Source organism: Flagellimonas ochracea (assembly GCF_009903685.1).
Lineage (GTDB): Bacteria > Bacteroidota > Bacteroidia > Flavobacteriales > Flavobacteriaceae > Flagellimonas > Flagellimonas ochracea.
The window spans coordinates 172,489-230,159 of sequence record NZ_JAAABI010000001.1 but is presented as its reverse complement, the minus strand read 5'-3'; the positions used below and the strand labels follow the sequence as shown (position 1 = coordinate 230,159).

The 57,671-nt window shown below is 41.1% G+C and carries 59 protein-coding genes (2 of these 59 only partly in view); 44 read left to right on the top strand and 15 right to left on the bottom strand.

Annotated elements, in window-relative coordinates; genetic code table 11:
- Positions 1–520: the end of a PQQ-dependent sugar dehydrogenase gene (locus tag GTQ34_RS01160; protein ID WP_166521927.1), read on the top strand. 599 nt of this gene lie to the left of the window's left edge; the window shows 520 of its 1,119 coding nt (coding positions 600–1,119); its start codon lies beyond the left edge, outside the window; it ends in the stop codon at positions 518–520.
- Positions 521–532: 12 nt separating this feature from the next.
- On the opposite strand, the gene murQ is transcribed toward GTQ34_RS01160, so the two are convergent.
- Both murQ and GTQ34_RS01150 read right to left on the bottom strand, forming a co-directional pair.
- Positions 533–1,348, bottom strand: coding sequence for an N-acetylmuramic acid 6-phosphate etherase (gene murQ / locus GTQ34_RS01155; RefSeq protein ID WP_166521926.1), 816 nt, complete (start codon positions 1,346–1,348; stop codon positions 533–535).
- A gap of 2 nt (positions 1,349–1,350) precedes the next feature.
- A complete protein-coding gene (locus GTQ34_RS01150; protein ID WP_166521925.1) occupies positions 1,351–2,100 on the bottom strand; it encodes a DeoR/GlpR family DNA-binding transcription regulator in 750 nt (249 codons plus the stop codon).
- Positions 2,101–2,288: 188 nt separating this feature from the next.
- Here GTQ34_RS01150 and nagB point away from each other — a divergent pair, with 188 nt between their 5' ends.
- The 9 genes from nagB (at position 2,289) to GTQ34_RS01105 (ending at position 15,253) form a co-directional block, all read left to right on the top strand.
- Positions 2,289–4,205, top strand: coding sequence for a glucosamine-6-phosphate deaminase (nagB, locus tag GTQ34_RS01145; RefSeq protein ID WP_166521924.1), 1,917 nt, complete (start codon positions 2,289–2,291; stop codon positions 4,203–4,205).
- Positions 4,206–4,219: 14 nt separating this feature from the next.
- Entirely contained in the window at positions 4,220–7,225 is a 3,006-nt protein-coding gene (locus tag GTQ34_RS01140) for a SusC/RagA family TonB-linked outer membrane protein (RefSeq protein ID WP_166521923.1), read from the top strand.
- 16 nt (positions 7,226–7,241) lie between these two features.
- Positions 7,242–8,573, top strand: a complete 1,332-nt coding sequence (locus tag GTQ34_RS01135) for a RagB/SusD family nutrient uptake outer membrane protein (RefSeq protein WP_166521922.1) — start codon at positions 7,242–7,244, stop codon at positions 8,571–8,573.
- Between the two features lie 89 nt (positions 8,574–8,662).
- Positions 8,663–10,159, top strand: coding sequence for a glycoside hydrolase family 10-like protein (locus GTQ34_RS01130; protein WP_166521921.1), 1,497 nt, complete (start codon positions 8,663–8,665; stop codon positions 10,157–10,159).
- Between the two features lie 2 nt (positions 10,160–10,161).
- Entirely contained in the window at positions 10,162–10,644 is a 483-nt protein-coding gene (locus tag GTQ34_RS01125; RefSeq protein ID WP_166521920.1) for a GNAT family N-acetyltransferase, read from the top strand.
- Positions 10,644–11,918, top strand: a complete 1,275-nt coding sequence (locus GTQ34_RS01120) for an MFS transporter (protein WP_166521919.1) — start codon at positions 10,644–10,646, stop codon at positions 11,916–11,918. Before GTQ34_RS01125 ends, GTQ34_RS01120 begins: the two co-directional genes overlap by 1 nt.
- The gene (locus GTQ34_RS01115) at positions 11,911–13,515 is read left to right on the top strand and encodes a glycoside hydrolase family 3 protein (RefSeq protein WP_166521918.1); all 1,605 of its coding nucleotides are present in this window, start codon (positions 11,911–11,913) and stop codon (positions 13,513–13,515) included. The genes GTQ34_RS01120 and GTQ34_RS01115 overlap by 8 nt, the downstream gene beginning before the upstream one ends.
- Positions 13,512–14,174 (top strand): class I SAM-dependent methyltransferase, encoded by a 663-nt coding sequence (locus tag GTQ34_RS01110; RefSeq protein ID WP_166521917.1) that lies wholly within the window; start codon positions 13,512–13,514, stop codon positions 14,172–14,174. The genes GTQ34_RS01115 and GTQ34_RS01110 overlap by 4 nt, the downstream gene beginning before the upstream one ends.
- Positions 14,174–15,253, top strand: a complete 1,080-nt coding sequence (locus GTQ34_RS01105; RefSeq protein ID WP_166521916.1) for an anhydro-N-acetylmuramic acid kinase — start codon at positions 14,174–14,176, stop codon at positions 15,251–15,253. Before GTQ34_RS01110 ends, GTQ34_RS01105 begins: the two co-directional genes overlap by 1 nt.
- On the opposite strand, the gene GTQ34_RS01100 is transcribed toward GTQ34_RS01105, so the two are convergent.
- The gene (locus tag GTQ34_RS01100; protein WP_166521915.1) at positions 15,250–16,458 is read right to left on the bottom strand and encodes a multidrug effflux MFS transporter; all 1,209 of its coding nucleotides are present in this window, start codon (positions 16,456–16,458) and stop codon (positions 15,250–15,252) included. The genes GTQ34_RS01105 and GTQ34_RS01100 overlap by 4 nt on opposite strands.
- Positions 16,459–16,643: 185 nt before the next feature.
- Here GTQ34_RS01100 and GTQ34_RS01095 point away from each other — a divergent pair, with 185 nt between their 5' ends.
- Positions 16,644–17,705 (top strand): Gfo/Idh/MocA family protein, encoded by a 1,062-nt coding sequence (locus tag GTQ34_RS01095; protein WP_166521914.1) that lies wholly within the window; start codon positions 16,644–16,646, stop codon positions 17,703–17,705.
- Between the two features lie 34 nt (positions 17,706–17,739).
- On the opposite strand, the gene GTQ34_RS01090 is transcribed toward GTQ34_RS01095, so the two are convergent.
- From GTQ34_RS01090 to GTQ34_RS01080, 3 genes are read right to left on the bottom strand one after another with little or no spacing between them, the layout of a single operon-like run.
- A complete protein-coding gene (locus GTQ34_RS01090) occupies positions 17,740–19,281 on the bottom strand; it encodes an acyl-CoA carboxylase subunit beta (RefSeq protein WP_166521913.1) in 1,542 nt (513 codons plus the stop codon).
- Positions 19,282–19,286: 5 nt separating this feature from the next.
- On the bottom strand, positions 19,287–20,729 hold the full coding sequence (gene accC / locus GTQ34_RS01085) for an acetyl-CoA carboxylase biotin carboxylase subunit (RefSeq protein ID WP_166521912.1): 1,443 nt from the start codon (positions 20,727–20,729) through the stop codon (positions 19,287–19,289).
- 7 nt (positions 20,730–20,736) lie between these two features.
- Positions 20,737–21,222 carry an acyl-CoA carboxylase biotin carboxyl carrier protein subunit gene (locus GTQ34_RS01080; RefSeq protein ID WP_166521911.1) on the bottom strand — a complete coding sequence of 162 codons (486 nt, stop codon included), beginning with the start codon at positions 21,220–21,222 and terminating at the stop codon, positions 20,737–20,739.
- A 193-nt stretch (positions 21,223–21,415) separates the two neighbouring features.
- On the opposite strand from GTQ34_RS01080, the gene udk reads away from it, so the two are divergent.
- From udk to GTQ34_RS16775, 11 genes are all read left to right on the top strand, one after another.
- A complete protein-coding gene (udk, locus tag GTQ34_RS01075; RefSeq protein ID WP_166521910.1) occupies positions 21,416–22,036 on the top strand; it encodes a uridine kinase in 621 nt (206 codons plus the stop codon).
- Positions 22,027–22,359, top strand: a complete 333-nt coding sequence (locus tag GTQ34_RS01070) for an FtsB family cell division protein (protein ID WP_166521909.1) — start codon at positions 22,027–22,029, stop codon at positions 22,357–22,359. The genes udk and GTQ34_RS01070 overlap by 10 nt, the downstream gene beginning before the upstream one ends.
- The gene (locus tag GTQ34_RS01065) at positions 22,352–23,731 is read left to right on the top strand and encodes a methylmalonyl-CoA mutase subunit beta (protein WP_166521908.1); all 1,380 of its coding nucleotides are present in this window, start codon (positions 22,352–22,354) and stop codon (positions 23,729–23,731) included. Before GTQ34_RS01070 ends, GTQ34_RS01065 begins: the two co-directional genes overlap by 8 nt.
- Positions 23,724–25,796, top strand: coding sequence for a methylmalonyl-CoA mutase (scpA, locus tag GTQ34_RS01060; RefSeq protein WP_166521907.1), 2,073 nt, complete (start codon positions 23,724–23,726; stop codon positions 25,794–25,796). Before GTQ34_RS01065 ends, scpA begins: the two co-directional genes overlap by 8 nt.
- A 134-nt stretch (positions 25,797–25,930) precedes the next feature.
- Entirely contained in the window at positions 25,931–26,704 is a 774-nt protein-coding gene (locus GTQ34_RS01055; protein WP_166521906.1) for a ParA family protein, read from the top strand.
- A complete protein-coding gene (locus tag GTQ34_RS01050) occupies positions 26,705–27,613 on the top strand; it encodes a ParB/RepB/Spo0J family partition protein (protein WP_166521905.1) in 909 nt (302 codons plus the stop codon). It begins immediately after the preceding gene.
- A gap of 10 nt (positions 27,614–27,623) precedes the next feature.
- The gene (locus GTQ34_RS01045; protein WP_208103805.1) at positions 27,624–28,262 is read left to right on the top strand and encodes a DUF5683 domain-containing protein; all 639 of its coding nucleotides are present in this window, start codon (positions 27,624–27,626) and stop codon (positions 28,260–28,262) included.
- A gap of 3 nt (positions 28,263–28,265) precedes the next feature.
- Entirely contained in the window at positions 28,266–28,967 is a 702-nt protein-coding gene (gene dapB / locus GTQ34_RS01040; protein ID WP_166521903.1) for a 4-hydroxy-tetrahydrodipicolinate reductase, read from the top strand.
- Between the two features lie 47 nt (positions 28,968–29,014).
- Entirely contained in the window at positions 29,015–30,757 is a 1,743-nt protein-coding gene (lepB, locus tag GTQ34_RS01035) for a signal peptidase I (protein WP_166521902.1), read from the top strand.
- 17 nt (positions 30,758–30,774) lie between these two features.
- On the top strand, positions 30,775–31,407 hold the full coding sequence (locus GTQ34_RS01030) for a WbqC family protein (RefSeq protein ID WP_166521901.1): 633 nt from the start codon (positions 30,775–30,777) through the stop codon (positions 31,405–31,407).
- Positions 31,400–31,708 carry a DUF6122 family protein gene (locus GTQ34_RS16775; protein ID WP_235914939.1) on the top strand — a complete coding sequence of 103 codons (309 nt, stop codon included), beginning with the start codon at positions 31,400–31,402 and terminating at the stop codon, positions 31,706–31,708. Before GTQ34_RS01030 ends, GTQ34_RS16775 begins: the two co-directional genes overlap by 8 nt.
- Here GTQ34_RS16775 and GTQ34_RS01025 read toward each other — a convergent pair.
- The 7 genes from GTQ34_RS01025 to GTQ34_RS00995 all read right to left on the bottom strand — a co-directional run bounded on the left by GTQ34_RS01025 (position 31,700) and on the right by GTQ34_RS00995 (position 37,842).
- Positions 31,700–32,749, bottom strand: a complete 1,050-nt coding sequence (locus tag GTQ34_RS01025) for an endonuclease/exonuclease/phosphatase family protein (RefSeq protein WP_166521900.1) — start codon at positions 32,747–32,749, stop codon at positions 31,700–31,702. The two genes, GTQ34_RS16775 and GTQ34_RS01025, sit on opposite strands and share 9 nt — an antisense overlap.
- Before the next feature lie 3 nt (positions 32,750–32,752).
- Entirely contained in the window at positions 32,753–33,616 is an 864-nt protein-coding gene (locus GTQ34_RS01020) for a rhomboid family intramembrane serine protease (protein ID WP_166521899.1), read from the bottom strand.
- Between the two features lie 3 nt (positions 33,617–33,619).
- Entirely contained in the window at positions 33,620–34,354 is a 735-nt protein-coding gene (locus tag GTQ34_RS01015; RefSeq protein ID WP_166521898.1) for a rhomboid family intramembrane serine protease, read from the bottom strand.
- Entirely contained in the window at positions 34,355–36,211 is a 1,857-nt protein-coding gene (gene mutL, locus GTQ34_RS01010) for a DNA mismatch repair endonuclease MutL (protein ID WP_166521897.1), read from the bottom strand.
- Complete coding sequence (locus tag GTQ34_RS01005) at positions 36,211–36,495, bottom strand: riboflavin synthase subunit beta (protein ID WP_166521896.1); 285 nt, start codon at positions 36,493–36,495, stop codon at positions 36,211–36,213. The genes mutL and GTQ34_RS01005 overlap by 1 nt, the downstream gene beginning before the upstream one ends.
- A gap of 99 nt (positions 36,496–36,594) precedes the next feature.
- A complete protein-coding gene (gene ribH, locus GTQ34_RS01000; protein ID WP_166521895.1) occupies positions 36,595–37,077 on the bottom strand; it encodes a 6,7-dimethyl-8-ribityllumazine synthase in 483 nt (160 codons plus the stop codon).
- A gap of 3 nt (positions 37,078–37,080) precedes the next feature.
- Positions 37,081–37,842 (bottom strand): tetratricopeptide repeat protein, encoded by a 762-nt coding sequence (locus GTQ34_RS00995; RefSeq protein ID WP_166521894.1) that lies wholly within the window; start codon positions 37,840–37,842, stop codon positions 37,081–37,083.
- Between the two features lie 126 nt (positions 37,843–37,968).
- Between GTQ34_RS00995 and recF the strand changes: the two genes are divergently transcribed.
- From recF to GTQ34_RS00975, 4 genes are read left to right on the top strand one after another with little or no spacing between them, the layout of a single operon-like run.
- A complete protein-coding gene (recF, locus tag GTQ34_RS00990; RefSeq protein ID WP_166521893.1) occupies positions 37,969–39,048 on the top strand; it encodes a DNA replication/repair protein RecF in 1,080 nt (359 codons plus the stop codon).
- A gap of 1 nt (position 39,049) precedes the next feature.
- The gene (locus GTQ34_RS00985; protein ID WP_166521892.1) at positions 39,050–39,472 is read left to right on the top strand and encodes a lipocalin family protein; all 423 of its coding nucleotides are present in this window, start codon (positions 39,050–39,052) and stop codon (positions 39,470–39,472) included.
- Positions 39,472–39,768 (top strand): DciA family protein, encoded by a 297-nt coding sequence (locus GTQ34_RS00980; RefSeq protein WP_166521891.1) that lies wholly within the window; start codon positions 39,472–39,474, stop codon positions 39,766–39,768. The genes GTQ34_RS00985 and GTQ34_RS00980 overlap by 1 nt, the downstream gene beginning before the upstream one ends.
- 19 nt (positions 39,769–39,787) lie before the next feature.
- On the top strand, positions 39,788–40,312 hold the full coding sequence (locus GTQ34_RS00975; RefSeq protein WP_208103804.1) for a GNAT family N-acetyltransferase: 525 nt from the start codon (positions 39,788–39,790) through the stop codon (positions 40,310–40,312).
- 30 nt (positions 40,313–40,342) lie between these two features.
- On the opposite strand, the gene GTQ34_RS00970 is transcribed toward GTQ34_RS00975, so the two are convergent.
- On the bottom strand, positions 40,343–40,762 hold the full coding sequence (locus GTQ34_RS00970; protein WP_166521890.1) for a nucleoside-diphosphate kinase: 420 nt from the start codon (positions 40,760–40,762) through the stop codon (positions 40,343–40,345).
- Positions 40,763–40,911: 149 nt separating this feature from the next.
- On the opposite strand from GTQ34_RS00970, the gene GTQ34_RS00965 reads away from it, so the two are divergent.
- The 9 genes from GTQ34_RS00965 (at position 40,912) to GTQ34_RS00925 (ending at position 50,881) form a co-directional block, all read left to right on the top strand.
- Positions 40,912–41,928 carry a DHH family phosphoesterase gene (locus tag GTQ34_RS00965; RefSeq protein WP_166521889.1) on the top strand — a complete coding sequence of 339 codons (1,017 nt, stop codon included), beginning with the start codon at positions 40,912–40,914 and terminating at the stop codon, positions 41,926–41,928.
- On the top strand, positions 41,925–42,473 hold the full coding sequence (gldI, locus tag GTQ34_RS00960) for a gliding motility-associated peptidyl-prolyl isomerase GldI (protein ID WP_166521888.1): 549 nt from the start codon (positions 41,925–41,927) through the stop codon (positions 42,471–42,473). The genes GTQ34_RS00965 and gldI overlap by 4 nt, the downstream gene beginning before the upstream one ends.
- A 13-nt stretch (positions 42,474–42,486) precedes the next feature.
- Positions 42,487–43,593, top strand: a complete 1,107-nt coding sequence (locus tag GTQ34_RS00955; RefSeq protein ID WP_166521887.1) for a peptidylprolyl isomerase — start codon at positions 42,487–42,489, stop codon at positions 43,591–43,593.
- A gap of 57 nt (positions 43,594–43,650) precedes the next feature.
- The gene (locus GTQ34_RS00950; RefSeq protein WP_166521886.1) at positions 43,651–44,739 is read left to right on the top strand and encodes a DUF3810 domain-containing protein; all 1,089 of its coding nucleotides are present in this window, start codon (positions 43,651–43,653) and stop codon (positions 44,737–44,739) included.
- A 128-nt stretch (positions 44,740–44,867) separates the two neighbouring features.
- A complete protein-coding gene (locus tag GTQ34_RS00945) occupies positions 44,868–45,617 on the top strand; it encodes a TrmH family RNA methyltransferase (RefSeq protein WP_166522739.1) in 750 nt (249 codons plus the stop codon).
- 3 nt (positions 45,618–45,620) lie between these two features.
- The gene (locus tag GTQ34_RS00940) at positions 45,621–46,853 is read left to right on the top strand and encodes a M48 family metallopeptidase (RefSeq protein ID WP_166521885.1); all 1,233 of its coding nucleotides are present in this window, start codon (positions 45,621–45,623) and stop codon (positions 46,851–46,853) included.
- Between the two features lie 44 nt (positions 46,854–46,897).
- Positions 46,898–49,102 (top strand): RelA/SpoT family protein, encoded by a 2,205-nt coding sequence (locus GTQ34_RS00935; protein WP_166521884.1) that lies wholly within the window; start codon positions 46,898–46,900, stop codon positions 49,100–49,102.
- A gap of 42 nt (positions 49,103–49,144) precedes the next feature.
- Positions 49,145–49,600, top strand: a complete 456-nt coding sequence (locus tag GTQ34_RS00930) for a Fur family transcriptional regulator (RefSeq protein WP_166521883.1) — start codon at positions 49,145–49,147, stop codon at positions 49,598–49,600.
- A gap of 12 nt (positions 49,601–49,612) precedes the next feature.
- The gene (locus GTQ34_RS00925) at positions 49,613–50,881 is read left to right on the top strand and encodes an adenylosuccinate synthase (protein ID WP_166521882.1); all 1,269 of its coding nucleotides are present in this window, start codon (positions 49,613–49,615) and stop codon (positions 50,879–50,881) included.
- A gap of 9 nt (positions 50,882–50,890) precedes the next feature.
- Here GTQ34_RS00925 and GTQ34_RS00920 read toward each other — a convergent pair whose 3' ends face one another.
- Complete coding sequence (locus GTQ34_RS00920) at positions 50,891–51,739, bottom strand: tyrosine-type recombinase/integrase (RefSeq protein ID WP_166521881.1); 849 nt, start codon at positions 51,737–51,739, stop codon at positions 50,891–50,893.
- A gap of 128 nt (positions 51,740–51,867) precedes the next feature.
- On the opposite strand from GTQ34_RS00920, the gene GTQ34_RS00915 reads away from it, so the two are divergent.
- The 9 genes from GTQ34_RS00915 to GTQ34_RS00875 all read left to right on the top strand — a co-directional run.
- Entirely contained in the window at positions 51,868–52,341 is a 474-nt protein-coding gene (locus GTQ34_RS00915; protein WP_166521880.1) for a hypothetical protein, read from the top strand.
- Positions 52,342–52,507: 166 nt separating this feature from the next.
- A complete protein-coding gene (locus GTQ34_RS00910; protein WP_166521879.1) occupies positions 52,508–53,116 on the top strand; it encodes an isochorismatase family protein in 609 nt (202 codons plus the stop codon).
- A gap of 96 nt (positions 53,117–53,212) precedes the next feature.
- The gene (locus GTQ34_RS00905) at positions 53,213–53,491 is read left to right on the top strand and encodes a hypothetical protein (RefSeq protein ID WP_166521878.1); all 279 of its coding nucleotides are present in this window, start codon (positions 53,213–53,215) and stop codon (positions 53,489–53,491) included.
- 16 nt (positions 53,492–53,507) lie between these two features.
- Positions 53,508–53,888 carry a hypothetical protein gene (locus tag GTQ34_RS00900; protein WP_166521877.1) on the top strand — a complete coding sequence of 127 codons (381 nt, stop codon included), beginning with the start codon at positions 53,508–53,510 and terminating at the stop codon, positions 53,886–53,888.
- Between the two features lie 250 nt (positions 53,889–54,138).
- Positions 54,139–54,495 (top strand): hypothetical protein, encoded by a 357-nt coding sequence (locus tag GTQ34_RS00895; RefSeq protein ID WP_166521876.1) that lies wholly within the window; start codon positions 54,139–54,141, stop codon positions 54,493–54,495.
- A gap of 260 nt (positions 54,496–54,755) precedes the next feature.
- A complete protein-coding gene (locus GTQ34_RS00890) occupies positions 54,756–55,721 on the top strand; it encodes a tetratricopeptide repeat protein (protein ID WP_166521875.1) in 966 nt (321 codons plus the stop codon).
- A 244-nt stretch (positions 55,722–55,965) separates the two neighbouring features.
- Positions 55,966–56,304 (top strand): carboxypeptidase-like regulatory domain-containing protein, encoded by a 339-nt coding sequence (locus GTQ34_RS00885; RefSeq protein WP_166521874.1) that lies wholly within the window; start codon positions 55,966–55,968, stop codon positions 56,302–56,304.
- A gap of 192 nt (positions 56,305–56,496) precedes the next feature.
- Positions 56,497–56,895, top strand: coding sequence for a hypothetical protein (locus GTQ34_RS00880; RefSeq protein ID WP_166521873.1), 399 nt, complete (start codon positions 56,497–56,499; stop codon positions 56,893–56,895).
- Between the two features lie 443 nt (positions 56,896–57,338).
- Positions 57,339–57,671, top strand: partial view of a VOC family protein gene (locus GTQ34_RS00875; RefSeq protein WP_166521872.1) — the 5' portion only. 96 nt of this gene lie beyond the right edge of the window; only the first 333 of its 429 coding nucleotides appear in the window; it begins with the start codon at positions 57,339–57,341; its stop codon lies off the right edge, out of view.

Sequence of the window (57,671 nt, the reverse complement as noted above, 5' to 3'; positions counted from 1 at the left end):
AAAAGACAATCCCTTTATCAATGAAGCATCAGCAAAACAAGCCATCTTCAGTTATGGACATAGAAACCCGCAAGGACTGGCCAAACATCCAGAAACAGGGCAAATTTGGGAACACGAACATGGTCCAAAAGGTGGAGATGAAATAAATATCGTCCAAAAAGGTAATAACTATGGATGGCCTATTATAACCTATGGCATCAATTATAGTGGCACCAAAATCACCGACCAAACTTCCAAACCTGGTATGGAACAACCTCTCTATCAATGGACACCCTCCATTGCCCCATCTGGTATGACTTTCGTGACTTCGGACAAATATCCCGATTGGAAGGGAAATTTGTTGGTTGGCTCTTTGGCTTTTCAATATTTGGAACGACTTATCATTGAAAACAACAAAGTAATTTCCAGGGAAAAATTATTGGATGGTCTAGGCAGGGTTCGAAATGTACGGCAAGCCCCAGACGGTTATATTTATGTGGGTGTAGAGGGAAAGGGTATTTACAGACTGGTGCCTAAATAGGAAATTAACCTATTATTTCATGGCTTCAATAGCACGACGGACCGAGCCATACTTTTTTAGTGTTCTTTCTGCTTCTTCGTAATCCAGACCGAGCTCTTCCATCAAATAGCGGGTGCCCCGATTGACCAGCTTGTTATTGCTTAATTGCATGTTGACCATTTTATTGCCTTTAACCCGTCCTATGCGAATCATTAGTGCGGTGGAAATCATGTTGAGTACCATTTTTTGACTGGTTCCACTCTTCATGCGTGTACTTCCAGTCAAAAATTCCGGACCAACCACAATTTCCATGGCAATATCACTTTCAACGGCCAAAGGTGAACCGGGGTTATTGGTGATTCCGGCAGTCAGGATTCCATTTGCCTTGGCATCCCTTATTCCGCCCAAAACATACGGTGTGGTACCAGAAGCTGCTATCCCCACCAATACATCATTGGCATTTATGTTGTATTCATTTAAATCTTTCCAAGCTTGATGCGTATCATCTTCAGCAAACTCCACTGCCTTGCGAATGGCGCCATCCCCTCCTGCAATCAATCCTATGACTCTATCATGGGGCAACCCAAACGTAGGCGGTATTTCAGAAGCATCCAAAATACCCAATCGACCACTGGTACCGGCACCGATGTAGAACAGACGGCCACCATCTAAAAAGCGTTCGGCGATGGAATCCACCAGTTTTGTTACTTGTGGAATTACCTTGGCTACAGCATCAGCCACCTTTTTATCCTCGTTGTTTATGCTGGTAACGATATCGAGCGTATCCATTTGTTCCAACTTGTCATACAAGGAGGGTCTTTCAGTTATCTTAACATGTTTGTCAGCCATGGTTATAGCAGTTGTATGTTCATATTTTTAAAGGCCTCGAGCTTTGCGTCCCAAGGTTCCAACTCCGTAATAAGTACATCAATATCCTCCGCACCACAAATTTTATATCGTTGCATGGATCCAATTTTTTCTGATATACAGGGTGAAACCACTTTGCGGGAACTGTGAATCATGGCCTTTTTCATCTGTACTATTTCCCAATCAAACTCAGTTAGACCTTCAGTGGGGTGTATGGAATTTGTTCCCAAGAAGCAAATATCCACTTTTATTTCGGATAACATGTTGATGGCGCTGCCACCAATGGTTATTTGGGAATCTTTGGACAATCTGCCTCCAATAAAAATTGTTTCAATATTGGTTTTGCTGAGTAATTGTACTGCAATTGGAAGACTTGGTGTAAAACAGGTAAGTTTCATTTTGGAAGGCAATCTTCTAGCGAGTTCTAAATTGGTGGTTCCCCCACTCAGCAGAATTATCTGACCCTCTTTAATTAGGCTCATGGCCTTTTCAGCAATCAATGCCTTTTTCTCTAGGGAATAGATCTTTTTACCTATGGGATTGTAATTGTTGAATCCCAAAGAGACTGCTCCTCCGTGCACTTTCTTTAACTGATCAGAACGGTCTAACTCTTTAATATCACGACGAACCGTATCTACGGAAACATTCAACAAATCCGCCATGTCCGTCAACAACACCTTATTGTGAATCCTTACTTCATTTAAAATAAACTGCTGCCTTTCCTCCTTTAGCATACGGTTTGTAAAGTTAAATAAATCTTAAATCGAGTTTCAATAACAGCAAAATACGGCAAAAATCAAAGCACTTAGTATTATTAACATAAAAAAATGGCATTAAATTGCAAATCATGCTGTTTTTTGCATACATTTGATAAAAATACTTCGATATTTTGCCAGAACACCGAACACTATAATGATTTTCCATGACAGAAAATTATCCGGAGAGCCGAAGGTTTGAAAAAATCCACACCGTAATTCACGAGGACTCAAATGTGGCCTCCCTTTTTGTGGCCAATGAGATTGCAAGTTTGATCAATGAAAAACAGAAGCTTGGAAAAAAAACCGTCATTGGACTTGCCACGGGCTCCACACCTACCAAAGTGTATGAATATTTGGTGAAATTCCATAAGGAAGGAAAGCTGAGTTTTAAAAACGTAGTAACGTTCAATTTGGATGAATATTTTCCGATGGAGCCAAGCTCAATCCACAGCTATGTTCGGTTTATGAACGAGCATCTTTTCGACCATATCGATATTGAACCAGATAACATACATATTCCAGACGGCACACTTAAAGGAGAGGAAGTGCGTCAATATTGCCATGACTATGAAGAAAAAATTCAGAATGTTGGAGGCATAGATATCCAAATTTTGGGTATTGGGCGTACGGGGCATATTGGATTCAACGAACCAGGTTCTGCCCTTAATAGTAAGACCCGACTGATACGATTGGACCGAGTAACACGCCTGGATGCTGCCAGTGACTTCTTCGGTGAAGAAAATGTGCCCCGCAAGGCAATAACCATGGGAGTGGGTACTATTTTGAGTGCCAAAAGAATTATACTGATGGCTTGGGGCGAAGGCAAGTCTCCGATTATTAAAGAGGCCGTGGAAGGAAAAATCAAAGAATCTGTACCCGCGACCTTTCTGCAGCACCACGAAAATTGTGATTTTGTTCTAGATGACGCATCGGCTTCCTCATTGACTCGGGTGAAAACGCCTTGGTTGGTCTCTGAGTGCGAATGGAACGAAAAACTCATCAAAACAGCTACGATTTGGCTTTCTGAAAAGCTGAAAAAGGCTATTCTAAAGTTGACCAACGAAGATTACAACGAATATGGTATGGGAAATTTAGTGGCTGAAATTGGCTCTGCCGAACAAATCAACTTAAAGGTATTCAATCAATTACAGCGCACTATAACGGGGTGGCCAGGAGGAAAACCAAATGCAGAAGACAGTCAACGACCCGAGCGTGCACTCCCCTTCCCGAAAACTTCCCTGATTTTCAGTCCCCATCCTGATGACGATGTTATTTCCATGGGAGGAACCCTCCTGCGGCTTGTAGATCAAGGACATAATGTACACGTCGCGTATCAAACATCAGGCAATATTGCCGTTTTTGATGATGAAGTGATTCGCTTTTTGGATTTTGCCACCGATATACAAGAAGAAAACAAGGAGCTCAAAAAGAAGTTCAAAGAAGTCAGGGCGTTTTTGGCATCCAAACAACCGGGGCAAATAGATAATGATGAGATACAGCAGTTTAAAGGCCTAATCAGAAAAGGTGAGGCATTGGCGGCATGCCGCTATTGTGGCATCCCCGAAAAAAACGCCCATTTTTTAAACCTGCCATTCTATGAAACGGGCGCAGTACGAAAAAAACCGTACACAGAAAAAGATATCAAAATCACGTATGATTTGCTCAATGCGTTAAAACCACAGCAAATTTTTGCCGCGGGCGATTTATCAGATCCTCATGGAACGCACCGAGTCTGTCTGCAGGTAGTCTACAAGGCTGTCGAACGATTTTTGGAGGAAGGGGCCGAATGGATTAGACATTGCTATATATGGTTATATAGAGGTGCATGGCAAGAATGGGAAATAGCAGATATGGAGATGGCCGTTCCCATCGGACCAAAAGACATGAAACGAAAGATAAATGCCATCTTCAAGCATCAGTCGCAAAAGGACAGTGCCATGTTCCCAGGACATGACGAACGTGAGTTTTGGCAACGTGCCGAACAAAGAAACAAGGAAACAGCTAACCGATATAATGCCCTTGGTATGGCCGAATATGAAGCTATCGAAGGGTTCGTAAGGTATAATTTCAACTTTAACTAAAAACTAACTTCTCTATGGGAAAACGTAACAAACATGCAGGAAAAATTAGGTTCCGGCTACTGTTGGTGGTACTATTGGCAATATCGCCTGTAGCATTCGGGCAAAGCCAGTACACACTTAGCGGAACCGTAACTGAGAGTGGCACTAACGTGCCTGTTTCAGGAGCTTCGGTCTATCTTCAAGGAACAGCATTTGGAGGTGTGACCGATTTTGATGGAAATTACAGCTTTACCGCGAACTTGGATTCGGGGTCGTACACATTGACCATCAGTTCAATTGGATTTTCTACCCAAAACCTTAGTGTAGACCTAGGTGGAAGCACCTCAATTACCAATGATATCATCCTTCAGGAAGACCTCTTGAGTTTGGATGAAGTGGTTGTTACCGGAACCGGCGCAGGGGCCAATAAAAGAACTTTGGGTAATGCTATATCATCAATAAGATCTGATGAATTGGTCAACAACGGTGCCATCGCGGTGGATCAGGCTATTTCGGGGAAAATTTCAGGTGCACTGGTACAACAAAACTCGGGTGACCCTGCTGGAGGTATCAGTATCCGGTTGAGGGGGCCAAGTACCGTTTTAGGAAATTCTGACCCACTCTATATTGTTGATGGTATTATTGTGAGCAATTCCAGTAATAGTAATGATCTTGTTGACTTGGGAGGAAACTCTCAAAACCGTTTGGTAGATTTAAATCCCAATGACATTGAACGCATAGAGGTAATAAAAGGAGCTGCGGCAGCTGCCATCTATGGATCTCGGGCAAGTAACGGGGTGGTTCAAATATTTACCAAAAAAGGAAGAACCGGTGAAGCCAAGTTCAGTTTTTCTACCAATGTTCGTATCAACGAACTCAGAAAGGAAATCGACTATAATACAGTACCATTGGCGTGGGTAGATCCTTTTGACAGGACCAATTTAGAAACTACACCTTTGGAACGGTTTAACTATCAGAATGACTTTTTTGAGTCCGGCTTCGGTATTGAAAACAATCTTTCCGTTTCTGGCGGTAATGAAAAAACCACTTACTACATCTCGGGTTCCTTTCTAGACAATGAGGGGATTATAAAAAATACGGACTTCCAAAGAATAGGTTTTAAAACGAACATCACCCAAAAAGCCTGGGATTGGTTGGAAATAAATGCAGGGCTTAATTACACAAGGAGTGTGAGCAATGATATTCCAAATGGTGGTATCAATGCAGCGTATGGAGCCATTACAGGCTTTGTCTTTAGTGATAACTCCGTAAATCCAAATCCAGATGAATCTGGGGTTTATCCTGTCACCTCATTATTGGTTCCAAGGACCAATCCTTTGGAGGCTGTAAATCGATTCGATTTTGGTCAAAAAGTAAACCGGATTATTACCAATATTGGATTGAACGCGGATATCACAGAAAACCTGAGCGCCAGTTATCTATTGGGGCTTGATTTCTACAATCAATCGGCAACCGCTTTTATACCGATAAACAATACTTCGCCCAACGGCGATGGTTTTGCAAGAAGAGCAGATATCAATAGCTTCCAGTACAATAGTGATTTAAACCTGACTTATCAGATACCCATTAATGAAGACATTCAATCTACAACCACTTTGGGAGGTTCATGGCAGTATGAAGAATTTGACAGAGTAGCTATTGAGGCAGATGGTCTGGCACCAGTGGTAGAAGTAGCTTCTGATGGTAGTATTTTGGCTCAAGGAGAGACCCGTTCGCAAATTTCCTATTGGGGTTCCTTTTTACAGCAGTCTTTTGGTTTTAGAGATAAATTATACGTGAACGGCGCAATAAGGCTTGATGGAGCCTCCACCTTTGGAGAGGATGAACGCAATCAGTTGTATGCCAAAGCGAGTGTTTCCTATGTGATTTCTGAAGAGGATTTTTGGCAGGATACCTTTGGTGACACCTTCAACACCTTTAAAATAAGAGGTTCTTGGGGACAAGCGGGTAACTTGACTGCTTTGTCCGCATTCCAACGATTTACAGTATTTTCACCTTTCTCTTTGAATGGAACACCTAGTTTGATTCCTGCAGAAAATGGGATAATTGAAAGAAATCCGGAACAGGGAGATCCTGACATAGCCCCTGAAAGACAAGAAGAATTTGAACTTGGATTTGATGCAGGTTTATTCAACAACCGTCTTGGGATAGAGTTCACTTATTATAAGCAAGAAGTCACAGACCTTCTCTTGCCCAGAGAACTCTCCCCCTCAACTGGATTTGGTTCCAGAATTGAAAATGTAGGGGACTTGGAAAATAAAGGAATCGAACTCTTATTAAGGGGAGCTCCCATAAAAACCGATGACTTTTCTTGGGATGTGACCGCTACCTTCTCCAAAAATGAAAATGTGGTGACCAGTGTTGCAGGAGGAGGTCAGTTTGCTCTGGATGGGAGCTTTTCAACCAACTTTGTGATTGAAGGTGAACCATTGGGTGTATTCTTCCGTCAATTCTATGCGCGGGATCCTGATGGCAGCATTTCACTAGATGATGATGGTTATCCGTTTAGAGGAACTACGGAAGATGGAGAAGCGTCCAAAGTGATAGGCGATCCCAATCCCGAATGGTTTGGATCTTTAATCAATGAATTTTCCTATAAAAACTTTAAATTAAGAATACAGTTGGATGCCGTACAAGGATTTGATGTTTTCAACTGGAACCGAAGACTTTTGGACAATGTGATTTTTGGTGGAGGCTTCAATGTGGGCGAAGAGCTTTTGGGCAACCGAACTAAAGGTTTTGGTAGTGCCCAAGCGGGTATTTTCGAGGAATTTGTGGAAGATGGTTCGTTTGTTAAATTAAGGGAGTTGGCCTTAAGTTATAATTTTAAGCCACCCATTGACCATATAGACAACGTACAGTTGAGCCTGGTGGGAAGAAACCTAATCTCTTGGGACGACTACAGCGGATGGGATCCCGAAATCAATACCGCTGGACAGAGTAATGGGGTACGTGGATTCGATTTTGCGGGAGTACCAATCCCAAGAACCTATCAATTGGGAATCAATGTAAGTTTCTAAATCAAAAAAAAGTACAATGAAAAACTATATAAAACTATTTATCATTTGCATCTCACTCAGTTTGGGAGTAGTGTCTTGTGAAACAGACTTTGAAAATCCCAACGCCGCAACGGAAGATCAGGTATTCTCTTCACGGGAAGGTATCTTTGCAGCTGCTGTAGGGCTACAACAACTATATTCCGTAGTAGGCGTTCGCTGGATTGTGGAGACTCCCGCAATAACAACGCGCGAAGGAGGAATTACGACTACATTTCAAAACATGATAGAATTGGAGGATGGTGGCGCTGCCCTGCCCAATTTTAATTCCAACGTGCAGGGTTTATGGTCCAGTATGATTCGCGTCATCAAAATTGCTGAAGATATCGAGGCCAATGCCAATACCATTGAACTGGAAGCTGGAACACAAAGTGGACTTATCGCCCATGCGAAATTATTTAAGGCCTTGGCCATAGGAAGTTTGGCCCAAAACTACGAGCAAGTCATCGTGGAAACCAGTCCTGATAATGATGCTTCTTTTGTGCCCAGAATTGAAGGTTTTGAAACCGCGATTACCTTACTGAATGAAGCGGCTGCTCAGATAGCTGCAACTGCTCCGTCATCCGAATTCATCAATGGGGTTACGCTTGGAAACATTGATTTGGAAAATACCATAGCTGCTATGCTAGCTCGTTATAACCTTTTTGCGGGGAATTACGACGCAGCAATCACTGCTGCGAATTCTGTGGACCAGAGTGTTACTTCGATTTTTGCTTACGATACACAAAACCAGAATCCCATCTGGGCAAGGGTAATTCAAAATGATGCACCCAATTTTAAGCCAAGAGATAATTTTGGGCTACCTGCCGAATTTGTTTTTAATGGGGACGACGGCCGTTTTGACTTCTATCTGATTCCACTGGATACAACCAACCAAAATGGATTGCCCATTGAAGATATTTCAGGTTTTTTCAATGAAATTACCGAACCGATCCCAGTCTATTTGCCAGACGAAATGAATTTGATCGTAGCGGAAGCGCAGATTCGTTCAGGATCACCCAACTTGGGCGCTGCAACCGCAGCACTCAACGAAGTATTGACCGATAATGATGATCCTTTTGGCGTCAACGCAAACACGGCCGCTTACGCTGGGCCAAATACTGCAGATGCCCTGCTGGACGAAATATACAAGAACAGAAGAGCGGAGCTTTTCCTAACCGGTATGAGCCTTGAAGATAGCCGAAGGTTTGGAAGACCAGAACCTAGTGGTGCAGCCATGGATTATGATGAGGAACGTAACCGGAATTTCTATCCGTATCCTGATTTGGAACGAAATAGCAACCCAAATACTCCTGACGATCCTTCGATATAACAATAAATTATTTTGAGTTGGTGTTAGTTTTAATTTAATCCAAGCGAAAAGGCCTACTTTTAATCCATGTAGGCCTTTTTTACAACCCTATGCAAAAAGTCATATCCATACTTTCTTGTTTTTTAGTCTGCTCCTGTGCTGTACACAAAATTCCGGAAACAGAATTTAGGGGTGTTTGGGTGGCCACGGTGGTCAATATTGATTGGCCAAAACATGCCGATGATGTAACTTCCAAAAAAAAAGAGGATTTTCTCCAAATATTGGATTTCTATGAGCAGTTAAACTTCAATGCCGCCGTTGTTCAAATCCGTACTGCTGGCGATGCCTTTTACAAAACCGACTTGGCACCTTGGTCGAAATATTTAAGTGGTAAAGAAGGGAAATCCCCCGAAGATTTTGAAAATCCTTTAGAATGGATGATTGGGGAGACCCATAAAAGAGGTATGGAATTCCATGCCTGGCTCAACCCCTACCGTGCAACATTTGACCTTGATACGCTGGCTTTGGATACCTCCCACGACTTTTATCAGCATCCGGATTGGATGGTAAAATATGGTAAGAAGTACTATTACAATCCCGGTCTGCCAGAAGTACAGCAGAAATTTGTTGACATTGTTGAAGAATTGGTCACAAACTATCCTGTGGACGCCATACATTTCGATGATTACTTTTATCCATATAAGGTTGAGGGGGAATTTTTTGATGATGACGACACTTTTAGAATCCACGCATTGCCCAATCAAGCATTGGAAGATTGGCGAAGGAGCAATGTAGATTCATTGGTGAAAAGCGTCCATTTGGCCATCAAAAAAAATAAACCATGGGTGCAATTCGGGATAAGTCCATTTGGGGTTTGGAAAAACAAAAGCACCGACCCGAAAGGTTCGGATACCAAAGCAGGACAAACAACCTATGAAGATCTATATGCCGACCCCTTATTATGGATCAAAAAAGGATGGCTCGATTATTTGGCTCCACAAGCTTATTGGAGCATGGACTATCCGCCTGCTTCACACCGAAATGTGGTTTCTTGGTGGGCCAATAACTCCCAAAACACTAATTTGTACATTGGCAATGGGCCCTATAAAATCCGAAACAATAAAGACAGGGCATGGAAAAGAAAAAATGAGATTCCGAAGCAACTTTCTTTTTCCAGAGAACTGACCAATGTTAAGGGCAATATCTTTTTTAGTGCCAAATCATTGATTGGTCAGCATGAAGATGTAACCAAAAAACTTCAAAAGAAGTTCTATCGTTACCCTTCCAAAAATCCATCCCCGTTAAGCCCTGTGCAAAGAATCATATCGCAACCAAAGATTGATTCGATTATAAAAACCAAGGGTGCTGTTCAAATTAACATTTCGCACAGGGATTCCATTCCCCGATTTGTAAATTTTTATTCGGTTGATAAATCAAACCGTAAAAAACACCTGCTGGAACGGGGCTATTTGGAAGAAAGCCAAAATGTAATAAATACGGGGCTGAAGCTTCAAAAAAAACATTTAAAAAATGGAATAGGAATTAGCATCAACGATGCTTATGGTAATGAAAGTGATATAGTTCCCATAAAACTTAAAACAAATTGACCATGCAGGACATGCTTGTTCGACTTCTAGGACTCCCAGACATTACTGAAAAGGAAAAAGAGCTTATGGAAAACCATCAGGTTATTTTTAAGAGGCCCATACCTCCCGAAAAAAGCATTGTCGTTAATTGGGTGAGGGAACATTTCAGTCCCAATTGGGCTGATGAAGTTGAAAGTTCTTTCTCCGCATTACCGATTAACTGCTTTATTGCCCAACGCGATCAAGACATTTTGGGCTTTGCTTGCTTTGAGAGTACCGCTAAAAACTTCTTCGGACCAACAGGCGTATTATCTTCGGAACGGGGGAAAAGGATTGGGGAAGTGCTATTGATAAAAGCATTGGGAGCATTGCGTGAAATGGGGTATGCTTATGCTATAATCGGTGGTGTTGGTCCCGTGGAATACTACAAAAAAACGGTGAATGCCCATGTGATAGAAAAATCAGAAAGAAGTATTTACCAAAACCTGTTAAAACAACCCAAATAATGGTGGAAAAAGATAAAGGCGCCTGGGGCTGGATTCCTGCTTTGTATTTCACTCAGGGGATTCCCTATATCATGGTGGTCACGGTTTCGGTGATTATGTACAAGCGACTGGGTATTAGCAATGCCGAGATAGGCCTTTATACCAGTTGGCTTTACCTGCCTTGGGTCATTAAACCGCTTTGGAGCCCCATAGTGGACCTTAAGGGCACCAAAAGAAGCTGGTTTTTGATCATGCAATTGGTTGTTGCGCTTGCTTTTTTAGGTATCGGACTCTTTTTGCCTTCCAATGCCTTCTTCACCATTACCTTGGCCTTTTTCTGGATGGCAGCCTTTGCTTCCGCCACCAACGATATTGCGTCTGATGGGTATTACATGATTGGGCTGACACAAAAAAAACAATCATTTTTCATAGGGCTTCGAAGTACGTTCTATCGTCTGGCCATGGTCACCGGACAGGGGCTTTTGGTCATTTTTGCCGGCTTTTTGGAGAACAAATATGGAGACAACACCAAAGCATGGTCCATGACCATGATCTTAACGGCTGTCTTGATGTTGCTTTTGACCATCACCAACTTTTTTATTACGCCCAAATATGAATCCCGAATCAAAACAGCAACCGAAAAACCAGAAAGTTTCCTTCAAGTTTTTATCAGTTTCTTTGAAAAAAAGCAGATTTGGGTTGCCTTACTTTTTATACTTACCCATAGGTTGGGTGAATCACAATTGGTAAAAATGGCCTCACCATTTCTTTTGGATGAGTTGGAAATGGGTGGATTGAACTACTCCACCGAAGCAGTCGGCACTATTTACGGCACCGTTGGGGTAATCATGTTATCCATAGGGGGTATAACTGGAGGGATTTTGATTTCTAAGGACGGTCTTAAAAAATGGATGTTGCCCATGCTTTTGGCCTTGAATATTCCCAATGCACTGTATGCCATTTTGGCCTATACTCAATCTACCAACATATATGCAGTGGTGGGAACTGTAATTCTTGAACAATTCGGATATGGATTTGGGTTCGCTGCGTTTTTGATTTTTCTCATCTACATTTCTGAAGGAATTTCCAAAACCTCACACTATGCCATTGCCACAGGTTTTATGGCCTTGGGGATGATGCTGCCCGGAATGCTCAGTGGGTACATACAGGAGTGGTTGGGCTATGACGGATTCTTCCTTTGGGTCGTACTGGCCGCTGTTCCGGCCTTTATTGTTCTTCGCTATTTGAATTATCCTGCAGATTATGGGAAAAAAATCAACGATTCCAATGAATGAAAAGATTCTGAAATATGAGGACGCCAAACGAGCGTATTCCCTCCAACAAAAGGTGGGACAGCTTTTCATGCCGGCGGTTTTCATAAATGATTCAGAAGAGGAAGTTCAAAGAATGGAACGGCTCATTCAAAATTTCCATATAGGGTCATTATGTTTTTTCCATAGCCGTGCAAGTGCTGCCACTAATTTTGAAGGGAATAAAAAAATTGAGTACAACGCCAAAAGCTCGGAGCGGATAAAAGAACTCATTGAACGATATCAAAAAGCAGCGGAAATACCACTTTTGATTGCCATTGATGCAGAATGGGGGCTTGCCATGCGCATTGAAGAAACACCACAATACCCATACGCCATAACTCTGGGGGCATTGCAAAAAGACAACAATCTTATTTATGAAGTAGGAAGAAACATTGGAATGGATTGCAAGGAAGCCGGCATTCATTGGAACCTTGCCCCGGTGGTCGACATCAATAACAATCCGGACAATCCGGTCATAGGATACCGTTCGTTTGGTGATGACAAGGCCAATGTCATCAAAAAGGGGAAAGCTTTTATACAAGGCATGAAAAGTGTGGGCATTTTAAATGCATTAAAGCATTTCCCAGGTCATGGTGATACCGCTGTAGACTCTCATCTTGGACTTCCCATTATAGATAAAACCATTAAAACCTTGCAAGAAAACGAACTTGCCCCTTTCCAAAACCTTATGGATCAGGATGTGGACGCCATAATGATTGGACATATGTTGCTTCCGCAACTTGACAAAAAAAATCCCAGTACAACCTCATCATTCATAATTACAGAATTGCTTCGCAAGAAAATGGGTTTCAGCGGGGCAATCATTTCGGATGCATTGAATATGCATGCCGTTTCTAAGCGATTCCCAGAGAAAGGACAACTGGAAGTAGCTGCATTTAATGCAGGCATGGATATATTCTGTTTTAGCGAACATCCAGAAGAAGCCCTACACTCTATTTTACAGTCTGCATCTGAGAAACGTATTGAAGAAAGTTTCCAAAGGCTATGGCAACTTAAAGAAAAAGTCTTTCTGCAAAAGAGTCACAACGCTGATACGCCCAGGGTCGGTGCTTCAGAGCTTAATAAAAAAATTGCCGAGAGAAGCATTACCGAACTGTACGGAAACCCTAAAATGGTTGAAACAATCAAGTCTTCAGATTTTGTAAACCTTTCTGTTGTAAACGGAAAGAGCAATCTGTTCTCTTCTAAAATAAATACAGTATTCGGTCAGCAAAAATTGGCAATAGACTTAGGACATGATGAACTGATAGCTAAGTGGGCTGAAATAAATCATGTTGTTTTGGCTTTGTTTCCTCCAGCCGTAAAGCCGAAAAATCAATTTGGGTTTAATGAAGAAACATTGGGAATGATCAAAAGGATGGTGAAAGAAAAAAACACCTTGATTTATTTATTTGGCAATCCCTATGTGCTGGATATTCTGGACTTACAGGCTGATTCAAATGTGGTTTTGGCATATCAAGACTTTCCAGAGTTCCAAGAGGCCGCCTTTGATCATTTTCAAGGTGCTATTGAAGCCAAAGGTAGGTTGCCCATCAAACTAAAAACATTGAATTCATGAATTCAAAAATCATTGATTCTTGGAAAAAAAATGCATCGGAATGGATAAAAGTCATTCAAAACCAAGATATCCCATCTCGAAAATTCACCAATAAAGCCATTGAAGACACCCTGAAAGAGATTAATGGAAAAAAACTGGTTGATATTGGCTGTGGTGAAGGCTGGTTGACCCGAAAAATGGGACAATCAGGATGGGATGCTACGGGATTGGATGCCATTCCCGATTTAATTGACGATGCAAAGAACAAAAGCAACGATGCTTTTTATGTTTTCACCTTTGAAGAAATTATTGCCGGAAAATCAATCCCCAACGGACCTTTTGATGTGGCCACATTCAATTTTTGCCTATATTCCAAGGAAGGCATGCAACGGCTATTGAAAAATACATTGACCCAATTAAATCCGAAGGGTACGATTGTGATCCAAACACTACATCCCTATTTTTTGATCTCCCATGACTTATCCTATAAAAGTCAGTGGTTACAGGATTCTTGGAAAGGTCTCCCAGGAAATTTTGAAGATGGCCATTCCTGGTATGCCCGTACTATGGAAGACTGGATTGCAGAAATTCAAGAGCTCAACGCAAGTGATTTCCAACTTAGCGAAATAGTAAACGACAAGGAAAAACCAATTTCATTGATAATAAAAATATCCAAGTAATGCATATTTATAAAGCTATTGGGTTGATGTCCGGTACTTCCTTGGATGGACTGGACATGGCCTATTGTCATTTATGGGAAGAAAATGGGTTCTGGAAATTTGACATCAAGGAAACCCATGAAATCGCCTATAGCGATGACATGCGGGAATATCTTAAAAATGCAATCCATCTCTCCAATGAAGAGCATGAACAGTTGCATGATGATTATGGGATATGGCTTGGAAAAAGGGTTAATGATTTTATGGAAGAATTGGAGGGAGAAGTGGATTTTGTGTCGAGCCATGGTCACACTTCTCACCACCGCCCTGAAGAAGGTTTTACCTTTCAATTGGGAAATGGACAGCTTTTAGCGAATATATGCAACATGCAGGTTGTGTGTGATTTTAGGACTAAAGATGTATCTCTGGGTGGACAAGGAGCGCCCTTGGTTCCCATTGGCGACCAATTATTGTTTTACAACTATGACTTTTGTTTGAATCTGGGCGGTATCAGTAATATGTCCTTCGAAAAAAACAAAAAAAGAATTGCCTACGATATCGGGTTGGCCAATATGCCACTGAACTATATCACTCAAAAAATGGGACTGGCTTTCGATGAAGATGGAAAAATCGCTCGTTCTGGAAAACTGGACCACGACCTATTGGAAAAACTCAATACATTGGAATATTATCGACTCCCTTACCCCAAATCCACGGGTTACGAATGGTTTATAGCAGAAATTGTTCCCTTAATTGAAAACGCCAACGTATCCGAAGCCGATTTGCTCTGCACCTTTATCCATCATAATTGCGAACAAATTGCCATCGAGGCCAAAAAACACAGCTCAAAACCAAAAGGAAAGCTATTCGCCACTGGAGGAGGTGCCCTTAACTCTTATTTTATAGAAATTCTCCAAGAAAAATTGGGGGCAGACATCACCGTAATCGTGCCGGATAAAACCTTGATTGCATACAAAGAAGCCTTGGTTTTTGCTTTAATGGGTGTTTTGCGCTTACAAGGTAAAACTAATGTCCTAAGTTCCGTAACCGGTGCCAGAGAAGATTCTTGTAGCGGAGAGGTCTATTTTCCCCAAAATTAGGCCGCAGCTATCTTTTTTGATTTTTTTGCAAGCCCGAAAAGAAATAGAGAAAACAAACCACAAATGGCCAATCCTGCAAAAAGGGGCCAAACTGTGATGTCTACAAAATTGCCAATGAAAGTAGCAATGGGTATCGCCAAAACAGTTGATACAAAACCATTGATGGCAGCCCCAATTCCGGCAATATGTCCAATGGGCTCCATGGCAATCGACCTATAGTTGCCCCACATAAAGCCCAAACAGAAAAACTGTGCCGAAAGAAATCCTACCAGAATAAAGATATTAGGGTTCGCAGAATTCAAGAACACCAAGGTGTACAAAAGTGCAATCAAGGTGAATGCGGCCGTGGCCATTCGTGAAAGTTTTCGCATACCAAACCGCATAACCAAAGTACCATTCAACAGGGTGGCCAAACCGATGGAAATGGCCAAACCTGCAAAAATAAAAGGGAAAGCCTCCTTTAAATTATATTGATTTTCAAAAATGTGCTGGGCCGAACTTAGGTAGACCAAAAAAGAACCTGTTACCAATCCTGATATGAACGTAAAGGCCACAGTTTCCCGATATTTTATGAATTCTTTCAAACCATCCACAAAAACATGACTGGAAAAGGGCACCTTATATTCGGGATGAAGTGTTTCACGCTGTCGTCTCCAAAACCATATAGCTGTCAATAATGCAAATAATAGCTGAACATAAAAAATGGCTTCCCACCCAAAGCGGTCCAAAATCACCTTGCCAATAGCCGGTGCCACCACGGGCACCAGAATAAAAAAGGCCACCACAAACGAAATAACCCTGGCCATATAATCCCCTTTATAGGTATCCCGAATAATCGAAATAGCTATGGTCCGCGGTGCTGAAAGACCTATTCCCTGTAAAATTCTACCGACAACCATCACCTCAAGAGAGGATGCATATAAGCAAATAATACTAGCAATAAAAAAAAGAACAAACCCTGCATAAACCATAGGCTTTCTGCCATAACAGTCAGACATGGGACCAAAAAACAGTTGACCCAGCCCAAGACCCAAAAATATCATGGTGACCAAAAGTTGATTGTCGGTCGGTTCCAAACTATTGATGGCTATCCCAATATCTGAAATAGCAGGCAAAATGGCATCAATGGCCAGTGCCACGATGGACATCAAAGCTGCCATTAAGGCTATAAACTCAAAATTGGGTTTCTGTGTGTCTTTTTGCATGCCGCAAAAGTAGGTATACCCTTATCAATCATGAAGCATTTAAGATAGAATTAAGGTTGCCTTTTGTTTAAAGGAAGGTAACTCCAACCTTACATCTAAAACAACACATCAAAATTCACATCTATAACTACTTGTTTTACTATAAAATGCTCATTTGATACTATCTTTAACTTCTTTCTCAAAAAATGAATCGTTTAAAAGTCTTGGTAGTTGGCTGTGGCAATATGGGAACTTCGCATGCCCGTGCCTATGCAAAATTGGATGGTTTTGAACTCGTGGGCCTTGTCAGTAGAGGCTCAGAGAGTCGAGAACGATTGTCCAAGGAACTTGATGGAGTGGCCACCTTTTCGAACTATCGGCAAGCTCTAGCTATTACCCAGCCCGATGTGGTATCGGTCAATACATACCCGGACACCCACTTTGAATTCGTGAAAATCGCCCTAGAAGCCGAATCCCATGTTTTTGTTGAAAAGCCCCTTGCCTTGACCGTTGAAGAAGCCCAAAAGTTGGTATGGCTAGCCAAAAAACAAGAGAAAAAACTCGTTGTAGGTTACATACTAAGGGTTCACCCGACTTGGGCCAAGTTTACTGAACTAGCGCAAAAGTTGGGAAAACCTTTGGTCATGCGAATGAACCTGAACCAACAGAGTTCGAGGCAAACATGGCACACCCATAAGCAGCTTATGAAGTCAATGTCCCCCATAGTGGATTGTGGCGTACATTATGTGGATATCATGTGTACCATGACGCAATCAAGCCCAACTAGTGTTTCTGCCATTGGTTCTCGATTAACAGATGAAATTGATTCCAATATGTACAACTATGGACAATTGCAGGTTCGATTTGCTGATGGCTCTGTAGGCTGGTACGAAGCGGGTTGGGGCCCGATGATGAGCGAGACGGCCTTTTTTATTAAAGATGTGATTGGCCCAAAAGGAAGTGTTTCCATCAACGAGTTGGACAAAGGGGCATCAAAGGATATTGAAGGGCATACTAAAACGGGGAGTCTGCGTCTACATCATAGTGCATTGGACACCAATGGCAACTTCATCAAATCAGATGAAATAATAAACACCGAAGAAGAGCCGGACCACGATCAACTCTGCCTTTTAGAGCAAGAATTTCTACTGCAAGCTATCCGGGAAGATCTTGATTTAACCAATCATCTAAATGATGCGATAAACAGCCTCAAAATAGTACTCGCCGCCGATCAATCTGTAAAAACAGGGAAGACCGTTTATTTATGAGGGGATTTGAGATATCTGAAATCCGTTCAAATAATCAAAGTGGAATATTTCCATGTTTCTTTTTGGGTGGTTCCACCTGTTTTTTCTCAAGCATGGCAAAAGCCTTCAATAGTTTACGTCGCGTTTCCTTGGGCAGAATTACCTCATCAATAAATCCGCGACGTGCTGCTCTATAAGGGTTGGCAAATTTCTCTGCATATTCCGTTTCTTTTTCTTTTAGTTTTGCCTCTGGATCGTCCGAAGCGGCAATCTCCCTTCTAAAAATGATTTCACTGGCTCCTTTTGCCCCCATTACGGCGATTTCGGCCGTTGGCCAAGCAAAGTTGAAATCGGCTCCAATGTGTTTCGAATTCATTACATCGTAGGCACCTCCATAGGCTTTTCGGGTAATAACAGTAACCCGGGGTACAGTAGCTTCGCTCAGGGCATAAAGCAGTTTGGCCCCATGAACGATGATGCCGTTCCATTCTTGGTCGGTTCCGGGTAAAAAACCAGGTACATCCACCAAAACTAGCAGTGGAATATTAAATGCATCACAGAATCTTGTAAACCGTGCTGCCTTTTTAGAACTATTTACACCAAGCACACCTGCCAAGAACATAGGTTGGTTTGCAATAATTCCAACACTCCTACCCCCTAGTCTGGCAAAGCCAACGATAATGTTTTCTGCATAATCTTTATGTATTTCGTAAAATGAATGCTCATCGATGATGCCTTGGATGACATCATGCATATCGTACGGTTTGTTGGGATTGTCGGGGACAATACTGGAAAGCTCTTCACGCAACTCTTCGCCCAACTCATATTCCATCGTTTTGGGTGCCTCCCTATTGTTTTGAGGGAGATATCCCAACAACTTTTTAATATCATCCAAGCAAGCAGCGTCGTTGGAAGATGTTTTGTGCGCCACGCCTGATTTAACGGCATGGGCACTGGCCCCACCCAATTCCTCGGAGGTGACTTCCTCGTTCGTTACGGTTTTTACCACATTAGGACCTGTGACGAACATGTAGCTGGTACCTTCAACCATAATTATAAAATCTGTCATTGCAGGAGAATATACCGCACCTCCTGCACAAGGACCCATTACAGCCGATATTTGGGGGACAACGCCTGAGGCCTGAACATTTCTGTAAAAAATATCCGCGTAGCCACCTAAGGATCTCACACCTTCCTGAATACGCGCTCCACCGGAGTCATTTAGACCAATAATGGGTGCCCCGACCTTCATCGCCAAATCCATGACCTTGCAAATTTTTTCGGCATGGGTTTCGGACAGTGCCCCGCCAAAAACGGTAAAGTCCTGTGCGTACACATACACCAATCTCCCGTTCACGGTTCCATATCCAGTGACCACACCATCACCAAAATAGATTTCCTTGTCCATACCAAAATCGGTAGTTCGATGGGTAACCAATATGCCCATCTCTTCGAAAGAACCCTCATCAAGCAAATATTGAATCCGTTCCCGTGCAGTGAGTTTTTTCTTTTGATGCTGTTTTTCAATACGTTTTTCTCCCCCACCCAAATGCGCCTGGGCAATACGGTCTTGTAACATTTTCAGTTTATCATCCATTGGAATCAGTTTGTTGGCAGTTTTATATTTTTTTTGTCCTCAAGATATTGGAAAAAGGCCATCAACGCAGCTATTTCAGCTTCTTTGATTTGCTTTTCTTTTATCTTTTCGGGTGAGTAGTGGTCCTTAACAAAATGGGTGTCAAAATTTCCAGACCGAAAAGCTTCATGGGCCATTACAAAGCTTCCGAAGGGTAAGGTGGTCTGGGCTCCTTCTACCTTATAATTACGGATGGCATCTAGCATAAGCTCTATGGCCTCTTCCCTAGTTTTTCCATAGGTAACCAGTTTAGACAGCATGGGATCATAATAAATTGGAATATCCATGCCTTCTTCAAAACCATTGTCGACACGTATTCCATCTCCTTCGGGCAATCTATAAACCTCCAGATTCCCAACACTGGGCAGAAAATCGTTTAAGGGGTCTTCTGCATAAACCCTTAGCTCCATCGCATGACCTTTTATTTTTAAGTCTTCCTGCTTTAGCTTGAGCTCTTCTCCTCTTGCTACTTTAATTTGCAATTCTACCAAGTCAACTCCGGTAATCATTTCCGTTACCGGATGCTCCACCTGTAATCGGGTATTCATCTCCAGAAAGTAGAAATTGTGATCGGCATCCATCAAAAATTCGACCGTCCCGGCACCAACATAATCACATGATTTGGCCACTTTTGTGGCAGCTACACCCATTTCTTCCCTTAATTCTGGTGTTAGTAGGGACGATGGTGCTTCCTCCACTACTTTCTGGTGCCTTCTTTGAATGCTGCATTCCCGTTCAAAAAAATGAAGCACGTTGCCATGGGTATCCGCCATAACTTGAACCTCGATGTGTCTTGGGGAAGTGACATATTTTTCCACAAAAACGGAACCATCGCCAAAAGCCGATGTTGCTTCACTAATGGCGCGTTTCATCCCAGACTCCAACTCTGACTCTTTCTCAACGATACGCATGCCTTTTCCGCCACCTCCGGCCGAAGCCTTAATGAGTACTGGGTATCCGATTTCATTGGCTATTTCATGGGCTTTTTTCACATCAGTAATAGCTTCATCAATACCAGGCACCATGGGAATATCATATTTTTTAACGGCTTCTTTAGCCGCCAATTTGCTTCCCATAATTCGAATGGCTTTCGATTTGGGTCCTATGAACGTAAGTCCATTTTTTTCCACTGCCTCTGCAAAATCTGCATTCTCGCTTAAGAAACCATATCCAGGATGGATGCCGTCCACATGCAGTTTTTTTGCCACTTCAATAATTTTATCCCCACGTAAATAGGATTGGCTTGAAGGAGCTTCACCAATACAGACCGCTTCATCGGCAAATCGTACATGGGGTGCGTTTCTATCCACCTCAGAGAATACCGCTACTGTTCGAATGCCCATTTTTTTTGCGGTCTTCATCACCCGCAATGCAATTTCTCCCCGGTTGGCCACCAATATTTTTTTCATGTGCTATTTATTCAAATTCTATTAGAAGTTGTTTTTTGTCGACCGCCTCACCTTGTTTGACCGCTATACTTTTTATAATTCCATTTCTTGGTGAGGTAATGATGTTTTCCATTTTCATGGCCTCCAATATCAAAAGTTGGTCCTCTTCCTTAACTTCTGTCCCTACTTCCACAATAATATCCAGAATCAATCCCGGCATGGGGGCGGTAATGGAATCAATGTTTTTGGAGCCATTTACGGCAAAGCCCATTTTTTCGATAAGCTCGTCCAGTGGATCGTTTATGGAAACGTTGTGTTCATTTCCATTTACACTGACCGTATAGTTGCGGGATGAAAAGTCGGTTTTAAGGACTTTAAGATGATAAGAAATTCCATCCTTCAACAGATGGAAATCCGCTGACCCTGTTCTAATTAAATCCAATGCTGAAACATCTTTTTCGGTAAGTTGAAAATCCAGATTGTGGTCTATCTGAATCTTATAGGATTTTTCCATAAAATAGTTGCTATGGTTACTTTTTTAAATATAAGGTTAATGCCAGAAATCTATGCAAAACTATCGTCAATTACTTTTTAAGATTATGATAAAGGTCATTCATTTTAAAAATATTCAGCACTAACTATGCACTACGATCCAAACAAGGTTCAGATCTTCCCAAATGCTTACTTTTGGGGTTAAAATCATCATTATGTTGATCATTGGGATTGCAGGTGGCACTGGATGTGGAAAAACAACGGTTGTCAATCAAATAGTGGACCGATTACCCGAGGACGAAGTATGCATCATCTCACAAGATTCCTATTACAACGATCTTTCGCATTTGACCAAAGAGGAGCGAAGCAAGGTTAATTTTGACCACCCCAACTCCATAGATTTTGACCTTTTGATTTCCCATTTGAAGCAATTGCGAAAAGGAGAGTCCATTGATAAGCCCATGTACTCTTTTGTGGAAGAAACCCGTTTGGATGAAACGGTTCGAACACATCCCAAAAAGGTCATTATTGTTGAAGGTATTTTGGTGTTGAGCAATCCCATGCTGCGGAATTTGTTCGATATCAAAATTTTTGTTCATGCCGATAGTGATGAGCGATTGATTCGAAGATTGCAACGCGATATTCGTGAGCGAGGTCATGATTTGGAAAAGGTGCTAACCAGATATCAAACTGCCGTTAAGCCGATGCACCAACAATTTATTGAGCCCTCCAAGGAATTTGCGGACATCATAATACCCAATAACCACTACAACAAGGTCGCTGTGGATATGGTTAGAACCATAATCAACAATAAACTGGGGAAACCATGGGATTAAAGGAACTAAAAAACAAAAAGTGGTTCAAAATTATGACCAACATGTATGTTTTGGTGCTGACCATTTTTGTGATTTGGATGGCCTTTTTTGATACCAACTCCTTGTTGATTCATATGGAGTTGAGACAGGAAATTAAAAAGTTGGAAAAGCAGAAAGAGTTTCTTCAAGATGAAATTTCAAAGGACAAAGAAATCTTGGAAAAAATGTCCGATGAGGATGAATTGGAGCGGTTGGCCCGTGAAAAATATTACATGAAAAAGAAAAATGAAGAGATTTTTCTTATCGAATTTGAAGATAGCCTAAAAAATAAAGATAATGAGTGATACCCGTTTGTTTAGCGAATTTCCTGAAGTATCAGCAAAACAGTGGAAGCAAAAAATCCAAGTTGATTTGAAAGGTGCTGACTATAATGATACTTTGGTTTGGGAATCTCTTGAGGGTATAACGGTCAAGCCTTTTTACCATCCAGATGACCTTCAAGGAAAGCCAACGTTTCGTATTTCAGAGAATCATTCATGGCACATTGCTCAAAGCATATATGCCGGTGAATCAAAAAAAGCCAACGCTAAGGCACTGGATGTACTAAAAAAAGGAGCGGAAAGCCTACTTTTTACCATTCCCGATGAAGAAACGGATTTTGAAATACTATTGGCGAACATTGACCTTGAGGTTGTTCCGCTTCATTTTCATTTTGAATTTTTGAAAGTAGAGCCCTTCAAGAAGTTGTTGGCCTTTTTAGATGGAGCAAAAAGTACGGTTCATCTTAATGTTGATATCATTGGTCACTTGGCTCGCAGTGGCAACTGGTACCACAATCTTGAAAAGGACCATGAATTACTGAACGAAATTTATGCCCTCACAAGCACTCTCAATACTATTTCCCTAGTTGGTGTGGATTTGGGTCTATATCAAAACGCAGGAGCCAATATGGTTCAACAATTGGCCTATGGCATGGCCCATGCCAACGAGTATTTAGCCCATTTTAACCCCAAATCATCTTTTCCAATAACCTTCAAAGTAGCTTTGGGCAGCAACTATTTCTTTGAAATAGCAAAACTGAGGGCATTACGTTGGCTATGGAGCACTTTGGCAGGAGAATATGGGATTCAAAACGATTGTCACATCATTGCAGTACCCTCCAAACGCAACAAAACAATCTACGATTACAACGTGAACATGTTGCGTACCACCTCAGAATGCATGTCAGCGGTTTTGGGTGGAGCAGATGCGGTCTGTAATTTAGCTTATGATGCCATTTATCACAAAAACAATGAATTTGGAGAACGAATAGCCCGGAACCAACTCTTGCTGCTCAAAGAGGAAAGCTATATGGCCGAAGCGGCCCAAATTTCCGAAGGAGCTTACTACATAGAGTCCCTCACACAGCAAATGGCGGAAAAAGCATTGTCACTTTTCAAGCAGGTTGAAGCTTCGGGAGGTTTCTTGGATGCCCTCAAAAAAGGAACCATTCAACAAAAAATAGCGGTGGGTGCTGAAAAAGAACAACAACAGTTTGATACGGGCCAAACAGTTCTGTTGGGCACCAATTCGTTTCAAAACCCCCATGACCGAATGAAGGACAATCTGGAACTATTCCCGTTTGTTAAAAACAAACCGCGAAAAACCCTCATAGTGCCTATCATTGAAAAAAGACTGGCCGAAACAACAGAACAAAAAAGATTGGAAGATGAGTAGAAAAAACCTCGAACTTCTTGAATTAGACCCTCGGAGCAAGTCCGAGCCGAAATCCGAATACGGACATGAAAGCTATGCCGCGGGCATTGCTCCTTTTCTTCGTGGGCCCTACTCTACCATGTATGTTAGAAGACCCTGGACCATAAGACAATATGCGGGTTTTTCAACAGCCGAAGAAAGCAATGCTTTTTACAGAAGAAATCTCGAAGCGGGTCAAAAAGGGCTTTCCGTAGCCTTTGACCTTCCCACCCATCGCGGTTATGATTCCGACAACGAAAGGGTGGTCGGTGATGTGGGAAAGGCAGGAGTGGCCATTGATTCTGTTGAGGATATGAAAATTTTGTTCGATGGCATTCCCTTGGACCAAATGTCTGTATCCATGACCATGAATGGTGCCGTAATTCCCATTATGGCTTTTTATATTGTTGCAGCGCTGGAACAAGGCGTATCCATGGAAAAACTCTCTGGTACTATCCAGAATGATATCCTGAAAGAGTTCATGGTACGGAACACCTACATCTATCCCCCAACACCTTCCATGCAACTTGTCGCCGATATTTTTGAATTTTCGAGCAAGCATATGCCTCGATTCAACAGCATAAGTATTTCGGGCTATCATATGCACGAGGCTGGAGCACCCGCTGCCATTGAACTGGCCTACACCCTAGCAGATGGTATCGAATATATTAGAACAGGTCTCAAAGCAGGATTGAAAATAGACCATTTTGCTCCAAGGCTTTCGTTCTTTTGGGGCATTGGAATGAACCATTTCACAGAAATAGCCAAAATGCGGGCGGGCCGTATGCTTTGGGCCAAATTGGTGAAGCAGTTCAACCCGGAAAATCAAAAATCCTTAATGCTTCGCACACATAGCCAGACCAGCGGATGGAGCTTGACCGAGCAAGATCCCTTTAACAATGTGGCAAGAACCACCATAGAGGCCATGGCTGCGGCTTTCGGGGGCACTCAAAGTTTGCATACAAATGCGTTGGACGAAGCTATCGCCCTTCCTACGGATTTTTCAGCGCGGATTGCCCGTAATACCCAAATTTATCTTCAGCAAGAAACCCATATTACTAAAACGGTTGATCCTTGGGCGGGAAGCCATGTGGTTGAGAAATTGACTCACGAAATAGCCCAAGAAGCCTGGAAATTGGTTGAAGAAGTAGAAAAATTGGGCGGTATGACCAAGGCCATTGAAGCAGGAATACCAAAAATGAGGATTGAAGAGGCGGCAGCCAAAAAACAAGCTCGAATCGATAGTGGACAGGATGTAATTGTGGGCGTCAACAAATATCAATTAGATCAAGAGGACGACCTCCAAATATTGGAAGTGGACAATACCAAAGTGCGCCGTCAGCAAATGGAACGATTGCAACACATAAAATCCACTAGAAATCCGCAAGCGGTTGATGACATTTTGAACGCAATTAAGATTGCGTCCAAAAAAGCACTTGCGAATGGTGAGGACCGGGAAAATTTGCTAGCTTTAGCCATAGAGGCAGCAAAGGCGAGGGCCACGCTGGGAGAAATCAGTGATGCCATGGAGAGCGCTTTTGGTCGATACAAAGCAAAAATCCAATCTTTTACCGGCGTGTATTCCAAAGAAATCAAGAACGACCCAAGTTTTGAAAAAGCTCGAAAAATGGCAGACGATTTTGCCATACAAGAAGGTCGAAGACCCCGTATTATGGTGGCCAAAATGGGTCAAGATGGACATGACCGTGGTGCCAAAGTAGTTGCTACAGGTTATGCTGATTTGGGATTTGATGTGGATATTGGACCCTTGTTCCAAACTCCCTCGGAAGTGGCCAAACAAGCGGTGGAGAACGATGTGCACATTCTGGGCATTTCATCCTTGGCCGGAGGCCACAAAACCCTGGTGCCGGAAGTGGTCAAGGAATTGAAAAATTATGGAAGAGAAGATATTATAGTCATCGTGGGAGGTGTAATCCCAAAGCAAGATTATGCACATCTTCTTGAAAATGGGGCAGTTGCAGTGTTTGGACCGGGCACTAAAATAAGCGATACTGCTATTGAAATCCTTAAAGTTTTGATGGATTGAAACTCTTAATAATCTTTTGACGCTTTCTTTAACTTTCTTTAACGCAAATTGCCGAGGTTATTCACCTGCTGTTAACAAAATACATTTTTTAGCGTCTTAAATAATCGTATTTTTAGCCCCTAACTTACTATGAAATGGGCAAGATTATTGCTATTGCGAACCAAAAGGGCGGTGTAGGCAAAACCACAACGACTGTCAACCTTGCAGCGTCCCTTGGAGTATTGGAGAAAAAGGTGTTGTTGATTGATGCCGACCCCCAAGCCAATGCCACTTCTGGATTGGGCATTGATGTAGATGCCGTGGAACATGGCTCCTATCAGCTGTTGGAACATACTATGCACGTGAATGATGTGATTGTGCAAACCGACTCCCCGAATGTAGATCTGATTCCAGCACATATTGACCTCGTCGCCATAGAGATTGAATTGGTGGACAAGGACAATCGCGAATACATGCTGAAAGAGGCACTCCGTGATTTGGGCGACCGTTATGATTTTATTTTAATTGATTGCGCCCCTTCCTTGGGATTATTGACCCTGAACGCCTTGACAGCGGCAGACTCGGTAATGATTCCGATTCAATGCGAATATTTTGCTTTGGAAGGTTTGGGCAAACTATTGAATACCGTGAAAAGTGTACAGAAAATACACAACAACGATCTGGATATTGAAGGAATGCTTTTGACCATGTACGATTCTAGGTTACGTTTATCGAACCAAGTGGTAGAAGAAGTGAAGAAACACTTTGCAGACATGGTCTTCGACACCATAATCCAAAGAAACGTTAGGCTGAGCGAAGCTCCAAGCTATGGAGAGAGTATCATTAAATATGATGCCAGCAGTAAAGGAGCCTCCAATTACCTCAACCTGGCCAATGAAATATTGAAGAAAAACAAGGAGAAAGTTTAAATGGCGAAAGCAACCAAAAAACAAGCTTTGGGAAGAGGCCTGTCCGCCCTGTTGAAAGATCCTGAAAATGACATTAAGTCCGTTTCGGACAAAAATGCGGATAAGGTGATAGGAAATGTGGTGGAACTCGATATCGATTCCATTGAAGTAAATCCCTTTCAACCAAGATCCAATTTCAATGATGAAGCATTGGAAGAGTTGGCAAGTTCCATTCGCGAACTGGGCATAATACAACCAATTACCGTACGCAAGCTAGGTTTCAACAAATTTCAATTGGTATCTGGTGAACGCAGGTTCCGGGCATCAAAAAAGGTGGGGCTTTCTACGATTCCCTCCTACATTAGAATAGCCAATGATCAAGAATCGTTGGAAATGGCCTTGGTGGAAAACATCCAAAGGCAAGACTTGGACCCAATTGAAATTGCCCTATCCTACCAAAGGCTCATCGACGAAATCCAGGTCACTCAAGAAAAGTTAAGTGATCGGGTTGGGAAAAAAAGGTCTACCATCACAAACTATATCAGACTTTTAAGACTGGATCCAATCATACAAACAGGAATGCGTGATGGTTTTATCAGTATGGGCCACGGTCGCGCCCTGATCAATATCGACAAGAAGAAAGACCAGTTGGCTATCTATGAAAAAATTGTTTCTGATAGACTATCTGTTCGAGAAACGGAGCGATTGGTAAAAGCATATAAAGAACCCAAAGGGGCCTCCGCGGAAACAACTAGACCTAAAGAAGAAACCGTTCCAGAATTTGTCTCCAAAGGAATGGAAGTGCTAAAGGAATATCTTTCCGCCAAAGTGGATATCAGTGCCTCCTCAAAAGGTAAAGGAAAAATTGTGATTCCGTTCCATTCCGAAGAGGAATTTGAGCGTATACAAAAAATAATGACAGGTGAATAAAAGCCTTTTCTTGCCGTGCTTCCTTTTATTCTTTCTTCATGTAGGTTTTTCCCAACAGGATGAAAAAGAGAAAAATGAAGACCAACCCCATCCTACGGAAATAGACTCCTTGGCCATGGATTTAGAAGGCGAGGGCATCACCATTGAAGAGGTCACCTATGAAAAAAAGAGAATAAATCCATTGGCTCCCAGTAAGGCAGCTTTCTACTCGGCCATACTACCCGGACTGGGACAGGCATACAACAAAAGATATTGGAAAATACCCTTAGTTTACGGTGCGTTGGGAACTGGTGTTTATGTGTATTCCATCAACAATACCGAATACAGAAAAGCAAGGGATGCATTCAAGCGCAGACGCGCTGGTTTCACAGATGATGAGTTTTATGATATAAATGGAGATGGTAACGGACCAGATATTTCTTCTGAAGCCCTGCAAGATGCACAGGAAGCCCGTCAGCGTGACCGAGATTTGGCATTATTGGTTACCATTGCGCTTTACGCACTCAATATTATCGATGCCAATGTGGATGCCCATTTAAAGCAATATAATGTAGATGAAGACCTTTCCTTGGATTTTAAACCCTACTTGGATTTAAATCCGTGGACAAATGAACCTAACTATGGGATGGCATTGCTCATAAAATTTTAAAACATGAACATTGGTTTATTCGGATATGGCAAAATGGGAAAGATGATTGAGCAAATAGCGCAACAAAGGGGACACTCCATTGTGGCCAAGGTGGATGTAGGCACCAAGGAAGCAGACTATTCGAAAATGGATGTGGCCATAGATTTCAGCACACCAGATGCCGCCTACCAAAATATCATCACCTGTTTTGAAAATAAAGTCCCGGTTATTTCAGGAACCACCGGTTGGCTAGAACGTTATGCCGAAGCCGTAAAGCATTGCCAAGAAAAAAAGGGGGCATTTATTTACGCTTCCAATTTCAGTTTGGGTGTAAATCTCTTTTTCGAATTGAATGAACAGCTTGCCAGCATGATGTCCAAACTAGAACAGTATAGTGTTTCCATGGAGGAAATACACCATACTCAAAAATTGGATGCACCGAGTGGAACTGCCATTACTTTGGCAGAGGGAATCATTGAACACAGTTCCTATAAAACTTGGAAATCGGAGACAGCGGATGAAAAAAGCATCCCCATCACTTCAAAAAGAGAGGGTGCTGTTGCTGGCACCCATATTGTTTCCTATGAAAGCGAAGTGGACAAGATTGAAATAAAACACGTCGCCCACAATCGAAAAGGCTTCGCCTTGGGGGCAGTAATCGCTGCAGAATGGATTCAGGGAAAAACGGGTGTTTTTTCCATGAAAGACGTGTTAAATCTAAGCTAAAAGCGTAACAACACCATGGACGGTCAGTCCTACAAAGAAACATAGAAATGAACGGCACACAGTGGATTATTTTCATTTTGATCATTCAGATCATTCATTTTTTAGGGACCTGGAAGCTTTATAAAAAAGCAGGGAGAAAAGCCTGGGAAGCAGCAGTACCCATATACAATGGTATCATTTTGATGAAAATCATAAATCGCCCATGGTGGTGGGTGTTGTTGCTCTTTATTCCCATCATCAATCTATTGATGTTCCCCGTGGTATGGGTAGAAACCATTCGAAGTTTTGGCAAAAATAGATTATTGGACACATGGCTGGCCATTTTAACACTGGGGTTCTATATTTATTACATCAACTATGTTGAAGCTGTGACCTATATTTCGGACCGAAGCTTGAAACCCCGAACCGGTCTGGGTGAATGGGTGAGCTCCATAGTTTTTGCCATTGTTGCCGCCACATTTGTGCACACCTATTTTATTCAGCCTTATGTTATTCCCACGGGTTCTTTGGAGCGGACCTTGCGAATTGGTGATTTTCTTTTTGTAAGCAAGTTTCATTATGGCGCCCGTGTTCCGATGACTACATTGGCTGCTCCCATGGTGCATGATACGCTCCCTGTGTTAAAAACAAGGTCCTATGTTGCCGACGTAAATCCCGCAACGTACAAAAACTCATGGAAGAACAGATTGCAATTGCCCTATATGCGTTTACCAGGTTTCCAAACAGTGAAAAAAAATGATATCGTAGTGTTCAGTCTACCCGCAGATACATTGGTACAATTTTTTAGAGTGGACAAACCTGTAAAAAAACCCATAGACAAAAAATCGAACTACGTAAAGCGTTGTGTTGGAACTCCGGGAGACTCCTTAGCTGTTATTGATGGTACGGTGTATGTCAATGGAGCGCAATTTCAACTTTCAGATAGGGCAAAAGTCATGTATGATCACAACATCTATTCACAAAAGGGTGTTTCCAGTAGACTCTTGGCAGAAGTAGATGCATCGGACTATTTTAGAAAGTACATCTCAGGCAACGTAAATCAAAATCAATATAATGCCTTGGCACCTTATGTTTTAGGCGCAAACAGAACTGCTAATGGTAAAATTGAACTTATAACCAAAGAAAATGGAATCCCGACCGATGTGATACGGCAGCTACGGCTTTCACTAACGGAAGAAAAACCAAGATCAAGAATAGCCAATCTCACTCAAGATATGGTCGGACAACTTCGTGAGAATGAAACTATCGATTCTGTGGTTCGCACTGTGGAACCTAAAGGTGGGTATGGCGGCGCCTTTCCTCAAAGACCAAATTTATACCCTTGGAACAACGATAATTTTGGTCCCATCTACATACCAAAAGCGGGTACCACAGTAAAGATTGATTATAAGACCATTCCCTTGTACAAAAAAATCATTAGAGATTATGAGTACAACGATGTTAAGGTATCTGGGGAAAAAGTTTTGATTAATGGAAAGGAAGCCAATTCATATACCTTTAAGCAAGATTACTATTGGATGATGGGGGACAACAGGGACCATTCCGAGGATAGCAGAACATGGGGTTACGTTCCTGCGGACCATATTGTGGGCAAGCCTGTTTTCTTGTGGATGAGCTTTGACAATTTCAATGAAGGAATAGCCAATTGGAAACCCCGATGGAATAGAATTTTCACGACTGTTGGTGGCAGTGGTGAACCCGTTTCGTATCGATGGTATTTCGTGGCCCTTGTCGTTGGCTGGTTTATATTTGATTTCATCAGAAAAAGAAGAAAGAAAAAGACCAACTAATCATAAGAAACAACCTGTTGAAAGTACTTATTCATCCCACTTATTTTCCAAACGTTGCAACATTTGCCACTATTGTGCAAAATGATATTATTTGGGAAGCGCATGACAACTTTCAAAAACAAACCTATCGAAATCGGTGCTACATCTGTACTGATCAAGGCAAACACATGCTGAATATTCCCATAAAGCATGTGGGCAGCAATGAGGGGCGGCAAAAATATAGAGAGGTTTGCATGGACACCAGCTATAATTGGAAAAAAGTCCATTGGCGCACCCTGGAAACCGCTTACCGCACTTCCCCTTTTTTTGAGTTTTATGAAGATGAAATACAACCGCTGTTTGAGGGTTCCGAGGTCTTGCTCTACGACTTCAACATGAAAACCATTAAAACAATAGCGCATTGTTTAGAAATGGAAATTGCAGAAAAAAAAACCAGCTCCTATATGCTGGAACCCATTGATTCCCTGGATGCACGATTTCTGGTAAAGGCAAAAAACGAGTCCGATTTCAATTTTGGGCACTATTCCCAAGTATTTGAAGACCGCCATGGTTTTATATCCAATTTAAGTATTTTAGACTTATTGTTCAATGAAGGACCCAATACGCTTTCCTATTTGAAAAATCAACCCTTAGATTTTGACCATGCTTAGGCATTTCGTCCATTATGGCATCCATTTTTTGGTTCCAATCTTTATCGCTTTTTGGTTCTTTAAGGATAAGCGGATAAGCGTAATAATTATCCTCTTAGCCGGAATTTTAATTGATTTGGATCACTTCTGGGCCAATCCCATTTTTGATTCCGGACGGTGTAGTATTGGCTATCACCCGTTACATAGTTATTGGGCTATTGCGGTCTATTCTGTATTGCCATTCTTTAAACAAACCCGTTTAATTGGGCTTGCGCTCATCTTACATATTGTTGCGGATATATCCGATTGCCTTTTACTCTGATTTAAGTCGCAAAGTTGCCATTACAGGATAGTGATCTGATAGCTTTTCATTGAAATTCTGGTGGGCCAACACTTCAAAATCTGGGTCCGTCAAAATGTAGTCGATTCGAATAGGAAATCCCAAAAGATCATAAGTGCGACCAAAACCAGTTCCTTTCTCATCGAAAGTATCGTTCATATCACCTTTAATGGTTTGGTATATGTTGGAATATTGGGTGTTATTGAAATCACCTGCCACTACTTTTTTGAAATGGGTATTTTCTATGTTCTCGCGTACCAAATTAGCTTGCTCATATTGTTTTAACATCACTCTTCGTGATTTTGCGAATAACTTGGATGACTCTTCACTCTTGATGGTATTGATTTCGGGGACAATTCTAAAAGATTGAAGATGAAGGTTATAGATTCTTATTGTATCCATATTCAACAAAATGTCGGCGAATATAGCGTTATTCGAACTGTTCGGAAAATCTACCGAATCTACCTTGACAATTGGAAATTTGGAATAAATAGCCTGTATTACTTTTCCCCTATGCTTTCCATAAGTGAAATCCACAAACTTGTGGTCGTACTGACTTAAAGCATCATTGCGTTTCAAGGCGTAGTGACATTCCTGAAAGCATAAAATGTCTGGGTTCTTATCAGTAACAAAATCAAGAATAAGGCTATCAACATTTTTTATATCCAACTGCTTCAACTCATTGAAGCTCCTAGCATTAAAGGACATAATGGTCAAGGTATTTCCGTTTTTTTCGTTTACCGTATTGCTTGCCCCGGAAAACTGATAAAAAGGACCCAAAACAAAATACCAAATCAGCAGCAACATCCCCGAAAGAAAGAGATGCTTTTTTTTTAATAAAATCCAATACAAGAGAAAAACAAAGTTTACCACCACCAATAAAGGAACTATCAGACTCAATACGGACAAGGCCGGTAATGTCGTTACTGGGACAAAAGGCACAATTATAGCTACCAGCGTAACCAACGCCAATATGGTATTTACAAAGAAGATGGCTTTATTGAAAATGGACAGTTTTCCCACGTATCAATCCTCTTTACCTGCTTTGAACAGAAAGTCCTTTTCTGCTTTGGATAGACTTTCGTAACCCGATTTGCTTATCTTATCCAAAATAGTATCGATTTTCTTTTGACGAACTTCCTTCTCGTAATTCACACTTTTATTTCGCGAAGTATTTTTTTTGTAAACCGTTTTCAGGGGTGCCTTTCTTTTGTTTACCTTAAAAAGGTCCAGGACTCCCTTCCAAACCTTTGTGAAACCCAAGCCAATATCCTGGCCTTTCAACAGTTGACGGGCGTAGAGGTAACCCAAGAATGCTCCTCCCAGGTGAGCGAGCCGACCGCCCACGTTTCCGCCGTAGGGTATTTGTATTAGGTCGACCAGGACAAAAAAGGCTCCTACATACCATAACTTCACATTGAAGAAAATCACTCGAACTTCTTGGTTTGGGATATATGAACAGATAAAAATCAAAACCGCAGTCACCCCAGCAGAAGCACCTATCAAAGCTGTATTGGTTTGGACCAGTGTAGGAAACAAATTATAGCTAAGAAGAAAAACGATTCCCCCAACGATTACACCAAGAAAATATACATTAATGAACCGTTCACTATTAAAAAGATTCAAGAAAATACGTCCCGTAAAATACAGCATGAGCATATTCCAGAAAATATGTCCAAGACCACCATGAAAGAACGAATAGGTGACCACGGACCATGGCTGTCCCAAAAACTCCATAATATCTTTGGGCAGATGAAACCAATCGGAAATAGAAATATCCAACAACGCCCTGGACAAACCATCCAGAACGAACACTAGCACGTTAAATACTATTAGCTTTTCCGCAATGTTAAGTCTGGCAAAGTTGTATCGTATTCCTCCTGTTGTCATAGGTTAATTCCAACGATTATTGTTAAACTCATTCTTTTTCCAATACCACATCATAATAAAACCTATCAAGGCACCACCAATATGGGCAAAATGCGCTATACCTGTATTTACGTTTCCAATACCAAATATGAGGTCCACAGCAATCAATAGGGGCACAAAATATTTCGCTTTAATGGGTATAGGCAGAAAAATCAACATCAATTTAGCTTCAGAATACATGAATGCAAAGGCCACCAAAATGCCATAAATGGCACCTGAAGCACCTACAGCCGGTGTATTGTAAGCAGTTAAAAAACTATCTATGGTACTTTTAGGAGCCATCTCGTACCAATCTGTGCTGTATTGACCTCTTGACAAGATATCCAATATTTGCTGCTTGGCCATACCAGCATCCATCAAGGCACTCATTCCTTCGTTAAAAAGATAATAATTCACTCCAGAATGTAAAATGGCTGATCCCAATCCGGCTGAAAAATAGAAGAACAGAAACTTGTTGCGCCCCCAAACCCGTTCCAGAGGTGTTCCAAAAGCCCATAGGGCATACATGTTAAAAACGATATGCATGAGACTGCCATGCATGAACATATGAGAGACAACCTGCCACAATTGAAAATTGGTGTTTTTAGGAAACCAAAGGGACAACCATTGGTACATTTGATCCCCATAGATCATTGTGGCAAAGAACAGGATCACATTAATGATCAACAAATGTTTTACGGCCTCTGTCAATCTTCCCATTTATATAAACTTTTTATTGATATCTCCTTCGGAGATGATTGTATATGTCAACTTTTGGAAGGGACTTAAATTTGGTTCTTTACAGGCAAATAAGTTGTTCACCAATGCCAATTGCGATTCTTTATCTAACAAATCCCCTGTTCGCACCGCCAGGTTTTTGGACAGTGCTTTGGCCAAAATTTCGGCCTGGGAGCTAGAATCATTCTCAAAGCCTTCCTTATAATCAGCTATTAAATGGTCCAATACCGTGCCAATTCCACTTTCGGGCACCATCAGCGGCACACCTGTTACTTTGACAGTTTCCTCCTCAAGGTTTTCAAAGGCAAAACCAATGCTTGTCAGGCTTTGCTTTATTTCCTTCAAAATGCCAAGTTCCTGTTTGCTAAAGGTAAGCTCCAACGGAAAAAGCAATTGTTGGCTTACCCCCTCTTTAACGGTTATCTCTCCCAAAAACTTTTCAAAAAGAATGCGTTGGTGCGCCCTGGCTTGGTGTATGACCAACATTCCGGACTTGACGGCACTCACAACAAATTTGCGTTTAAGTTGAAAGGTCGTGACTCCATGGGTAGAAGCTTGATCATCCAAAATAATACTTTCCTGTCCACCACCATCCGACTCTATGCTCACACTGCTGAAAGTCTCAACTCCTATTTCAGTGTCGAGTCCTTCATACAACTCCTCCCAACTTTTGTTACTTGTTTTTTGAAATCCACTATGATTTCCATTACTTCCACCGCCCTTGGCGCCTTCCTGAAAAGGATTGAACGAAGGGTCCACGCTTACTTTGGGCAGAACCGCTCCCCGTTCCTTATAGGCATATGGAGTGTCCAAATTGGGATCGTGTTCAAAATCCAATGCTGGAGCCACATTAAATTGGCCCAAACCGTGCTTGATGGTAGACCGCAATATGGCATAGAGTGTATTTTCATCATCAAATTTGACCTCTGTTTTTGTGGGATGGATATTGATGTCGATGGAAGATGGGTCAACTTCAAGATAAAGAAAATATCCTGGATACAAGTCCGATTTTATAAGCCCTTCAAAGGCAGCTATCACCGCATGGTGCAGATACGGACTTTTAATGAAGCGATGGTTGGCAAAAAAAAATTGCTCTCCCCTACTCTTTTTTGCAAATTCAGGTTTGCATATGAATCCGGATATCTTCACCACTTCGGTTTCCTCATTTACCGGAACCAGTCTATTTTCCATGCGACTACCAAAAATATGGGCGATACGTTGACGGTATTTGGTTTTGGGCAAATTAAAAATCTCGGAGCCATTGTTATAAAAATGAAACTCAATGTTCGGGTGCGCCAAGGCCACTCTATGAAATTCGTCGGTAATGTGACGCAATTCTACCTGATTGGATTTTAAAAAATTCCGTCGTGCCGGAATATTAAAAAACAGGTTCTTAACGGATAGCGAGGTTCCCTTAGAGCTGGCAGTCACCTCTTGAGTCACTATTTTACTACCTTCAATTTTAATATGGGTACCCAACTCCTGTGATTCGGTTCTGGTCTGCAAATCCACATGGGCTATAGCCGCTATGGAGGCTAGGGCTTCACCACGAAATCCCTTGGTATGCAGATTAAAAAGGTCTTGGGCGCTTGCAATCTTGGAGGTAGCGTGTCGTTCAAAGGACAATCTTGCATCGGTTTCGCTCATGCCCACACCATTGTCCACAACCTGTATCAAGGTTTTTCCACCATCCTTTACGACTAGTTTTATGACCGTTGATTCGGCATCTATGGCATTTTCCAATAATTCCTTGACCACGGAAGCTGGGCGCTGAACCACCTCTCCTGCTGCAATTTGGTTGGCAACATGGTCTGGCAAAAGCTTGATGATGTCAGCCATTAGGAATTTAGGAATATCGACAAATCGAAGTCTATCACAAAGAGAAACAGGAGTATCAAAATGGCCACAATGATTAAGAAACGAAGTTTTAAGTTCTTGTCACCTTCCACTTGCAGGTCGTTCACTGCTGATGAAAATTTGTTTTTAAGTCCTCTTTTAGTATTTGCTGTACTTCGGAATTTATCCAGTTTATGTTCAATTTTATAAGGATTGCCCTCGCCCTTGTAATATCGAGGTGAATAATTGAACTTTTTGTTTTTTTTTAGCTTTAAAGGGTTGCGCATGGTATCCTTTTCCGTGTGATTTCAAAGTTACTCAAATTAGGAAAAAAGGATTGGGATGCATTCCCAAAAAATGTTAACAGCGTTTGGATTTTAATACGATTACCGGCCCAACACTGCCATTTGAATAGCCGCTATGGCCGCCTCTGTTCCCTTATTACCATGTTTTCCACCACTTCGGTCTTTGGCTTGCTGCCATGTATCGTCTGTCAATACACAAAATATGACTGGCACCTCTCCAGCGGTGTTCAAATCCTTGATACCTTCCGCCGTAGCACTGCATACAAAATCAAAATGACTGGTTTCGCCCCGAATAACACTTCCAATGGCTATAACGGCGTTCACTTGTTGGGAAGCAATCATTTTTTTACATCCAAAGACCAGTTCAAAACTGCCGGGCACGTTCCATTGGATAATGTTTTTGGACAATGCTCCGCAGTCCAACAATGCTTCTTGGGCACCTTTAAGAAGTGCATTTGTGATTTCAGCGTTCCATTCAGAAACAACAATCCCAAATCGCAACGATGTCGCATTTGGGATTTTGGTTTTATCGTAAACGGAAAGGTTTTTGTTCTCCGTGGCCATAATCTAATTTTTGGCCAAACCTATGAGGGCATCTATTCCAACCCCATCTTGGGTCTTTGGGTATTCTTCCTTGATTCTTTCAAAAAAACCAAGAGCCTTTTCCTTTTGGCCCAATTCCATGGCAATTACTCCAGCCTTGCGCAAAAATCGGGGTGCTGTAAATCCGTTATCTCTATGGGCAATGGCCTTTTCATAATAGTCCAAGGCATCTTCAGGTTGATTTAATTGGGCAAAGGCATCTCCTATTGCACCCTTGGCCATGGCTCCCATAATGGCATCATCGGATGAGAAATTCTCCAAATGGGAAATCGCTTTATCGTATTGCTGTAAATTCAAATAGGTCATACCTGCTGAATATTCTGCAAGATTCGCCGCCTTGGTACCTTTATACTCTTCAATGATATCCAAAAAGCCAAACTTGCCTTCTGCTCCGTTCAAAGCTAGCGTAAACAAGGAATCCTTAGCGGTTTCGTTGGCCAATGCCTGATCAAAATATTGCTGCGGATAAAATAGCTCATTGGCCGCGGAAGCCTCCTTGGGCTTCTGGATAAACTGGTGATAAGCCAAATAGGCCAATACACCAACAGCCACAGCGCCGATAATTCCCAAAATGTAATTTTGATTTTTTTGTACCCATGCCTCGGTCTTGGAAGCACTTTCATCCAGTGTGCTGAACACTTCGGCAGTAGTACTCTCCATTTCCTGCAGTTGGGCTTCTTCCGCCTTGTTCTTTGGCTTATAGCCTCGCTTCTTGTATGTTGCCATCCGTCATTAAATTGGTCGCGCAAAAATAAAGTTTTTATCCAAAACCAAAAGGTAATTTATTCGTTATTTTTGGAATCTTTAATCCATGTCCCCACTATTTAAAACACGTTTTTTCTTTAGCTTTTTATGTTTTTAAGGCATTTATCTTTAGTTAATTATAAGAATTTTGATTCCAAAAGTCTGGATTTGGACCCTGTGATCAACTGTCTAGTGGGGAACAACGGCGTTGGCAAGACCAACATTCTGGATGCCATTTATCACCTGTGTTTTGGGAAAAGCTATTTCAATCCGGTCTTGACCCAAAACATAAAACATGGCACTGATTTTTTTGTCATTGAGGGGGAATTTGAAAAAGAGGGCCGGACAGAAAAAATTGTTTGCAGTTTTAAACGGGGTACTAAAAAAGTCATCAAAAGAAATGGGAAGGCCTATGAGAAGTTCTCAGAGCACATAGGCTTTTTACCTTTGGTAATCATTTCCCCCGCAGACCGTAATTTAATCTTGGAGGGCAGCGATACCCGGAGAAAATTCATGGACGGTGTCATTTCCCAATCGGACAGGGTCTACCTTCAATCCTTGATCAAATACAACAAAGTACTTGTCCAGCGAAATTCCCTGTTGAAATATTTTGCGGTTAACAATACCTTCGACCAAAATACCGTGAGCATTTACAACGACCAATTGCACAGTTTAGGTGTCGAAATCCATAAAAAGAGGACAGCATTCATCAGTTCCTTCATTCCCATTTTTATGGAACAGTATGCTCATATTTCAAATAAGGATGAAGAAATTATGCTTTCGTACGAAAGTCAACTTAAAGACGGTGACCTGTTAAGCCTCCTGGAAACCAACATCAACAAAGATCGTGCGCTACAATATACCTCAGTTGGCATTCATAAAGATGATTTGGGTTTTTCCATTGCGGGGCATCCGATAAAAAAATTTGGTAGTCAAGGACAACAAAAATCGTTTTTAATTGCCTTGAAACTGGCCCAGTTCCATTTTATTAAGCAGCAATCCAATACCACCCCTATTTTATTGTTGGATGACATTTTCGACAAGCTTGATGAAAACAGGGTTTCCCAGATAGTGGCTCTGGTAAAGGATGATAATTTTGGTCAGATCTTCATTAGTGATACGCATGCGGAACGGACCGAAAATGTGGTCAAGGGCATTCATCAGAGCTATAAAATCTTTACCTTGTAATATGACACGGATTTTTCTTTTTGTTGCTATTGTACTGCTATCGGGTTGTAAAAAGAACACGCTTTCGGGAGAGGACCTGCACTATTTGAATGGATATTGGGAAATTATTGAAGTTGAATTTCCAGATGGGGCCAAAAAAGAGTATTCCGTCAATCCCAGTATCGACTTCATCCAACTTAATGGCAATGAGGGTTTTCGTAAAAAGATGCAGCCCAAGTTTGACGGCAGTTATAATACCTCGAATGACGCAGAATTGTTTACTGTGGTGAAAACCGAAGACCATTTTGCCCTCTACTACAAAAATAGTTTTGACGACTGGACAGAGACCTTGGTAAAGCTTGATTCCACTTCATTTTCGGTGATCAATGAAGCGGGGATTCAATATACTTATAGGAGGTTTCAACCCATCGCAATTCCAAAATAATGGCAAAAAGACATAGTTCACATATACCATTAAGCGAAGCATTGAGTGAGTTCATTAAGGAAAATAAACTCCAAAAAGGAATGGACAAGGTTGATGCCAAGGATGCATGGGCCAAGTTGATGGGTAACGGTGTTAATAATTACACCTCTTCCGTGGAGCTTAAAAATGAAACTCTTTATATTTCACTGACCTCATCTGTATTACGGGAAGAATTGAGCATGGGCAAGACCAAGATTATTGCCATGATCAATGAAGAATTGGGAAGGGAGCTGGTAAAAAAATTGGTGTTACGATAACGTTTAAATCAGAAAATAGTTGAAAATCATCACCAAAACGGAAAGGCTCCTAATTGCTAAAGCCGATTTCGGTGACAAAGCATTTATTCTAGAACTTTTAAATAGTCCCACTTGGCTGGAATTCATAGGTGATAAAGGCGTTGCAACGGAAAAACAGGCTCAACACTATATTAAGGAAAGTTTAATTGGCTCTTATGCAAAAAACGGTTTTGGATTATATAAAATTAGCGTCAAAGAAAGTTTAGAGTCCATTGGTCTTTGTGGATTTTTACAACGCGACTATCTCGAAAATCCAGATTTGGGCTTTGCCCTGCTTCCGAAATACGAGGGCAATGGATTTATGCGTGAAGCTGCAAAAGCCATAATGCAATTTGGAAAATCCCAATTGAAATTGGATTGTATCTCGGCTATTGTAATGCCGAAAAATGTCCGCTCAAAAGGATTGCTTGAAAAAATTGGATTCAAACAGGTTGGTATTGTACATCCCCCGGGAAGTGACGAAGGATTACTGCTTTTCTCCAATCAAAAAAGCCACCCAAATTGAGTGGCTTTCTATTTATTCTTTCCCCGTTCATTAGAAAACTTCCCGGCCCGAAAAATGAAAAGCTCCCTCTATGGCCGCGTTTTCATCACTATCCGATCCGTGAACAGCATTTTCGCCAATATCTTTGGCATATAATTTTCGAATGGTGCCGTCAGCAGCCTCAGCTGGGTTGGTGGCCCCAATCAGTGCGCGAAAATCATCAACGGCATTGTCTTTCTCCAAAATAGCTGCCACAATGGGACCTCTTGTCATGAAGGTCACCAGTTCACCAAAAAATGGTCGTTCTTTGTGTATGGCATAGAATTGCTCTGCATCCCTTCGGCTCAACTGTGTGTACTTCATGGCCACAATCTTAAAACCTGCAGCCGTTATTTTTTCCAAAATCGCACCAATGTAGCCGTTCTCAACAGCGTCTGGCTTAATCATGGTAAACGTTCTATTTCCAGTCATTTTCTTAAAATTTTGCGCAAACTTAAGCTTTTTAGACCAACGTACAAGGTATACTAGGCTTGTTTTAGCGCTTTAACCATTCTATCATCGTTAAACAAAATGGGGAGTCACAGTTTAGCACTATGTGATATTATTGTATCTTTGCCCGCATGAATTTAGCGGATATCACGACTATTAAGTCGATTCTTTCCCAACCCCAAAAAATTGTAATAGTTCCCCATAAAAATCCGGATGGTGATGCCATGGGCTCCTGTTTGGGACTACTTGCCTTTTTACAGCGAAAAGGACAAACCGCCCATGTTATTGTGCCCAATGATTATCCTAAATTTTTAAAATGGCTGCCCGGTAATGACCAGGTGCTGAACTTTGAACGGGAAAACAACGAAGCTAAAGCTCTGCTGAATGAAGCCACCATTATTTTTACCTTGGATTTCAATGATCTTTCCCGATGTGGACAAATGGGTCCTCTCTTAGAAGAGTCTAAAGCAGATTTAATTATGATTGACCATCACCAACAGCCCAGCGATTATGCATTGGTCACCTATTCGGACGTTAGCATGAGTTCTACCTGTGAAATGGTTTACAACTTTGTTGAGTATTTGGGCGAGGTGGACTCCATAGACAAAAACATTGCAACCAATCTTTATGCCGGTATCATGACCGATACGGGATCCTTCAAGTACCGGTCCACATCCAGCAGAACCCATCGCGTGGTAGCCGATCTTATAGACCGCGGTGCGGACAATATGGAAATCCATAGTCAAATATTTGATACCAATTCGCCTTCGAGACTCCATCTTTTGGGCGTGGCCTTGAGCAATATGGTAATCCTCCCCGAATACAGTACCGCTTATATCACCCTATCCCAGGAAGAATTGGACAAATATGATTTTAAAAAAGGGGATACAGAGGGCTTCGTAAACTATGGATTGACCTTGGAAGGAATTATTTTTGCTGTCATTTTTATCGAAAATCGGGAAGAGGGCATCATCAAGATTTCGTTCCGCTCCATAGGAGATTTTTCAGTCAATCAGTTTGCTAGAGAACATTTTAACGGAGGTGGACACGATAATGCTGCCGGAGGACGAAGTGAGGACAGTTTGGAAGAAACACTGGCTCGATTTACGACAGTCTTAAAGACCTATAAAACGCAATTAAATCCATGAGGATATTCGTATTTATTTTCTTGGCCCTACTTTTTGTTCAATGTGGAGGACCTGAGCCACGAAGGCCCGTAGAAGTAAAATCAGGAAGCTTTTTTAAAGCCTCTGTGGAACGCAATAAGGCCTTGTTGGTCCATGAAGAGAAAACCATCAAAAATATAATTGAAAAGGATACCACAAACGAGTATTTGTCCAGTTCCAGTGGATTTTGGTACTATATGGAAGTCGTAAATGACACGGCTGTCTATACCCCAAAGACCAACGACCAAATCTTGTTCTCTTATAATTTAATGACATTGAGCAATGACACGCTCTACACGGCCGAAGCCATTGGGCCTACATCCTATGTCGTGGACAAGGAACAACTGTTTCCTGGGTTACAACAAGCGGTGAAATTGCTAAAAATCAATGAAAGGGCCACATTTCTGTTCCCTTCATTACAAGCCTACGGATACCACGGGGATGGTAATGTCATTGGCCCAAAGACCCCTATAAAATCCTCCGTAGAACTACACACAATCATAATTGCTAATGATAGTTTAAACTAAAACCATGAATAAAATGAAACAAATGCTTTTCATAATCACCCTGTTTTCGGTGGTTTTACTTGGATGCAAATCCAGCCAGTATGCCGAGCTCGGAGATGGTATTTTTGCAGACATTCAAACCTCCGAAGGAGACATTATTGTAAAATTGGAACATGAAAAAACGCCAGTTACCGTGGCCAATTTTGTATCCCTGGCAGAAGGCAACAATCCCTTTGTAAGTGATAGCCTAAAAGACAAAAGATATTATGATGGCCTTACCTTTCATAGGGTTATCAAGGATTTTATGATTCAAGGAGGTGACCCATCAGGAACGGGAAGCGGAAACCCCGGATACAAATTCAAAGATGAGTTCCACGATTCCCTTTCCCACAGTAAGAAGGGTATACTTTCCATGGCCAATTCAGGACCAAAAACCAATGGAAGCCAGTTTTTCATCACCCATAAGCCAACACCGTGGTTGAATGGCAGGCACACCGTGTTTGGAGAAGTGGTCAAAGGCATGGAAGTAGTGGATACCATTGCCAATGTAGAGACGGAAACAAGGGACAAACCCAAGGTGGACGTGGTCATGAAAAAAGTTGAAATTGTAAGAAATGGCAGAGCGGCCAAAAATTTTGATGCGGTGCAAGTTCTCACAGATTATTTCGCTGAGGAAGAAGCAGCCGAAGCGGCCTTCCAAAAAATGAAGGAAGAGTTGGTAGCAGAATTTGCCCAACAGAAGGAGGAAGCCTCAGAAACCGATACCGGGTTACGAATTTATTCCTTGGTAGAAGGCAATGGAGAACAGCCCAAAGTTGGTCAAAAAGTAATGGTAAACTATGCCGGTTGGTTGCCTAATGGGGATTTGTTTGACAGCAACTACGAAGAAGTGGCCAAAAGATTCAACAAGTTTGACATGAAACGTATGCAAGGAGGGGGCTACCAAGCCTTTCCTATGGACTATAGTCCAGATGCACGACTCATTCCTGGTTTTAAAGAAGGGCTTCAGACCATGAAAGTTGGCGACAAAGTACGACTTTTCATTCCTTCCCATTTAGGATATGGTGCTCAGGGCGGGGGTCCCATACCCCCAAATTCCGATTTGATTTTCGATATTGAAATTACAGGCATACAGGAATAAAAATGAATTATTTAAGGCCGTAACCAAATATTGCGGCCTTTTTTAATGCCCATCAGTATGAAATTGCGACTTCCCCCTATACAAAAGACCAAAACGATAGTGGCCCTGGCCCTACCGGTTCAAATTGTATTGGTGAAATGGGTGGGAGCTTACCCCGATTTTGTAGAGCAATACTACAGCAACGGCCTTTATCCTGTTATCTCTGAAGCACTAAGAATGCTTTTGGGATGGATTCCCTTTTCCATGGGAGATATTTTTTATCTTGTTCTTTTTATTCTAGTGGTCCGTTCTATTTTAAAGCACAGGAAATCCATCAAAAAAAGACCACTGTTCTTTTTAAAAGATATTGCGGTATTTCTTTCAATGGCCTTCTTTGCCTTCCATTTTCTTTGGGGCATGAACTACTATCGACAACCCATTGGTGAAAAATTGGGAATAGCCCGGGAATATGAACTAACTGAGTTGATCGGCTACACAAAATATTTGGCTAAAAAAACCAACAACTACCAACAGCAAATAGCAGGGGATACAAGCTCTGCAATTAAGATTCCCTACTCCCGTCGAGAAATATTCAACAAAACCAAGAAGGGATATGAAAGCTTTAAGGAAAAATATCCCGCTTTTGAATACAAAAAACCCAGTCTTAAGGCTTCCTTGTTCAGTCTTCCCCTTACCTACATGGGTTATGGCGGATATTTGAATCCCTTTACCAACGAAGCCCAAGTAAATGCGTTGACCCCGATGTTTCGATTACCTATGGTGAGCGGTCACGAAGTGGGTCATCAATTGGGATACGGTGCCGAGGGTGCCACCAACTTTATTGGTTTTTTGGTAACAGAACATAATGAAGACCCTTATTTCAAATACGCTGCCTATCATCATGCCCTTGGATATTGTCTTTCCGATCTTGCCAGAAAAGATGAAGACAGTTCTAAAGAAATCTTTGAATCACTAAACCCAGGGGTGAAGAAAAATTTTACTGAACTCAAAGAGTTTTGGGAGAACTATCAAAATCCGTTAGAGCCGGTCTTCAAATTTGTATTCAACACTTTTTTAAAAGTAAACAACCAAAATGAGGGCATAAGAAGTTACCATGCCGTGGTTGGATACATGATCAATTACCAAAAAAAGTATAGTGTAGACTGAAAAACCGCATCGTAAGGTGCAACAACTCATCGAAATACTTTTTCAAGCACTGCTGTAATGCGTATTTTTAGCATGTGAAGCCAACCAAACTGATCAGCAGTCTCCAAAATCCTTTGGTAAAGCAGGCAATGCTTTTAAAAGAAAAGGCTCGTGAGCGGAAAAAAACCGGACTTTTTGTCGTGGAAGGACAACGTGAGATTCGTCTTGCCCTAAAAGGTGGTTATCAGCTAAAAACCTTACTTTACAATCCTAACATTATTGCAGCGCAAGGAATAGAGACCATATCAGGAAATGCGTCAATAGAGGTGATTGAAACTACTCCGCAGGTTTATGAAAAAATCGCCCATCGTGGCACTACCGAAGGTGTACTTGCTATTGCGCAAAGCAAACCGCACAGTCTGAACACACTAAACATAAAGCAAGAAAATCCATTGATTTTAGTGGCCGAAGCACCCGAAAAACCGGGAAACATTGGTGCCTTGTTACGGACTGCAGACGCCGCTAAACTGGATGCCGTGCTGATTGCCAATCCTAAAACCGATTTGTACAATCCAAACATTATACGTTCCAGTGTGGGGTCTCTTTTTACCAATCAAGTGGGCCTGGGAAATACTGAAGAAATAATACATTACCTCAAGAACAAAGGAATCAAAATCTTTTGCGCTGCCCTATCCGCATCCAAAAACTATGTGGACTGTGATTTTACAAAAGCAAGTGCACTGGTCATGGGTGCGGAAGCAACAGGATTAAGCGCATCCTGGCTCGAAAATTCTGACCAAAACATCATAATACCCATGCAGGGTGAAATCGATTCCATGAATGTATCCGTGTCGGCCGCAATACTTATATTTGAGGCTAAGCGGCAACGTGGATTTTAAGCTATGGAAAGAACAACGCTCTTTTATATTGTCATTGCCATTTTGGTGGTTCAGTACTTGATCCATCAATTGCTGGAATTCCTCAATGCCAAACAATTTGGGGCAAAAGTACCCGCAGAACTGAAAGATGTCTTTGATGAGGAAGAATATCAGAAATCCCAATCCTATAAAAAAACCAACTATAAGTTTGGTTTGCTTTCCGATGGTTTTTCCTTGCTTATTACCTTGGCCTTCTTAGGCTTGGGAGGTTTTGAATGGTTGGACCAATGGACCCGTTCTTTTACAGAAGACCTAGTTCCCATGACTTTGATTTTCTTCGGTTTTATTTTTCTGGGAAGTGCCATTATTGGTTTACCCTTTTCCTATTACAGGACCTTTGTCATCGAAGAAAGATATGGTTTCAACAAAACAACTAAAAAGCTGTTCTTTTTGGACAAGTTAAAAGGAATGCTTCTTACTGTAATTCTGGGAGGGGCCCTTTTGTATCTGTTTATTCTTTTTTACCAATGGACTGAAGACCGCTTCTGGGTGTATGCCTGGATTTTGATTGGGGCTTTTATCCTGTTCATTAATTTGTTTTACAGCCGATTTATTGTTCCACTCTTCAATAAACAAACCCCATTAAAAGAGGGAAGTTTAAAAAATGCCATTGAAACTTATGCCCACAACGTAGGTTTTGAGCTCAACAACATTTTTGTGATTGATGGTTCCAAACGATCTACCAAGGCGAATGCCTACTTTTCGGGGTTTGGCAAAGAAAAACGGATAACCTTGTTCGACACGTTGATCAATGACTTGGATGAAGAAGAAATCGTGGCTGTTTTGGCACATGAGGTGGGCCATTATAAACGAAAGCACATTGTTTTCAATTTAACGCTGACCTTGCTCTTGACCGGATTCACGCTGTACATTCTTTCCTTGTTCATCAATGATCCCCAGATTTCCTTGGCCATTGGGGTAAGCCAACCAAGTTTTCATGCTGGATTGGTAGGGTTTGCATTGCTATATTCGCCCATTTCCGAAGTAACCGGATTGGTGATGAACTATTTGTCCCGCAAGTTTGAATTTCAGGCAGATGATTTTGCCAAAACCACCTTTGCGGCCAAACCTTTGATCACCTCACTTAAAAAGCTGTCCAAAAATAGCCTCAGCAACTTGACACCTCACCCCGCTTACGTTTTTGTACATTATTCACATCCTCCATTGGTGAATCGTATCCGCAACTTAAAGGCATAATTTTTGTTGTTTACCTTATAAGATTGTGGTAATTTTAATATAGTATGACAGAGGCTGCCATTGAAAAAGAGAATAAGGAGATTGCGAAGCAGTACAAAGAATTGCTCCGTATCAGCTATCAGAATTTGACCCTTGAGGACAAAAAACTGATACGCTCTGCCTTTGACGTGGCCGTTGATGCCCACAAGGACCAACGTCGAAAATCGGGAGAGGCCTATATTTTCCATCCCATTGCTGTGGCCAAAATTGTTGCCTCCAAAATAGGACTGGATGCCGTTTCCATTGCTTCCGCACTACTTCATGATGTAGTTGAGGATACTGCTTATACTTTGGACGACATTGAACGCATGTTTGGGGAAACCGTGGCCCGTATTGTGGATGGGCTCACCAAAATTGCACATCTTAAAAAGGATAAGGACATTAGTCAACAAGCAGAGAATTTCCGAAAAATGCTGTTGACCCTGCATGATGATGTTCGTGTAATCATCATTAAAATTGCCGACCGTTATCACAATATGCTCACGTTGGACTCCATGCCGGAGCACAAACAGGTGAAAATGGCCTCGGAAACGCTTTACATTTATGCTCCGCTTGCGCATCGAATAGGGTTGTACAACATAAAAACCCACTTGGAGGACCTCAGTCTAAAATATACCGAGCCCGAGGTCTACAAAGACATACAGGCAAAAATTGAAGACACCGAGGAAGAACAACTGGCCTATATCGAGGATTTTTCCAATGTGATTCGAAATTCCTTGGATAAGGAAGGATTGAATTATGACATAAAGGGGCGGATGAAGTCCATCTTTTCCATCCGAAGGAAAATGAAGGGCCAAAACGTCTCTTTTGATGAAGTTTATGACAAGTTTGCCATCCGTATCATTTACAAGTCTGACAGAAAAAATGAAAAGTTCCTTGCTTGGAAAATATATTCGATAGTAACAGACCACTTCACCCCCAATCCCATTCGACTTCGCGACTGGATCACTTCACCCAAGTCCACTGGATATGAGGCACTGCACATAACGGTTATGGGGCCAAAGGGAAAATGGGTAGAAGTTCAAATTCGCAGTGAGCGGATGCATGAAATTGCCGAAAAGGGCTACGCGGCCCATTTTAAGTACAAACATGGGGACCAAAAAGAACAAGGTATTGAAGCCTGGTTGAACCGCCTTCAGGAAGCCCTCGAAAACTCCAATAGCAGTGCGGTGGATTTTGTGGAAGAATTTAAGCTGAACCTTTATTCCAAGGAAATATTCGTTTTCACGCCCCAAGGAGAGCTTAAATCCATGCCCAAAGGGTCCACACCTCTTGATTTTGCATTCCATATACACACTGAAATTGGGATGAAAACCCGGGGTGCCAAGGTCAATGGCAAACTAGTACCTTTAGGTTCTGAACTTCGCAGTGGAGACCAAGTGGAAATCATCACCTCCGAATCGGCGAAACCCAATCAAAGTTGGCTGGACTATGCCAAAACGGCCCGGGCCCGGGCCAAAATAAAATCTTCTCTTCGCGAAGAGAAAAGGGACATCGCAGAAGAAGGCAAGGAAATTTTGCGTAGAAAACTAAAGTCGCAAAAAATAACGCTCAACGAGGATACGGTGAACAAACTCGTCACGTTCTTCAAGTTGAAGACGAGTTTGGACCTGTTCTACCGTGTGGGCATCGGGGTAATCGACAATGAAAAACTGAAGGATTTTGCATCTTCCTACAACAACGCATTCCTCAACTTTTTCAAAAACCGTATGCGAAGGAGTCCATCTCCCAAAGAAGTGGACAAGGAGGAAATAACCACCAAATACGATATGCTCGTTTTTGGCAAAGAAGAGGAAAAGCTCAGCTATAAATTGTCCCAATGCTGCAATCCCATTCCCGGAGATGATGTTTTCGGTTTTTTGAGCGTTAATGACGGCATAAAAGTGCACAAAAAAAATTGTCCGAATGCCATTTCACTCCAGTCCAATTACGCTTATAGAATAATGAGCGCCAAATGGATAGATTCATCACAAGAAGAGTTTTCGGTGGACATTCAACTAACGGGGATAGACAATTTAGGGTTGGTCAATGACATCACCAACATTATCTCGGACCATATGCACGTGAACATGCGCAATCTGAATTTCAGTGCCGATGGGGGAACCTTTAAAGGCAATATCACTTTGGTGGTAAAAAACAACAGCATCCTTAAAAAATTAATGGACAAATTGAAGCGTTTGGAGGGAATTGACAAAGTGAGCAGAATTTAATTTTTAGCTGTACCTTTGCAACTTAGCAGAGGTCACAAAGCCATGGGGAACAATAAAGATCAGGAAATTGTAAAAAATGTGTTCACTTCCTTTCTGGAGGAAAACGGACACCGCAAAACACCCGAACGGTATGCCATTTTGCAAGAAATCTACAACAGTGATGACCATTTTGATGTAGAGTCGCTCTACATTAAGATGAAAACCAAAAACTACAGGGTAAGCCGTGCCACCCTGTACAATACCATAGAGCTACTTTTGGAGTGCAAACTGGTCCGCAAACACCAATTTGGAAAAAACCAGGCGCAGTATGAAAAATCTTATTTTGACCACCAGCACGATCATGTTATCCTTACCGATACGGGAGAGGTGGTCGAGTTCTGTGACCCCCGCATCCAATCCATAAAAAAGACCATCGAAGAGGTTTTTGACATTAAAATCAACAACCATTCGCTTTATTTCTACGGAACCCGAAACAAAGAAGAAAACCTAACCGAATAACCACCGCATTTCATGGTAGATTTATTGCTTGGCCTCCAATGGGGGGACGAAGGAAAAGGAAAAATCGTTGATGTACTGACCAAGGACTATGACATTATCGCCCGTTTTCAAGGTGGCCCCAATGCCGGGCATACTTTGGAGTTTGATGGTATAAAGCATGTATTGCATACCATTCCATCGGGTATTTTTCATAAAAATGCCATCAACATTGTAGGGAATGGGGTGGTAATCGACCCTGTGATCTTTAAGAAAGAGCTGGACAACCTGGACAAGTTCAATATCGATATTGTTTCCAAGTTATTGATATCGCGAAAGGCACATCTTATCCTACCCACACACCGCTTGTTGGATGCTGCATCCGAAGCTGCAAAGGGAAAGGCCAAGATTGGCTCTACCCTTAAGGGCATAGGGCCGACTTACATGGACAAAACGGGAAGAAACGGCATGCGTGTGGGCGATTTGGAGTTTGGCAACTGGAAGAAAAAATACCGCGCATTGGCGGACAAGCACGAAGCCATGATCGGTTTTTACAACGTGGATGTGCAATACAACTTGGCCGAACTGGAAACCGAGTTTTTTGATGCAGTTGAAACCCTAAAAAAACTGTCGTTCATTGACAGTGAGGAGTATATTTTTAAAGCGCAGGCAAATGGTCAGAAGATTTTGGCCGAGGGCGCCCAAGGCTCCCTTTTGGACATTGATTTTGGTACCTACCCCTATGTAACCTCTTCCAACACTACGGCTGCCGGTGCATGCACAGGTCTGGGCGTACCCCCCAACAAAATTGAAAAGGTTTATGGAATTTTCAAGGCATACACCACCCGTGTGGGCAGCGGGCCCTTCCCTACCGAACTTTTTGACCAAGACGGTGAGACGATGGGGCGCGTGGGCAACGAGTTTGGCGCCACCACAGGTAGGCCGAGACGTTGTGGATGGTTGGATTTGGTGGCCTTAAAATACGCCGTGCAAATTAACGGAGTCACCGATTTGATGATGATGAAGTCCGATGTGCTCAGTGGTTTTGACAAACTCAAAGTGTGCACCGCATACCAATACAAAGGGGAAACCATCCAGCATTTGCCCTATAACATTGAAAGCAAAAATGTTACGCCGGTATATACCGAGTTAAAGGGATGGGCGGCAGACCTCACGAAAATGACCAAGGCCGAAGACCTTCCCAAGGCACTTAACGATTATATCGCCTTTTTGGAGCAGGAACTACAAGTGCCCATCAAAATTGTTTCCGTGGGGCCCGACCGGTTGCAAACAATACGCAGATAAAGAAAACCCTTAAAGGGTTACCCGCAGCTGCTCTATTGGACTTTGCACCTGTTCCATTTCTGAAACGCTAACGTGCGTATAGATCATAGTGGTTTTAATGGATTTATGTCCCAACAGTTTTTGGATTATTCGAATATCCGTTCCGTTTTCCAATAGATGGGTAGCAAAAGAATGCCGAAGTGTGTGAGGGGTCACCACTTTCTTGATTTGTGCTCTTTTTGCTGCACTTTTAACCACATTGAGTAAACTGCTAGCAGTGTATTGCCCGTTATCTCGGCCCTCAAAAAGGTAGACTTTGGGCCTATATTCCATATAATACTTTCTAAGTAGTTGCTTTAGCGCCAATGGGAACATGACCTGTCGGTCCTTTTTGCCTTTTGCGCCATATATGGATACCGTCTTTCGTTCCCCGTCCAGATGGTTCAATGCAAGGTTGAGAAGCTCTCCACTGCGTAGCCCCAATGCGTAAAGTGTAGCCAAGATGGCCTTATGCTTCAGGTTCGAGGTACGTTCCAACATAGCTTCTACCTCCTTTTTGGCCAGTACCACAGGAATTTTGAAGGACTTTCGGGAGGGTCGGAGATTTTCCACGGGTAGTACGCGGTCGAACATGAGCCGATAAAAAAGAACAAGACTTCCCAGCATTTGTTTTTGAGCAGCGTAGGACATCTTTTTATGGCTGAAAAAATCGAAACACACGCGATGTATCTCAATGTTGCTAAGACTGTTCCAATATGTAACACCGGTTTTTAAATGGAAGAGCTTAAGGGCAGACATGTAGGCTGCAATGGTATTGGGACTATACCCCTTAAGTTCCATAATTTTTTGAAACTTGATCAACTGTGATTTACCATCCATTTGGGCGCAAGATTTAGGATACTTAAAATTAAGATATTTTCGCAAAAAGTAAGATTTACCTTTTTAATAGGGCCGGTTAATCGTCAAAAATGGATAAATTGTGATTATAAACGAGTTGGCAATAATTTATGAAGCTCAATCTGACAATATTATTTCTATTCCTATTCTCGACGATTTATAGTCAGAATATTGTCATTGATGCAACAGATAAATCAGAGGAATCTAAAGAAAATCCTGCATTTGATTTTCGCATAATTGAACCTAAAATGGACACTCTGAATTTGACTAATGAAAAAGTGTTTTCTCTCGTGATAGGACATAGTGGAGAAATGAATAGTTTGCATCTGATTGATTATCCGAATGAAACTTACGCTGAATTGAATAATATTGAGGGACCAGAAACCAATGAGGAATATTTGGCTCTTTCAGACGAAGAGCAAGCTAAATTGACAGTCATTGTTCCGAAACACGAAATTGTTAAAGAAGCTGTTTTAAGTAGAAAAGTAATACTGGAAATTAAAATAACGTCTGACCGAATTACTCATACGGAAATTTACGCTGACGGAAAACTGATAAAAACATTGTATTACCAAATTGAATAAAAACTATTGCCAACAACGGCTATAGTTCATTACGGCGGAATTTTCTACCGAAAATTCCTATCTTGTATCAAAGGCTTGGTTTACGTCGGAATAACACTGCGTGCCATTCCGTAACGAAACCATAGCCAAAACCGTTGGCAAACATTTGACAGAACACTAAAAACTGATGGAAAAGAGAAAAGCTTTATTAGTAATTGATATGCAGAAAGGTTCTTTCATACCAAAAACACCACGATTTGACACAATTGGAGTTATTAAGCGAATTAATGAACTTGCCGAAATGTTTCGTGAATTAAATTATCCTGTTGTTTATATCCAGCACGATGGAACTGGAACTGGAGAATTTGAAAAAAATAATACGGATTGGGAAAATTTGGACGATTTAATTGTAGAATCTAATGATGTTCGAATTGACAAATATGCAAATGATGTATTTTACAAATCTGAACTTCACTCCAAACTGAAAGAACTGAATGTGAACGAATTATTTATTACTGGATGTGCAACTGATTTTTGTGTAGAATCGACAATTCAATCTGCTTTAACAAAGGATTATAATATAACTGTTGTTGAAGATGGACATACAACCGGAGAAAGACCACATTTGAAAGCAGAACAAGTGATTGAACATTACAATTGGGTTTGGCAGAATATGATACCGACTAATGGAGAAATTAAGGTTGAGAAAACTGAAAAAATAAAAACGATTTGCCAACAATGTATAACCGCAATTACGGCGGATTCGACTACGTCCGAATCCACTCGGAATTGCTAACGTTTGTGCTTAACCGAAAATTAACGCATTTTAACCCGTAACTGACGGTTATACGAGACCGTTACCAGCAAGTTGAAAAAAACCGTACTACAAATATTGACATTATTAATATCATTGAGTTCAATTGCTCAAATTGATGGAAAGTTCAAGCACAACATTTGTGAATTCGGACCTAATTGTTTTGTGTATAAATTCAATAAAAATGGAACTTTTGAATATCAATATCACCAAGACATTTTAGGCAGTGGAACACTAAAAGGAACATACAAAAAAATTGGAGATACTCTAAAACTAAATCCCGACAAAGTATTGTATGCTGCAAAGCCTAAAATCATCGAGAAAGAATACAAAAATTCTGATTCAATAGAAAATTGAGATAAAATTTCAACGATTGGCTGAAAAAGGAAAAACCGACATAGAAAAGTGGGATTGGTATGTGTCTATTAATAATGGAGAATTCATAAAAACCAACGAAAACGGAGTTCTAACTGTTCCAAGAACTAAAGTTGAAAAAATTGAAATTAAGGATATTTTAAAAATGGAGATTGAAAGTAATCTTCTAAAATTAACTGACTCTATTTTCAGACCAAAAACTGACAAAAATTACATTGAGATTTTTGCATCGGAAAGTGAAGAAACTGGAGACATTGCAATATTGGATTGGATGACAAAGATTTTTGTTCTTAAAGGGAGAAAATTATATCCATTGACCTTTGAGCCAGAGATTGGTTTTTTAGGAAAAGAAAAAACATATTACAGAAAATTTAAATAAAAACCAGCTGGTAACAACGTGTAAAAATAATTGCTTGGTTCTTACTTATTCGGAAAATCCTGCGGATTTTCCTCTGGCTCGTTCCATTTTTAGTAAGTTAGTTGCTCGCACACGCAACTATCCTTACACAAACCGTTAGCATACATATGGATAAAAAAAAATTGTACTGATAATCGGACTTGTTTTTCTTTGTTCTTGCAGTCAAAAAAAGGACAATGCAAATCCTCAAGTATTATCGGAAGAAAAAGTTATGGATTCAATAAAATCCATATTGGTATCAATCTCCGATAAATGGGAATTTGTCAATTCCAAAAATACTTCTCACAATAAATTTTCATTGCCAGAAATTGACCAAATTGAAATTGAGCATTGGGCAAAAATCAATTCAAATGAACCCATTAATGAATTGAGTATAACCGGAATGGATTTTCAATATATAGATAGCACAAATACTATGAATGGCAAGTCTTACGACTATCCAGCTGTTGTAGAATATCGAAATAAGAAATTTGGACTAAATATCATGTCAGAATTCATAGGAATTAGCGTGTTGAACGAAACGTCTCTCCTTTTCGATAATGGACAGCGCTTTGAACGAAAACAATAAATACGTATGCTAACATTGTGTATAGCTCATTGCGGTCGGAATTTCCAAACAGAAATTCCAGCCTGATTCGCTAAATTCGGGCTACAGCGGAAAAGTCCGTTGGACGTTTTCCGCAACGAAGCCATACACGAACCGTTGTAGGTAATTTAAAAATGACGAAAAACATACTTTTATTATTCCTTCTAATTACAATCAAATCGTATTGCCAAAAAGTCAATATTTCTGAATTGAATGGAGATTGGATAAAATATAAGATTGAGATGAAAGACGGCAGTAGTTTAATAGACCGTTTCTTGACTGACTCTTCTTATGTTAATTACACTTTTAAAAAATTGGAAATGTGTAATAATGGAAATCCAACTCATAGAGTAAATGAAGTTTGTTTTCCATTCTCATTAAATAAAAACTTTATCAAAACATCTTCAACTTCCGGATACGAAATAGAAAGAGTAAAAAATGATACGTTGATTCTCTGTGAAAGAATAAACGGAATGGAAAACGACAAATTAAAGAGGTTCTATTTTGTTAGAGAACAAAAATTATTCAATGAAATTAAAGAGGAAAAGGGAGAAAGTAAAAATCAAGTTGCAAATGAATTCTATACACCAACTTTAAACTCGAGTTTAATGCTTGAACTGAACAAAGCTTTTAAGAAAAAACACAGCAACTTTAAAGCTAAAGGAGTTATAACAATAGATTTAAAAAATAAAAATATAAGTACCTTAATAAATTACTCTAACACAAATGACTCAAGTAAAATTGAGAGAATTAAAAAAGTGATTAACAAATCGTATAAACTTTGGAACTTAGATAAATTCAAACATCTTGATACCCTAGAAATGCCATTCGTATTAAAAGACGAAAAAACAAAAACATTTCGTGGAATTTCAATGAAATTTTTCACTGATTCTTTCTATCAATTAGACCATTTTTATGGTGGAGACACAAGAGTAATTCAAAAAGCTAGTGAATATTTCAAAAAAGGAATAAGGTCTTATCAGAATAAAGATTATGAGAGTTCTATTAAAAACTTTACTAAAAGTTATGAGTTAGACCCAAAAAACATAGATGCGCTTTATAACAGAGCTGCTATTTACTATGAAACTGGAAAATTTGAATTAGCTTGTAAAGATTGGAATGAATTATCAGAACTTGGACAGAAAAGAGGAATTGAATTATTAAAAAATAATTGTAAAAAAACTACCTACAACAATGGCTATAAGTAATTGCTTGTTCTCGTCTACTTCTGAAAATCCTTGCGGATTTTCAGTTTGGTGCGTACTTGCAAAGTAAAGTGCTAAACCACGCAACTACTCATAGCCGAGACCGTTGTGTGTAATGTCGAAAAAGCCAATGCGAAGATAAACAATACTAATATTAATCCTTTTGATTTTCAGTTGCCGAGGGACTCAAAATCTGACTGGACTTTCGGAATTGATAATTGAAAATCGACCCTCAAACGAACTGATCGTGGACAGAGACCCAGATTACGGAATTGATAGACGGGACGGATGTATCGTAATGGGGGAAATTTCAATGAACATATCACAATTGGAATACGGAAAATCAGTCCGTGGAAAAGTTTTCGACGCCCAAACAAAAGAACCACTAACAAACGCAAAACTGATATTATCAATCAAACAAAACGGTTCGACTGAAAAAAAGAAAATAAGCACAGACGAAAATGGAATTTATCAATCTGATGTACTTCATGGCAAATTAAAAAAAATCGAAGTAGAATATTTAGGTTATAGAAACTTAAAAATTGATTTAAAAAAGCAAAAACACTACACACAACAAAGGCTATGATCCATTGCTGCCGATTGGTCAAAAGGAATAACTTTTCTTATTTTAACTCTCAAAACAATCGGGAATGATTCCGTCCCGCGTCTTGGCTCGCTGGAAAATCGCACCGGCCCGCGCCGTCGCTCACCAGCCGCCAGCCGCAACGGAATCATAGCCGGACCGATGGCAAAAAATGCCTCACATAAAATAATGAATATGAAAAATCTATTTGTATTGACAATGATGGCTCTAATTTTCTCAAGTTGTGACCCCGTATCGGATATGGAAGCAGATATTGAAAATTTGACATCTCAAACTCTGACTATTCAATTTATCTCGTCAGATGAAAGTTTAAGCAAAACCTTGCAAATACTTCCTAAGGGAATTGAACTCTTTCAGGAAGGTTTTGATATTGGCAGCACTTTTCTTGAACCTTCACTTGTAGATTATGACTCTGTGGTTATTAAAAATCAAGCGGAACAGATTCTTAAAGTGTACAAAGAAAATGACACTGGGAAAAATATTTATAACATAGATGACTATTGGATAGCAAGTGAACCATCAAAAAGATTTTTTAAATACAAATATCAAATTGAGAGCGAGGATATTGAATAAGCACTTTTGCTAACAATGGCCATAAGTAATTGCTTGTTCTCGCCTACTTTGGAAATTCCACAGGAATTTCCAACTTGGTGTGTACCTGCAAAGTTTAGTACTAACCCGCGTAACTACCCATAGCCGAGACCGTTAGGCAAAATACCTGCGGTCGTTCAAGCCAAATCACTTCGTGATCTTCCCTCCTTGAACTTTTTTTCCTAAAGGCCCCACACTACGACTGCAGATTCGGCAAGAATAACCCTATATTTAATACCCAAGAACAGGCCCTCACAACCGCTGGTCCGGTACTTAACCTAACCAAGGCTATAGCGAATCAGCGTCTAATGGCTTCCATAGCTAATGCAAGCTGAAACTGCAACGCTACTCGCCAAAGCCGTGGGGCATTTGGCGGTAATTAGACAAAACTGAAAATATCCATTATTGAAAATTGAATAAATAAAATGAGAACAACAACTTTTCTAACATTTGTAGGCGACCAGTGCGGAAAGGCTGAAGAAGCAATAAACTTTTACACTGACATCTTTCCAAATTCTGAAATTAAAAGCATAAAAAAATACTCGGAAGGCGAAGCAGGTGGTACACCTGAGCTTATTAAATATGGTGTATTTACATTAAATGGAACTGATTACATGGTTTCTGAAAGCAATTATAATCATGCTTGGTCCTTTACTCCCGCTGTTTCAATTTTCATAAGTGACAATTCTGATGGTGTTATACAAACGCTTTTTGAAAAGCTTTCTGCGAATGGTGGTCAGATAATGGTTCCTCTAGAC

What these genes read in the sequence shown, in the direction of transcription:
- GTQ34_RS01070 (WP_166521909.1), top strand. Translation starts at nt 22,027, where the DNA reads ATGGGATTAAAGGAACTAAAAAACAAAAAGTGGTTCAAAATTATGACC.
- GTQ34_RS01140 (WP_166521923.1), top strand. Translation starts at nt 4,220, where the DNA reads ATGGGAAAACGTAACAAACATGCAGGAAAAATTAGGTTCCGGCTACTG.
- GTQ34_RS00910 (WP_166521879.1), top strand. Translation starts at nt 52,508, where the DNA reads ATGGAAAAGAGAAAAGCTTTATTAGTAATTGATATGCAGAAAGGTTCT.
- GTQ34_RS01020 (WP_166521899.1), bottom strand. Translation starts at nt 33,616, where the DNA reads ATGACAACAGGAGGAATACGATACAACTTTGCCAGACTTAACATTGCG.
- GTQ34_RS01065 (WP_166521908.1), top strand. Translation starts at nt 22,352, where the DNA reads ATGAGTGATACCCGTTTGTTTAGCGAATTTCCTGAAGTATCAGCAAAA.
- GTQ34_RS00945 (WP_166522739.1), top strand. Translation starts at nt 44,868, where the DNA reads ATGCTTTTAAAAGAAAAGGCTCGTGAGCGGAAAAAAACCGGACTTTTT.
- GTQ34_RS01100 (WP_166521915.1), bottom strand. Translation starts at nt 16,458, where the DNA reads ATGCAAAAAGACACACAGAAACCCAATTTTGAGTTTATAGCCTTAATG.
- GTQ34_RS01130 (WP_166521921.1), top strand. Translation starts at nt 8,663, where the DNA reads ATGCAAAAAGTCATATCCATACTTTCTTGTTTTTTAGTCTGCTCCTGT.
- GTQ34_RS00935 (WP_166521884.1), top strand. Translation starts at nt 46,898, where the DNA reads ATGACAGAGGCTGCCATTGAAAAAGAGAATAAGGAGATTGCGAAGCAG.
- GTQ34_RS00880 (WP_166521873.1), top strand. Translation starts at nt 56,497, where the DNA reads ATGAAAAATCTATTTGTATTGACAATGATGGCTCTAATTTTCTCAAGT.
- ribH (WP_166521895.1), bottom strand. Translation starts at nt 37,077, where the DNA reads ATGGCCACGGAGAACAAAAACCTTTCCGTTTACGATAAAACCAAAATC.
- GTQ34_RS01150 (WP_166521925.1), bottom strand. Translation starts at nt 2,100, where the DNA reads ATGCTAAAGGAGGAAAGGCAGCAGTTTATTTTAAATGAAGTAAGGATT.
- GTQ34_RS01110 (WP_166521917.1), top strand. Translation starts at nt 13,512, where the DNA reads ATGAATTCAAAAATCATTGATTCTTGGAAAAAAAATGCATCGGAATGG.
- GTQ34_RS00895 (WP_166521876.1), top strand. Translation starts at nt 54,139, where the DNA reads ATGGATTCAATAAAATCCATATTGGTATCAATCTCCGATAAATGGGAA.
- udk (WP_166521910.1), top strand. Translation starts at nt 21,416, where the DNA reads ATGTTGATCATTGGGATTGCAGGTGGCACTGGATGTGGAAAAACAACG.
- GTQ34_RS00890 (WP_166521875.1), top strand. Translation starts at nt 54,756, where the DNA reads ATGAAAGACGGCAGTAGTTTAATAGACCGTTTCTTGACTGACTCTTCT.
- GTQ34_RS00920 (WP_166521881.1), bottom strand. Translation starts at nt 51,739, where the DNA reads ATGGATGGTAAATCACAGTTGATCAAGTTTCAAAAAATTATGGAACTT.
- GTQ34_RS00950 (WP_166521886.1), top strand. Translation starts at nt 43,651, where the DNA reads ATGAAATTGCGACTTCCCCCTATACAAAAGACCAAAACGATAGTGGCC.
- recF (WP_166521893.1), top strand. Translation starts at nt 37,969, where the DNA reads ATGTTTTTAAGGCATTTATCTTTAGTTAATTATAAGAATTTTGATTCC.
- scpA (WP_166521907.1), top strand. Translation starts at nt 23,724, where the DNA reads ATGAGTAGAAAAAACCTCGAACTTCTTGAATTAGACCCTCGGAGCAAG.
- GTQ34_RS01080 (WP_166521911.1), bottom strand. Translation starts at nt 21,222, where the DNA reads ATGGAAAAATCCTATAAGATTCAGATAGACCACAATCTGGATTTTCAA.
- GTQ34_RS01050 (WP_166521905.1), top strand. Translation starts at nt 26,705, where the DNA reads ATGGCGAAAGCAACCAAAAAACAAGCTTTGGGAAGAGGCCTGTCCGCC.
- GTQ34_RS00995 (WP_166521894.1), bottom strand. Translation starts at nt 37,842, where the DNA reads ATGGCAACATACAAGAAGCGAGGCTATAAGCCAAAGAACAAGGCGGAA.
- accC (WP_166521912.1), bottom strand. Translation starts at nt 20,729, where the DNA reads ATGAAAAAAATATTGGTGGCCAACCGGGGAGAAATTGCATTGCGGGTG.
- mutL (WP_166521897.1), bottom strand. Translation starts at nt 36,211, where the DNA reads ATGGCTGACATCATCAAGCTTTTGCCAGACCATGTTGCCAACCAAATT.
- GTQ34_RS01120 (WP_166521919.1), top strand. Translation starts at nt 10,644, where the DNA reads ATGGTGGAAAAAGATAAAGGCGCCTGGGGCTGGATTCCTGCTTTGTAT.
- GTQ34_RS00930 (WP_166521883.1), top strand. Translation starts at nt 49,145, where the DNA reads ATGGGGAACAATAAAGATCAGGAAATTGTAAAAAATGTGTTCACTTCC.
- gldI (WP_166521888.1), top strand. Translation starts at nt 41,925, where the DNA reads ATGAGGATATTCGTATTTATTTTCTTGGCCCTACTTTTTGTTCAATGT.
- GTQ34_RS00940 (WP_166521885.1), top strand. Translation starts at nt 45,621, where the DNA reads ATGGAAAGAACAACGCTCTTTTATATTGTCATTGCCATTTTGGTGGTT.
- GTQ34_RS01115 (WP_166521918.1), top strand. Translation starts at nt 11,911, where the DNA reads ATGAATGAAAAGATTCTGAAATATGAGGACGCCAAACGAGCGTATTCC.
- nagB (WP_166521924.1), top strand. Translation starts at nt 2,289, where the DNA reads ATGACAGAAAATTATCCGGAGAGCCGAAGGTTTGAAAAAATCCACACC.
- GTQ34_RS01095 (WP_166521914.1), top strand. Translation starts at nt 16,644, where the DNA reads ATGAATCGTTTAAAAGTCTTGGTAGTTGGCTGTGGCAATATGGGAACT.
- GTQ34_RS00970 (WP_166521890.1), bottom strand. Translation starts at nt 40,762, where the DNA reads ATGACTGGAAATAGAACGTTTACCATGATTAAGCCAGACGCTGTTGAG.
- GTQ34_RS00985 (WP_166521892.1), top strand. Translation starts at nt 39,050, where the DNA reads ATGACACGGATTTTTCTTTTTGTTGCTATTGTACTGCTATCGGGTTGT.
- GTQ34_RS00980 (WP_166521891.1), top strand. Translation starts at nt 39,472, where the DNA reads ATGGCAAAAAGACATAGTTCACATATACCATTAAGCGAAGCATTGAGT.
- GTQ34_RS00965 (WP_166521889.1), top strand. Translation starts at nt 40,912, where the DNA reads ATGAATTTAGCGGATATCACGACTATTAAGTCGATTCTTTCCCAACCC.
- GTQ34_RS00955 (WP_166521887.1), top strand. Translation starts at nt 42,487, where the DNA reads ATGAAACAAATGCTTTTCATAATCACCCTGTTTTCGGTGGTTTTACTT.
- GTQ34_RS01055 (WP_166521906.1), top strand. Translation starts at nt 25,931, where the DNA reads ATGGGCAAGATTATTGCTATTGCGAACCAAAAGGGCGGTGTAGGCAAA.
- murQ (WP_166521926.1), bottom strand. Translation starts at nt 1,348, where the DNA reads ATGGCTGACAAACATGTTAAGATAACTGAAAGACCCTCCTTGTATGAC.
- dapB (WP_166521903.1), top strand. Translation starts at nt 28,266, where the DNA reads ATGAACATTGGTTTATTCGGATATGGCAAAATGGGAAAGATGATTGAG.
- GTQ34_RS00925 (WP_166521882.1), top strand. Translation starts at nt 49,613, where the DNA reads ATGGTAGATTTATTGCTTGGCCTCCAATGGGGGGACGAAGGAAAAGGA.
- GTQ34_RS01015 (WP_166521898.1), bottom strand. Translation starts at nt 34,354, where the DNA reads ATGGGAAGATTGACAGAGGCCGTAAAACATTTGTTGATCATTAATGTG.
- GTQ34_RS01090 (WP_166521913.1), bottom strand. Translation starts at nt 19,281, where the DNA reads ATGGATGATAAACTGAAAATGTTACAAGACCGTATTGCCCAGGCGCAT.
- lepB (WP_166521902.1), top strand. Translation starts at nt 29,015, where the DNA reads ATGAACGGCACACAGTGGATTATTTTCATTTTGATCATTCAGATCATT.
- GTQ34_RS00915 (WP_166521880.1), top strand. Translation starts at nt 51,868, where the DNA reads ATGAAGCTCAATCTGACAATATTATTTCTATTCCTATTCTCGACGATT.
- GTQ34_RS01135 (WP_166521922.1), top strand. Translation starts at nt 7,242, where the DNA reads ATGAAAAACTATATAAAACTATTTATCATTTGCATCTCACTCAGTTTG.
- GTQ34_RS01125 (WP_166521920.1), top strand. Translation starts at nt 10,162, where the DNA reads ATGCAGGACATGCTTGTTCGACTTCTAGGACTCCCAGACATTACTGAA.
- GTQ34_RS01105 (WP_166521916.1), top strand. Translation starts at nt 14,174, where the DNA reads ATGCATATTTATAAAGCTATTGGGTTGATGTCCGGTACTTCCTTGGAT.
- GTQ34_RS01005 (WP_166521896.1), bottom strand. Translation starts at nt 36,495, where the DNA reads ATGCGCAACCCTTTAAAGCTAAAAAAAAACAAAAAGTTCAATTATTCA.
- GTQ34_RS16775 (WP_235914939.1), top strand. Translation starts at nt 31,400, where the DNA reads ATGCTTAGGCATTTCGTCCATTATGGCATCCATTTTTTGGTTCCAATC.